Origin of the sequence: Shinella sp. S4-D37 (genome assembly GCF_040812195.1) — a bacterium.
Lineage (GTDB): Bacteria > Pseudomonadota > Alphaproteobacteria > Rhizobiales > Rhizobiaceae > Shinella.
In genome coordinates this window covers 513,250-569,247 of record NZ_JBFNXL010000003.1, presented here as the reverse complement: position 1 = coordinate 569,247, position 55,998 = coordinate 513,250, and the positions used below count along the sequence as shown (strand labels likewise).

At 65.5% G+C, this 55,998-nt stretch carries 55 protein-coding genes (1 of these 55 only partly in view); 37 read left to right on the top strand and 18 right to left on the bottom strand.

The genetic code is table 11. The features are described 5' to 3' along the window. Positions 1-87: 87 nt before the first annotated feature. The 9 genes from AB3G45_RS06690 to AB3G45_RS06650 all read left to right on the top strand — a co-directional run bounded on the left by AB3G45_RS06690 (position 88) and on the right by AB3G45_RS06650 (position 8,503). The gene (locus AB3G45_RS06690; RefSeq protein WP_367829818.1) at positions 88-1,296 is read left to right on the top strand and encodes an ABC transporter substrate-binding protein; all 1,209 of its coding nucleotides are present in this window, start codon (positions 88-90) and stop codon (positions 1,294-1,296) included. 15 nt (positions 1,297-1,311) lie between these two features. Next, entirely contained in the window at positions 1,312-2,094 is a 783-nt protein-coding gene (locus AB3G45_RS06685; RefSeq protein ID WP_367829817.1) for an ABC transporter ATP-binding protein, read from the top strand. 1 nt (position 2,095) lies between these two features. Further along, complete coding sequence (locus AB3G45_RS06680; protein ID WP_367829816.1) at positions 2,096-2,797, top strand: ABC transporter ATP-binding protein; 702 nt, start codon at positions 2,096-2,098, stop codon at positions 2,795-2,797. Positions 2,798-2,804: 7 nt separating this feature from the next. Further along, positions 2,805-3,692: a branched-chain amino acid ABC transporter permease gene (locus AB3G45_RS06675; RefSeq protein WP_367829815.1), complete on the top strand. Its 888-nt coding sequence runs from the start codon at positions 2,805-2,807 to the stop codon at positions 3,690-3,692. A 58-nt stretch (positions 3,693-3,750) separates the two neighbouring features. Next, positions 3,751-4,677: a branched-chain amino acid ABC transporter permease gene (locus tag AB3G45_RS06670; protein WP_367829876.1), complete on the top strand. Its 927-nt coding sequence runs from the start codon at positions 3,751-3,753 to the stop codon at positions 4,675-4,677. Positions 4,678-4,782: 105 nt separating this feature from the next. Beyond that, on the top strand, positions 4,783-6,375 hold the full coding sequence (locus AB3G45_RS06665; RefSeq protein ID WP_367829814.1) for a GMC family oxidoreductase: 1,593 nt from the start codon (positions 4,783-4,785) through the stop codon (positions 6,373-6,375). Between the two features lie 41 nt (positions 6,376-6,416). Continuing rightward, positions 6,417-7,295 (top strand): 3-hydroxyisobutyrate dehydrogenase, encoded by an 879-nt coding sequence (mmsB, locus tag AB3G45_RS06660; protein ID WP_367829813.1) that lies wholly within the window; start codon positions 6,417-6,419, stop codon positions 7,293-7,295. A gap of 129 nt (positions 7,296-7,424) precedes the next feature. Further along, entirely contained in the window at positions 7,425-7,925 is a 501-nt protein-coding gene (locus AB3G45_RS06655; protein WP_367829812.1) for an invasion associated locus B family protein, read from the top strand. A gap of 20 nt (positions 7,926-7,945) precedes the next feature. Then, on the top strand, positions 7,946-8,503 hold the full coding sequence (locus AB3G45_RS06650) for an SH3 domain-containing protein (RefSeq protein WP_367829811.1): 558 nt from the start codon (positions 7,946-7,948) through the stop codon (positions 8,501-8,503). A gap of 28 nt (positions 8,504-8,531) precedes the next feature. Here the strand turns inward: AB3G45_RS06650 and AB3G45_RS06645 are convergent, their stop codons facing one another. The 4 genes from AB3G45_RS06645 to AB3G45_RS06630 form a co-directional block, all read right to left on the bottom strand. Further along, entirely contained in the window at positions 8,532-11,231 is a 2,700-nt protein-coding gene (locus AB3G45_RS06645; RefSeq protein WP_367829810.1) for an ATP-binding protein, read from the bottom strand. Positions 11,232-11,234: 3 nt separating this feature from the next. After that, a complete protein-coding gene (locus tag AB3G45_RS06640) occupies positions 11,235-11,495 on the bottom strand; it encodes a hypothetical protein (RefSeq protein ID WP_367829809.1) in 261 nt (86 codons plus the stop codon). Between the two features lies 1 nt (position 11,496). Further along, positions 11,497-11,868, bottom strand: a complete 372-nt coding sequence (locus AB3G45_RS06635) for a response regulator transcription factor (protein ID WP_367829808.1) — start codon at positions 11,866-11,868, stop codon at positions 11,497-11,499. An 83-nt stretch (positions 11,869-11,951) separates the two neighbouring features. Beyond that, on the bottom strand, positions 11,952-13,412 hold the full coding sequence (locus tag AB3G45_RS06630; protein WP_367829807.1) for a short-chain fatty acyl-CoA regulator family protein: 1,461 nt from the start codon (positions 13,410-13,412) through the stop codon (positions 11,952-11,954). A gap of 194 nt (positions 13,413-13,606) precedes the next feature. Here AB3G45_RS06630 and AB3G45_RS06625 point away from each other — a divergent pair, with 194 nt between their 5' ends. From AB3G45_RS06625 to AB3G45_RS06605, 5 genes are all read left to right on the top strand, one after another. Beyond that, positions 13,607-14,953: a substrate-binding protein gene (locus tag AB3G45_RS06625; RefSeq protein ID WP_367829806.1), complete on the top strand. Its 1,347-nt coding sequence runs from the start codon at positions 13,607-13,609 to the stop codon at positions 14,951-14,953. A gap of 77 nt (positions 14,954-15,030) precedes the next feature. After that, positions 15,031-16,056, top strand: a complete 1,026-nt coding sequence (locus tag AB3G45_RS06620; protein WP_367829805.1) for a branched-chain amino acid ABC transporter permease — start codon at positions 15,031-15,033, stop codon at positions 16,054-16,056. 3 nt (positions 16,057-16,059) lie between these two features. Beyond that, positions 16,060-17,211 carry a branched-chain amino acid ABC transporter permease gene (locus AB3G45_RS06615; protein ID WP_367829804.1) on the top strand — a complete coding sequence of 384 codons (1,152 nt, stop codon included), beginning with the start codon at positions 16,060-16,062 and terminating at the stop codon, positions 17,209-17,211. Positions 17,212-17,215: 4 nt separating this feature from the next. Continuing rightward, positions 17,216-17,983, top strand: a complete 768-nt coding sequence (locus AB3G45_RS06610) for an ABC transporter ATP-binding protein (protein ID WP_367829803.1) — start codon at positions 17,216-17,218, stop codon at positions 17,981-17,983. Further along, the gene (locus AB3G45_RS06605) at positions 17,980-18,726 is read left to right on the top strand and encodes an ABC transporter ATP-binding protein (protein WP_367829802.1); all 747 of its coding nucleotides are present in this window, start codon (positions 17,980-17,982) and stop codon (positions 18,724-18,726) included. Before AB3G45_RS06610 ends, AB3G45_RS06605 begins: the two co-directional genes overlap by 4 nt. A gap of 3 nt (positions 18,727-18,729) precedes the next feature. On the opposite strand, the gene AB3G45_RS06600 is transcribed toward AB3G45_RS06605, so the two are convergent. Together AB3G45_RS06600 and AB3G45_RS06595 are read right to left on the bottom strand one after the other, a co-directional pair. Continuing rightward, positions 18,730-19,704: a threonine/serine dehydratase gene (locus AB3G45_RS06600; protein WP_367829801.1), complete on the bottom strand. Its 975-nt coding sequence runs from the start codon at positions 19,702-19,704 to the stop codon at positions 18,730-18,732. A gap of 380 nt (positions 19,705-20,084) precedes the next feature. After that, positions 20,085-20,330 carry a helix-turn-helix transcriptional regulator gene (locus AB3G45_RS06595; protein ID WP_367829800.1) on the bottom strand — a complete coding sequence of 82 codons (246 nt, stop codon included), beginning with the start codon at positions 20,328-20,330 and terminating at the stop codon, positions 20,085-20,087. Positions 20,331-20,496: 166 nt separating this feature from the next. Between AB3G45_RS06595 and AB3G45_RS06590 the strand changes: the two genes are divergently transcribed. The 4 genes from AB3G45_RS06590 to istB all read left to right on the top strand — a co-directional run bounded on the left by AB3G45_RS06590 (position 20,497) and on the right by istB (position 24,511). Next, positions 20,497-20,868 carry a hypothetical protein gene (locus tag AB3G45_RS06590; protein ID WP_367829799.1) on the top strand — a complete coding sequence of 124 codons (372 nt, stop codon included), beginning with the start codon at positions 20,497-20,499 and terminating at the stop codon, positions 20,866-20,868. Further along, complete coding sequence (locus tag AB3G45_RS06585) at positions 20,852-22,093, top strand: AAA family ATPase (protein ID WP_367829798.1); 1,242 nt, start codon at positions 20,852-20,854, stop codon at positions 22,091-22,093. The genes AB3G45_RS06590 and AB3G45_RS06585 overlap by 17 nt, the downstream gene beginning before the upstream one ends. 89 nt (positions 22,094-22,182) lie before the next feature. Next, complete coding sequence (gene istA, locus AB3G45_RS06580; RefSeq protein ID WP_367829875.1) at positions 22,183-23,709, top strand: IS21 family transposase; 1,527 nt, start codon at positions 22,183-22,185, stop codon at positions 23,707-23,709. Then, a complete protein-coding gene (gene istB / locus AB3G45_RS06575) occupies positions 23,699-24,511 on the top strand; it encodes an IS21-like element helper ATPase IstB (protein ID WP_367829797.1) in 813 nt (270 codons plus the stop codon). Before istA ends, istB begins: the two co-directional genes overlap by 11 nt. Before the next feature lie 39 nt (positions 24,512-24,550). On the opposite strand, the gene AB3G45_RS06570 is transcribed toward istB, so the two are convergent. Beyond that, positions 24,551-25,114, bottom strand: a complete 564-nt coding sequence (locus tag AB3G45_RS06570; protein WP_367829796.1) for a hypothetical protein — start codon at positions 25,112-25,114, stop codon at positions 24,551-24,553. Between the two features lie 477 nt (positions 25,115-25,591). Between AB3G45_RS06570 and AB3G45_RS06565 the strand changes: the two genes are divergently transcribed. After that, a complete protein-coding gene (locus tag AB3G45_RS06565; protein WP_367829795.1) occupies positions 25,592-26,641 on the top strand; it encodes a transposase in 1,050 nt (349 codons plus the stop codon). 157 nt (positions 26,642-26,798) lie between these two features. Here the strand turns inward: AB3G45_RS06565 and AB3G45_RS06560 are convergent, their stop codons facing one another. Together AB3G45_RS06560 and AB3G45_RS06555 are read right to left on the bottom strand one after the other, a co-directional pair. After that, positions 26,799-26,966, bottom strand: a complete 168-nt coding sequence (locus AB3G45_RS06560) for a hypothetical protein (RefSeq protein ID WP_367829794.1) — start codon at positions 26,964-26,966, stop codon at positions 26,799-26,801. A 92-nt stretch (positions 26,967-27,058) separates the two neighbouring features. Then, positions 27,059-27,745 carry a GntR family transcriptional regulator gene (locus tag AB3G45_RS06555; protein ID WP_367829793.1) on the bottom strand — a complete coding sequence of 229 codons (687 nt, stop codon included), beginning with the start codon at positions 27,743-27,745 and terminating at the stop codon, positions 27,059-27,061. A gap of 295 nt (positions 27,746-28,040) precedes the next feature. On the opposite strand from AB3G45_RS06555, the gene AB3G45_RS06550 reads away from it, so the two are divergent. The 6 genes from AB3G45_RS06550 (at position 28,041) to AB3G45_RS06525 (ending at position 34,831) form a co-directional block, all read left to right on the top strand. Then, complete coding sequence (locus tag AB3G45_RS06550) at positions 28,041-29,096, top strand: ABC transporter ATP-binding protein (protein WP_367829874.1); 1,056 nt, start codon at positions 28,041-28,043, stop codon at positions 29,094-29,096. A 2-nt stretch (positions 29,097-29,098) separates the two neighbouring features. Further along, on the top strand, positions 29,099-30,022 hold the full coding sequence (locus tag AB3G45_RS06545) for an ABC transporter permease (protein WP_367829792.1): 924 nt from the start codon (positions 29,099-29,101) through the stop codon (positions 30,020-30,022). Continuing rightward, complete coding sequence (locus tag AB3G45_RS06540) at positions 30,015-30,818, top strand: ABC transporter permease (RefSeq protein ID WP_367829791.1); 804 nt, start codon at positions 30,015-30,017, stop codon at positions 30,816-30,818. The genes AB3G45_RS06545 and AB3G45_RS06540 overlap by 8 nt, the downstream gene beginning before the upstream one ends. 23 nt (positions 30,819-30,841) lie before the next feature. After that, positions 30,842-31,882 carry an extracellular solute-binding protein gene (locus AB3G45_RS06535; protein WP_367829790.1) on the top strand — a complete coding sequence of 347 codons (1,041 nt, stop codon included), beginning with the start codon at positions 30,842-30,844 and terminating at the stop codon, positions 31,880-31,882. Positions 31,883-31,957: 75 nt separating this feature from the next. Next, positions 31,958-33,139: a serine hydrolase domain-containing protein gene (locus tag AB3G45_RS06530; protein ID WP_367829789.1), complete on the top strand. Its 1,182-nt coding sequence runs from the start codon at positions 31,958-31,960 to the stop codon at positions 33,137-33,139. A gap of 21 nt (positions 33,140-33,160) precedes the next feature. Then, a complete protein-coding gene (locus tag AB3G45_RS06525; RefSeq protein WP_367829788.1) occupies positions 33,161-34,831 on the top strand; it encodes an amidohydrolase in 1,671 nt (556 codons plus the stop codon). 756 nt (positions 34,832-35,587) lie between these two features. On the opposite strand, the gene AB3G45_RS06520 is transcribed toward AB3G45_RS06525, so the two are convergent. From AB3G45_RS06520 to speB, 6 genes are all read right to left on the bottom strand, one after another. After that, positions 35,588-36,370 (bottom strand): carbon-nitrogen hydrolase family protein, encoded by a 783-nt coding sequence (locus tag AB3G45_RS06520; protein WP_367829787.1) that lies wholly within the window; start codon positions 36,368-36,370, stop codon positions 35,588-35,590. A gap of 16 nt (positions 36,371-36,386) precedes the next feature. Further along, positions 36,387-37,184 (bottom strand): ABC transporter permease, encoded by a 798-nt coding sequence (locus AB3G45_RS06515; protein WP_367829786.1) that lies wholly within the window; start codon positions 37,182-37,184, stop codon positions 36,387-36,389. After that, positions 37,181-38,035, bottom strand: coding sequence for an ABC transporter permease (locus AB3G45_RS06510; protein ID WP_367829785.1), 855 nt, complete (start codon positions 38,033-38,035; stop codon positions 37,181-37,183). Before AB3G45_RS06510 ends, AB3G45_RS06515 begins: the two co-directional genes overlap by 4 nt. Beyond that, positions 38,032-39,066 carry an ABC transporter ATP-binding protein gene (locus AB3G45_RS06505; RefSeq protein ID WP_367829784.1) on the bottom strand — a complete coding sequence of 345 codons (1,035 nt, stop codon included), beginning with the start codon at positions 39,064-39,066 and terminating at the stop codon, positions 38,032-38,034. The genes AB3G45_RS06510 and AB3G45_RS06505 overlap by 4 nt, the downstream gene beginning before the upstream one ends. Positions 39,067-39,144: 78 nt before the next feature. After that, positions 39,145-40,224 carry a PotD/PotF family extracellular solute-binding protein gene (locus AB3G45_RS06500; protein WP_367829873.1) on the bottom strand — a complete coding sequence of 360 codons (1,080 nt, stop codon included), beginning with the start codon at positions 40,222-40,224 and terminating at the stop codon, positions 39,145-39,147. Between the two features lie 70 nt (positions 40,225-40,294). Further along, positions 40,295-41,347 (bottom strand): agmatinase, encoded by a 1,053-nt coding sequence (speB, locus tag AB3G45_RS06495; RefSeq protein WP_367829783.1) that lies wholly within the window; start codon positions 41,345-41,347, stop codon positions 40,295-40,297. Between the two features lie 182 nt (positions 41,348-41,529). Between speB and AB3G45_RS06490 the strand changes: the two genes are divergently transcribed. From AB3G45_RS06490 to cueR, 5 genes are all read left to right on the top strand, one after another. Beyond that, positions 41,530-42,546 (top strand): LysR substrate-binding domain-containing protein, encoded by a 1,017-nt coding sequence (locus tag AB3G45_RS06490; protein WP_367829782.1) that lies wholly within the window; start codon positions 41,530-41,532, stop codon positions 42,544-42,546. A gap of 17 nt (positions 42,547-42,563) precedes the next feature. Continuing rightward, entirely contained in the window at positions 42,564-43,733 is a 1,170-nt protein-coding gene (locus AB3G45_RS06485) for an aminotransferase (protein ID WP_367829781.1), read from the top strand. Between the two features lie 87 nt (positions 43,734-43,820). Next, positions 43,821-44,036 carry a heavy-metal-associated domain-containing protein gene (locus AB3G45_RS06480; RefSeq protein ID WP_367829780.1) on the top strand — a complete coding sequence of 72 codons (216 nt, stop codon included), beginning with the start codon at positions 43,821-43,823 and terminating at the stop codon, positions 44,034-44,036. Positions 44,037-44,110: 74 nt separating this feature from the next. After that, complete coding sequence (locus tag AB3G45_RS06475) at positions 44,111-46,597, top strand: heavy metal translocating P-type ATPase (protein ID WP_367829779.1); 2,487 nt, start codon at positions 44,111-44,113, stop codon at positions 46,595-46,597. After that, positions 46,594-47,004 (top strand): Cu(I)-responsive transcriptional regulator, encoded by a 411-nt coding sequence (cueR, locus tag AB3G45_RS06470; protein WP_367829778.1) that lies wholly within the window; start codon positions 46,594-46,596, stop codon positions 47,002-47,004. The genes AB3G45_RS06475 and cueR overlap by 4 nt, the downstream gene beginning before the upstream one ends. A gap of 1 nt (position 47,005) precedes the next feature. On the opposite strand, the gene AB3G45_RS06465 is transcribed toward cueR, so the two are convergent. Both AB3G45_RS06465 and AB3G45_RS06460 read right to left on the bottom strand, forming a co-directional pair. Continuing rightward, the gene (locus tag AB3G45_RS06465) at positions 47,006-47,398 is read right to left on the bottom strand and encodes a nuclear transport factor 2 family protein (RefSeq protein WP_367829777.1); all 393 of its coding nucleotides are present in this window, start codon (positions 47,396-47,398) and stop codon (positions 47,006-47,008) included. A gap of 19 nt (positions 47,399-47,417) precedes the next feature. Then, the gene (locus AB3G45_RS06460; RefSeq protein ID WP_367829776.1) at positions 47,418-48,044 is read right to left on the bottom strand and encodes a TetR/AcrR family transcriptional regulator; all 627 of its coding nucleotides are present in this window, start codon (positions 48,042-48,044) and stop codon (positions 47,418-47,420) included. Between the two features lie 129 nt (positions 48,045-48,173). Here AB3G45_RS06460 and AB3G45_RS06455 point away from each other — a divergent pair, with 129 nt between their 5' ends. The 7 genes from AB3G45_RS06455 (at position 48,174) to AB3G45_RS06425 (ending at position 55,390) form a co-directional block, all read left to right on the top strand. Continuing rightward, complete coding sequence (locus AB3G45_RS06455) at positions 48,174-49,250, top strand: spermidine/putrescine ABC transporter substrate-binding protein (protein ID WP_367829775.1); 1,077 nt, start codon at positions 48,174-48,176, stop codon at positions 49,248-49,250. Positions 49,251-49,443: 193 nt separating this feature from the next. After that, positions 49,444-50,307, top strand: coding sequence for an ABC transporter permease (locus AB3G45_RS06450; RefSeq protein WP_367829774.1), 864 nt, complete (start codon positions 49,444-49,446; stop codon positions 50,305-50,307). Between the two features lie 2 nt (positions 50,308-50,309). Next, positions 50,310-51,098: an ABC transporter permease gene (locus tag AB3G45_RS06445; protein ID WP_367829773.1), complete on the top strand. Its 789-nt coding sequence runs from the start codon at positions 50,310-50,312 to the stop codon at positions 51,096-51,098. Beyond that, positions 51,095-52,180, top strand: a complete 1,086-nt coding sequence (locus AB3G45_RS06440; protein ID WP_367829772.1) for an ABC transporter ATP-binding protein — start codon at positions 51,095-51,097, stop codon at positions 52,178-52,180. Before AB3G45_RS06445 ends, AB3G45_RS06440 begins: the two co-directional genes overlap by 4 nt. Positions 52,181-52,187: 7 nt before the next feature. Beyond that, complete coding sequence (locus tag AB3G45_RS06435; protein ID WP_367829771.1) at positions 52,188-52,916, top strand: MBL fold metallo-hydrolase; 729 nt, start codon at positions 52,188-52,190, stop codon at positions 52,914-52,916. Between the two features lie 12 nt (positions 52,917-52,928). Continuing rightward, positions 52,929-54,362, top strand: a complete 1,434-nt coding sequence (locus AB3G45_RS06430) for an aldehyde dehydrogenase family protein (RefSeq protein WP_367829770.1) — start codon at positions 52,929-52,931, stop codon at positions 54,360-54,362. A gap of 149 nt (positions 54,363-54,511) precedes the next feature. Next, positions 54,512-55,390: a DMT family transporter gene (locus tag AB3G45_RS06425; RefSeq protein ID WP_367829769.1), complete on the top strand. Its 879-nt coding sequence runs from the start codon at positions 54,512-54,514 to the stop codon at positions 55,388-55,390. 101 nt (positions 55,391-55,491) lie between these two features. Here the strand turns inward: AB3G45_RS06425 and AB3G45_RS06420 are convergent, their stop codons facing one another. Further along, on the bottom strand, positions 55,492-55,998 hold the final stretch of the coding sequence (locus AB3G45_RS06420) for an IlvD/Edd family dehydratase (RefSeq protein ID WP_367829768.1). The gene runs 1,278 nt beyond the window's last position; 507 of the gene's 1,785 nt are visible here — the last part of the coding sequence; its start codon lies off the right edge, out of view; it ends in the stop codon at positions 55,492-55,494.

Genomic DNA, 55,998 nt, shown 5'->3' with positions numbered 1-55,998 from the left:
ACTAGCGGCGGGAGGGTCGCTGTCGGGAGAACGGTCGGCCAATTTTTGAACAGAACCGCATTTCAATTGATCTCGGGGAGGAGATACATGCGTAACAGTCTCATTGCGTCCACAGCCATCCTGCTCACGATGGGCACGGCCGCTGCCGCCGCCGACATATCCGACGGCAAGGTCAAGATCGGCATTCTCAACGACCAGTCCGGCGTCTATGCCGATTTCGGCGGCAAATGGTCCTACGAGGCGGCCAAGATGGCCGTCGAGGATTACGGCGGCAAGGCGGGCGGCGCGCCGGTCGAAGTCGTCACCGCCGACCACCAGAACAAGGCCGACATCGCCTCCAACATCGCCCGCCAGTGGTACGACACCGAGCAGGTCGACAGCATCATGGAACTGACGTCCTCGTCGGTGGGCCTCGCGGTCCAGGCGCTGTCCAACGAGAAGAAGAAGATCACCATCAATACCGGCGCGGCGACGACCGAACTGACCGGTGAGCAGTGCACCCCCTACGGCTTCCATTGGGCCTACGACACCCACTCGCTTGCGGTCGGCACGGGCGGCGCGCTCGTCAAGCAGGGCGGCGACAGCTGGTTCTTCCTGACGGCCGACTACGCCTTCGGCTATTCTCTGGAGGAGAACACGGCGAACTTCGTCAAGGAGAACGGCGGCTCGGTGGCCGGCTCGGTCCGCCATCCGCTCGGCACGACGGACTATTCCTCGTTCCTCCTGCAGGCGCAGTCGTCCGGCGCCAAGGTGATCGGCCTTGCCAATGCCGGCCTCGACACGGCCAACGCCATCAAGCAGGCGGCCGAGTTCGGCATCGTGGCCGGCGGCCAGCGTCTTGCCGCGCTGCTCTTCACGCTCGCCGAAGTCCATGGCCTCGGCCTGGAAGCGGCCCAGGGCCTGACGCTCACCGAGGGCTTCTACTGGAACCGCGACGAGGAATCGGCGGCCTTCGGCAAGCGCTTCATGGAGCGGACCGGCCGCATGCCGAACATGGTCCAGGCCGGCACCTATTCCGCCGTCACCCAGTACCTCAAGGCGATCGACAAGGCCGGCACGGACGATGCCGACGCGGTTTCCAAGGCGCTGCATGAAATGCCGGTCGACGACATCTTCGCCAAGAACGGCACCGTCGCGGCGAACGGCCGGATGATCCACGACATGTACCTGCTCGAAGTGAAGAAGCCGGGCGAAAGCGATGTCGCCTGGGATTACTTCAAGGTGCTGGCGACCATCCCCGGCAAGGACGCCTTCATCGATCCGGCCAAGAGCGGCTGCGCTCTGGTGAGCCAGTAGGGTCCGGGCGCAAATATGGCTATGTCTGAACGACAGACGCAGCCGGAACCGCGGGTGGTGCTCTCCGCCCGCGGTCTCCGACGCGATTTCGGCGGCTTCTCCGCGGTGAAGAACGTCGATCTCGATGTGTATCACGCTCGCGTCCACGCCCTGATCGGGCCGAACGGCGCCGGCAAGACGACCGTCTTCAACCTCCTGACGAAGTTCCTGCAGCCGACGTCCGGCACGATCACGCTGCTGGGAACCGACATCACCAACATGCAGCCGGACAGGGTGGCCCGCATGGGCCTCGTCCGGTCCTTCCAGATTTCCGCGGTCTTCCCGCATCTGAGCGTCCTGGACAATGTCCGCGTGGCGCTGCAGCGGCCGAACAACCTCGCCACGCAGTTCTGGAAGCCGATGGCGTCCCTGAACCGCCTGAACGCCCACGCCGACGAACTGATTTCCATGGTCGGCCTCGACCGCTGGCGCAACGGCATCGCCGCAGACCTGTCCTACGGCCGCAAGCGCGCGCTGGAGATCGCCACCACGCTGGCGCTCGACCCGAAGGTGCTGCTTCTGGACGAACCGATGGCCGGCATGGGGCAGGAGGACGTCGGCGTCATCGCCGGCCTCATCACCGAGCTTTCCAGGGATCGCGCCATCCTGATGGTCGAGCACAACCTCAAGGTCGTGGCCAATATCTGCCATCACGTCACCGTGCTGCAGCGGGGCGAGATCCTGGCCGAGGGCGACTATGCCGCCGTCAGCCGGAACGAACAGGTCCGCGTCGCCTATATGGGCACGGAGGAGGCCTGACATGAGACCATTGCTCGAAGTCAAGGGCCTCAACAGCTGGTACGGCGAGAGCCATGTCCTGCACGGCGTCGACATGACGGTGGGCGAGGGAGAGATGATCACCATCCTCGGCCGCAACGGCGTCGGCAAGTCGACGACGCTGCGCACCATCGTCGGCATCCTGCGCCAGCGCAAGGGCCGGATCGTCTTCGACGGCAAGGACATGATGGCCGTGCCGCTGCACCGGACGGCGCATGCCGGCATCGGCTTCGTGCCGGAGGAGCGCGGCATCTTCGCGACGCTGACGGTGGAGGAGAACCTGATGCTGCCGCCGGTCGTGGCCAGGGGCGGCATGTCGATCGACGAGATCTACGGCCTCTTCCCCAACCTTGCCGAACGCCGCACCAGCCCCGGCACGAAGCTGTCCGGCGGCGAGCAGCAGATGCTGGCCATGGCCCGCATCCTGCGCACCGGCGTGAAGATGCTGCTTCTCGACGAGCCGACCGAGGGGCTGGCGCCCGTCATCGTGCAGCGTATCGGCGAGGTGCTGAAGAAACTGAAGGAGCGCGGCATGACGGTGCTGCTGGTCGAGCAGAACTTCCGCTTCGCCAGCAAGATCGCGGACCGTTTCTACCTGATGGACCACGGCCAGATGGTGGCGGACTTCCCTGTGTCGGAACTGCCGGACCGCATGCCGATGCTCCACAAAGTCCTGGGGGTCTGACCGAGCCATGACCATGATTTTCGGAATTCCGGTGCAGGCGTTCCTGGGGCAGTTGCTGATCGGCCTGATCAACGGCTCGTTCTACGCGCTCCTCAGCCTCGGGCTCGCCGTCATCTTCGGCCTCCTGCGCGTGATCAACTTCGCCCACGGGGCGCAGTACATGCTGGGCGCCTTCGTCGCCTTCCTGCTGCTGCAGTATCTCTCGGTCAGCTACTGGGCCGCCCTCGTTCTCGCGCCGATCATCGTCGGGGTGCTCGGCGCGGTCGTCGAGCGCACCATGCTGAGCCGGCTCTACGATCTCGATCCGCTCTATGGCCTGCTCTTCACCTTCGGCATGGCGCTGACGATCGAGGGGACGTTCCGCTATCTCTACGGCGTTTCCGGCCAGCCCTATGCGGCGCCGCCCCTGCTTTCGGGCGGCACCAATCTCGGCTTCATGTTCCTGCCGAACTATCGCGGCTGGGTCGTCGTCGTCTCGCTGCTCGCCTGCCTTGGAACCTGGCTTCTGATCGAGAAGACCAAGCTCGGCTCCTATCTGCGCGCCGCGACGGAAAATCCCGTGCTCGTGCAGGTCTTCGGCGTCAACGTGCCGCTGCTCCTGACCCTCACCTATGCGCTCGGGGCGGGCCTCGCCGCCTTTGCCGGCGTGCTGGCGGCGCCGGTCTACCAGGTCTCGCCGCTGATGGGCACGAACCTCATTATCGTCGTCTTCGCGGTGGTCGTCGTCGGCGGCATGGGCTCCATCATGGGGGCGATCGTGACGGGCTACATGCTCGGCATCGCCGAGGGCCTGACCAAGGTCTTCTACCCGGAGGCCTCCAACATCGTTGTCTTTGTAATCATGGCGATCGTGCTTCTGCTGCGGCCCGCCGGCCTGTTCGGAAGGGATGCGTGACATGGTGGAACTTTCCGAGAAAATGGCGACGAACGGCCGGCCGGAGCGCACCGCCTCCATGCTCCATGTGGCATTGCTCGTGGTGGCGGTGGGGTGCCTTGCCGCCGCGCCGCTGTTCCTCTACCCGATCTTCCTGATGAAGCTCCTGTGCTTCGCGCTTTTCGCCTGCGCCTTCAACCTGCTGCTCGGCTATACCGGCCTGCTCTCCTTCGGCCACGCCACCTTCTTCGGCGGAGCGGCCTATTTCACCGCGCATGCGATGAAGACGTGGGGCGTCACCCCCGAGGCCGGCATCCTCATCGGCGTGGCGGGCGCCGCGCTGCTCGGCCTCGTCGTCGGGTTCTTCGCCATCCGCCGGCAGGGCATCTATTTCGCGATGATCACGCTGGCGCTGGGGCAGATGTTCTACTTCTTCTGCCTTCAGGCGACCTTCACCCATGGCGAGGACGGCATCCAGTCGGTGCCGCGCGGCCACCTGTTCGGCCTGATCGACCTCAACCGGCCGACCAGCATGTATTATTTCGTCCTCGTCGTCTTCCTGATCGGCATGGCGATCATCTGGCGCTTCGTCAACTCGCCCTTCGGCATGATCCTCAAGTCGATCCGGGAGAACGAGCAGCGCGCGATCTCGCTCGGCTACTCGGTCGGCAGCTACAAGCTCGGCGCCTTCGTCATGTCGGCGGCGCTGACGGGCCTTGCCGGCGGCCTCAAGGCCCTGGTGTTCCAGTTCGCCACGCTCACCGATGTCGGCTGGCAGATGTCGGGCGAGGTGATCCTGATGACGCTGCTCGGCGGTATCGGCACGATGATCGGACCGGTCGTCGGCGCCGGACTGGTCGTGACGTTGCAGAATTACCTCGCCACGTCCGATTTCCCGGTCACGATCGTCACCGGCATCGTCTTCATGGCCTGCGTGCTGCTCTTCCGTCGCGGCATCGTGGGCGAGTTCTACGCCTCGCGGCTGGGCAGGAAGCTCGGCTTCTAGGCGACCCTGCGCGGCAGGGCGCCGGAGCCGGCCCCCACGAGAAGGAAACGGAGAGACCCCGCGGGCCCGTGCGGCCCGCTGGAAGGATGCTGCTTGGAGTTCGACATGGAACAGTTCGATTATATCGTCGTGGGAGCCGGCAGCGCCGGCTGTGTCCTTGCCAACCGGCTGTCGGCGGATCGCGGCAATCGCGTGCTGCTGCTGGAGGCCGGCGGAAGCGACAATTACCACTGGATCCACATCCCGGTCGGCTATCTCTACTGCATCAACAACCCGCGCACCGACTGGTGCTTTTCCACCGAGAAGGAGGCGGGCCTCAACGGCCGGGCGCTGAACTATCCGCGCGGCAAGGTGCTCGGCGGCTGTTCCTCGATCAACGGCATGATCTACATGCGCGGCCAGGCGCGCGACTACGACCTGTGGCGCCAGCTCGGCTGCACCGGCTGGGGCTGGGACGACGTGCTGCCCTATTTCCGCAAGTCGGAGGATTTCTACAAGGGATCGAGCGACATGCACGGCGGGGGCGGGGAATGGCGCGTGGAGAAGGCGCGCGTGCGCTGGGCGGTGCTCGACGCGTTCCAGAAGGCGGCGGGCGAAGTCGGCATACCCGAGACCGAGGATTTCAACCGCGGCGACAACGAGGGCTCCGGCTATTTCGACGTCAACCAGCGCTCAGGCATCCGCTGGAACACCTCCAAGGCCTTCCTCAGGCCGGCGCGGGGCCGATCCAACCTGACGGTCCTCACCAAGGCGCATGCGCGGCGCCTGATCGTCGAGGGCGGCGAGGTCAAGGGCGTCGAGTTCCTGCACGAGGGGATCGTCAAGACGGCCTATGCCACGCGCGAGACCGTGCTGAGCGCCGGCGCGATCGGCTCCCCCCACCTTCTCGAACTCTCCGGCATTGGCCGCGGCGCGGTGCTGAAGGAGGCGGGCATCGAGGTCGTCAGGGAGGTGGACGGCGTCGGCGAGAACCTGCAGGACCATCTCCAGCTTCGGCTGGTCTACAAGGTCACCGGCGTGCCGACGCTGAACGAGAAGGCGAGCACGCTGCTCGGCAAGGCGTCGATCGGGCTCGAATATCTGGTGAAGCGCTCCGGCCCCATGGCGATGGCGCCGAGCCAGCTCGGCATCTTCACCCGCTCGGGACCGGACAAGGAGACGCCGGACCTGCAATATCACATCCAGCCGGTATCGCTCGAAAAGTTCGGCGAGGGCGTCCATCCCTTCCCGGCGATGACGGCGAGCGTGTGCAACCTGCGCCCCGACAGCCGCGGTTCGGTCCATGTCAGGGGGCCGGACTTCGCGCTCCAGCCGCAGATCCGCCCGAACTATCTCAGCGCGCAAAGCGACCGCGACGTGGCCGTCAGCGCCATCCGCCTGACGCGCCGCATCGTGCAGCAGCCGTCCTTCGCCCGCTTCCGGCCGGTGGAATACAAGCCCGGCCCCGCCTTCGAGACCGACGCGGACCTCGAACGGGCGGCGGGCGCCATCGGCACGACGATCTTCCATCCGACCGGCACCTGCCGGATGGGGGCGGATCCCGAAAGCGTCGTCGACCCGCACCTGAAGCTGCGGGCGCTCGGCCGGCTTCGCATCGCCGATGCCTCCGTCATGCCGCGCATCACCTCCGGCAACACCAATTCGCCGACGATCATGATCGCGGAGAAGGCCGCCGCGATGATCCTGGCGGAGCGTTGATCCGGCCGCAACCCCACCCGTCGCCACGAAGGACGATCAGCATGGCAAATGTCGCATTCATCGGTCTGGGCAATATGGGCGGCCCGATGGCCGCAAATCTCGTCAGGGCCGGACACGCCGTCTCCGGCTTCGACCTGTCAGAACCCTCGCTCGCCGCCGCCGCGAAGGCCGGCGTCACGCCTTTCGCCACCCTCGCCGAGGCCGTGCGCGGCGCCGACACCGTGATCACCATGCTGCCGAAGGGCCAGCATGTCGTCGCCGTCTGGGAGGAACTGGCCGGCCTCGTTGCCGCCGGGACCCTCCAGGTCGATTGCTCGACCGTCGATGTGGCAAGCGCGCGCCGGGTGCACGACATCGCCCGGGCGGCGGGGTGCCCCTCGCTCGACGCGCCGGTTTCGGGCGGCACGGGAGGGGCTGCCGGCGGCACGCTCACCTTCATGGTGGGCGGCACGCCCGAGGCCTTCGCCGCCGCCGGGCCGCTGCTGGAGGCGATGGGCAGGAAGATCGTGCATTGCGGGTCCGACGGCGCGGGCCAGGCCGCCAAGATCTGCAACAACATGATCCTCGGCATTTCCATGATCGCCGTCGGCGAGGCCTTCGCGCTGGGCGAAAGGCTCGGCCTTTCCCACCAGGCGCTGTTCGACGTCGCGTCGGCGTCCTCCGGCCAGTGCTGGTCGCTGACCTCCTATTGCCCGGTGCCCGGCCCCGTTCCGTCCTCGCCCGCCAACAACGGCTACAAGCCCGGCTTTGCCGTCGCCCTGATGCTGAAGGACCTTCTCTTGTCCCAGGAAGTCGCCGATGCCTGCGGTGCCACGACGCCGCTCGGCGCGGCGGCCGCGCGCCTGTACGAGACCTTCGAGACGGAGGGGAACGGCGGCCGGGATTTCTCCGCCATCATCGAGATGCTGCGGAAGGCATAGGGCCGCCGACGGGATTTGCGACGGGAAACATCGCCGCGGTTAATCCTTTGATAACCGTCTGCAGCCCCTATTCGGGATGCACCGGGCATCGCCCGACGCGCCTTTCCACGCCGGATTCATGGAGGAAGCATGTCCCTTGCCCGCTCGATCCTCGTGGCGCTGGTCGCCGCCCTTGGCGCCACGCCGTCCTTTGCACAGCCTTCGCTGGTCAAGAAAATCGACGACTGGGGCGTCTACTCCTATCCCGGGGGCGGCAAGGAGCGCTGCTATGTCCTGACGATACCGCGCAGCCTGTCGCCCTCCAACGTCAACCACGGGAAGAACTATCTCATGGTCCTGCGCTCGCGGGGCGAGACGGCGCACTGGGTGCCGCAAGCCAGATTCGGCTACAGGATCGATGCGAAGGCCGGCGTGACGGCCCGCGTCGGCGACAAGACCTTCCACATGACGCCGAGAGGCAACACGGCCTGGACCTTGAAGGAAAGCCGCGAGGGCGAGCTGGTCAAGGCCATGCGCCGCGGCGCCTCGCTCGTCGTGGAGGCGACCTCGGTGCGGGGAACGGAAACCCGCTACGTCTTCTCGCTGGCCGGCGTCACCGCGGCGCTCGAGCGTGCCGCGGATTGCAACTGACCGGATTGGCTGGACCCCTGATGAGAATCCGCAAGACGGCCTGCCTCTCCCTGTCTTTCCTTGCCGGCGTGCTGGCGGGGGTCTGGATGACGGGCGGCGTGCCGGCCGCCGCCGCGGGCCCGATGTCGGGCTACACGCTCGGCCGCTCCACGGGATATCCGATACCGCGGTTCGTCTCGCTGAAGTCGAAAAGGGCGCGCATGCGGGTGGGGCCGTCCACCAATTACAGCATTCTGTGGATCTACCAGCGCGCCGGCACGCCGCTCGAGATCGTCGGCGAATGGGGCAACTGGCGGCGCGTGCGCGACGGTGCCGGCACGAGCGGCTGGATGCATGCCGCCCTGTTGTCCGGCAGGCGGACGGCGGTCGTCGCGCCCTGGCTCAAGACCAACGTGCCGCTTGTCAGGGGACCGGCGCGTGCTTCCGGTGAGGTCGCCCGCATGCAGCCGGGCGTTCTCCTCGACATCCGCGGCTGCGACGGTTCGTGGTGCCGCGTCGCCACGCGCCGCCAGGCGATAAGCGGCTATGTCGCGCAGGACAAGCTCTGGGGCGTCTATCCGGGGGAAACGATAGAATAGCGCCGGACGTCCGCGTTCGCCGGGCCGTTCAGATCTCGTCATCCGCCGCGCGGCAGGTCGGCAGCCGGACGATGAATTCGGCGCCCGGCGCCTTCCTGTCCGAAAGGCGGAGCTCGCCGCCGAAGCGGTTGACGATCTTCCGGCTGATCGGCAGCCCCAGGCCGACGCCGCTCGCCACGGCGGCATTGCCGCGGAAGAATTTCCTGAAGATGCTTTCGCGGTGGTCCGCGTCGATGCCGGGGCCGTTGTCCCTGACGCGCGCCTCGTAGTTCGCGCCCCTTCGCGAAGCGGAGACCACCACTTCCGGCGCCGGGTTCGGATTGTGCTTGATGGCGTTGGAGATCAGGTTGATGAAAACCTGCGTCAGGCGGTCGCGACTGCCCATGACCCGCAGGTTGCGGGTTCGCCGGCCGCGCCGGATCCTCGCTCCGGCTGCGCGCGCCAGCGGTTCGCAGGTCTCGACGGCATGGTCGATCGCGGCCTCCGGGTCGAAGGCTTCCTCGTCCCAGGCCTGTTCGCCGGGGTCCTGCATGTTGAGGTCGAGGATGCCGTCCAGGAGACGGGTCAGGCGGAAGCTCTCCGACTGGATGATGCCGAGGAAATGCAGCTTGCGCGGTTCGTCGAGATCCCTGTGCTCCAGCAGGATCTCGCTGAAGGAGCGGATCGAGGTCATCGGCGTGCGGACCTCGTGGCTGACCTGGCTAAGGAACTCGTCCTTGCGGATATCGATTTCGCGCAGCTGCTCGTTCGCCTTCGCCAGCTCGGCGGCCGTCGCCTCGACCTGGCGCGACTTGCGTTCGAGCTCGGCCGAGTAGGCACGGATCTGCTCGGCCTCGCCGGCGAGCCGCTTCAGCTCCTCCACGCCGATCGTCTCGCTCGTGACGACCTGCGAGACGAGGGAGCGGGCCGAGGCGGCCCCGACATTGGCCGCAAGCCTCGCCTCGACCAGCGAGATGAGTTCGTCGCTGGCGATCGAGGACCGTTCGTGGCTGTCCTCGTCCTGGAACAGCCGGATCGTTTCCTCCGGCCCGAGGATGCGGCCGGCGACCTGCCGCAGATCCGACACGCGCGCGGTGCGGCGGATCACGCTGAGCTCGCTCTCGGTCTGCCGCCGGAAGACGTCGATGAAGAGCGTCGCCTGCAACTGGGCGAGCGGCGTCGGTTCCGTCAGCAGGGAGACGCCGACGAAAAGCACGACATTGATCGACAGGCTCCAGAAGAGGGCATGCACGAGCGGATCGAATTCCGTGAGCCCGAACAGGGCGTGGGGTTTCAGCCAGAACCAGCCGAACAGGCCGTTCTCGATGGCCTCTGCCGACATCAGGAACGAGCCTTCGAAGCTCGGCAGGAAGAGCGTGTAGCACCACACGATGAACCCCGCCGACAGGCCGGTGACGGCGCCGGCCTGCGTGGCGCGGCGCCAGTAGAGGCCGCCGACGAGGCTCGGCAGGAACTGCGCCACGCCGCAGAACGAGATCAGCCCGATGGCCGCGAGCGCCCCGGACGTGCCGCTCAGCCAGAAATAGATGAACCCCAGCATGATGATGACGCAGATGCTCGTGCGCCGCACGCGCAGGATGAAGCTGCGCGTCGTCGAGCCGCCGGCGGAGGCCTGGACCAGGCCGAGGCCGACGGCGATCGGCATGACGATATGGTTCGATATCATCGTCGAGAGCGCGATCGAGGAGACGATGACCATGGAGGTCGCCGAGGAGAAGCCGCCGAGGAAGGCGAGCAGCGCGATCGCGTCCTGCCCTGCGGTAAGCGGCAGCGTCAGGACGAACAGGTCCGGGTCAGAGCCCTGCGGCAGGAACCGCAATCCGGCAATCGCGATCGGCAGGATGAAGAGGCAGATCAGGAAGAGGTAGAGCGGGAACAGCCAGGAGGCCGTGCGCAATTGCTGCTCGGAGGTGTTCTCGACCACGGTCACCTGGAACTGGCGCGGCAGGCAGATGACGGCGGCGCCGGCAAGGAAGCACAGGGCGACCCAGCGCGTGCCGAAACTGTCGGCATTGGAGAGGCTGACCGGCGCATTCTCGAAGACGGCGGCCGGCGTGTCGGCCAGCGCGAAGACCACCCAGACGCCGACGGCGACGAGGGCGCAGAGTTTTACCAGGGCTTCCACCGCAATGGCGGCGATGACGCCGTGGTGGCGCTCGTTGACGTTGATGTTGCGCACGCCGAACAGGATGGAGAAGACGCAAAGGCCGACCGCGACCCAGAAGGCGGTGACGAAATCCGGCTCCAGTTCGACGCTCGCGGCGACGACGGCGCCGGCCGGGAAGGTGATCACCTGGAAGCTCGACGTCAGGGCCTTCAGCTGCAGGGCGATGTAGGGCGTGGTGCCGACGAGGGCCATGACGGTGATCAGCACGCCGAGGGTGGGGCTCTTGCCGAATCGCGCCGATATGAGGTCCGCGATGGAGGTGGTGTTGTAGACGCGGCCGACGGTGACCAGCTTGCGCAGGAAAAGCCACCAGCCGGCGAAGACCACGACGGGCCCGAGATAGATCGTCACGAACTCCGCGCCGCTGCGCGCCGCCGAGCCGACGGCGCCGAAGAAGGTCCACGACGTGCAGTATATGGAGATGGACAGGGTGTAGACGAGCGGCGAGGACAGCCAGCCCGACGGATCGCGCGAGGCCTTGCGGTCTCCGGCGAAGGCGACGAGGAACAGCAGCGACACATAGGCAAGGCAGACGAAGACGACCAGATTGACCGGCAGCATGGTCTATGGTCGCCCGGTCGTGTCGGGGCGCTCCTGCGGATCGTCGGCGGGCGCCTGGTGCGCATGGCGGGCGACGATGGCGGCGACCACGATGGCGACGGCCCAGACGGCGAAGATATAGACGACGATCAACGGAATGCCGCCGAGCATGGCGGGTGTCGCGAATATCCGGATCAGCGGCGGTATCAGCAGCAATGCCGTGGCTATCGGGAGGAGGACGGCGAGGTCCCGGAAGCGCTGGCCGTCGGATTGCCTGGCTTTCACGTCATCCTCCCGTGAGCTGGCGGACCCGGTCGAGGACGTCGGCGTTGGAGAAGGGCTTGGTGATGAAGGCCGTGGCGCCGGTCGCTTCGGCCGCCTTGCGGTCGGCGGCCTGCCCCTTGGCGGACAGCACGATCACCGGCAGGGCCTCGAGCGCCTTGTCGGAACGCACCGATCGCAACACGTCGAGCCCGCTGATTCCCGGCAGCATGAGGTCGAGGATCAGCGCCGAATAGGCGTGCCTGCGCAACTGCCGGAGCGCTTCCGTCCCGTCCGGCGCGGTGTCGATGTCGAAATCGGCGCGTTGCAGGATGAAGCTCAGGGATTCCATGATGTTCGGCTCATCCTCGACGATGAGCACGCGTGTCCTCGACAATGCCCCGCGACCTCCCCTTCACTCAGCATTCTCGTTTCATCCTATACGCATTGCGCGCCGGCGGGATACCCTTTTGTTGCCGCTCACGCGAAGAGGTGCGCCTCCTGGCGATGGCTGCAGGCCGGCCGCGGACACAGGCGGCAGGAGGTGCCGACGGGCAGGATCGCCTTCGGATCGCTGCGGTCGATCCCGTCGCCGTAGACGACGCGCCACGCCTCGGAGGACGAACAGACCAGCATGACCGACAGCAGGCGCCGTGGGGCCGTCATCGACTGGGGCATCTTCTCGACCGCCCGGGCGACGAAGAGGAAACGGTCGCCGGACGGCAGTTCGCCGAACGACCGCACCGCCGTTCCCGGCGCCTGGAAGGCCGTATAGATGACCCAGAGCGGACAGGCATTGCTGTGGCGCGGCAGGGGGAGGCGCGGCAAGGGGAGCCGCTTGGTGACGTAGCCGGACGGGTCGGAGCGCATGAAGGCGAATCGCACGCCCTCGGCGCCCGGGCGGCGCAGCGTCGCGAGGCGGTGCGCGACCTGTTCGTAGGACACGTCGAACATCCGCGACAGGAGGTCGAGATCGTAGCGGACGCGCTCGGCGGCGGCGAGGAAGGCGTCGTAGGGCATCAGGATCGCCGCGGCGACATAGGCATGCAGCGCCGACGCCGCAAAGGAACGCGCTTCCGTGGAGACGAGGGCGGGGTGGGCGTCGACGAGAGCCTCGATCGCCGGCCGCGCCGCAGCGGCGGAGGCCTCCTTCGCCAGCCGAAAACGCCTGGACTGGACGGTTTCGGCGGCCGGCTCCTCCCAGGGCCGGCGCGGCGCGGCGCAAGGCGCGTCCTGCTCGTGCCGGCGCAGGTGCTCTGCCGCGACCGCTTCGAGGGCGGGGAAATAATTGTCGGATTCCAGCATGAAGGCGTCGACCTGCTCCGTCGACGTGCCGGAGGTCACGCGGACCTCGGGATTGTCGAAGAACTGCGCCAGCGACCGCGCGGCGTGCGACAGCTTCTGGCTATCGGCGGCGATGATCTCGATGAAACGGTCGCGCTCGGCCGGCTTGAGCTGGTCGTAGTTCTCGAGGATCTCGGAGGCCGAGCGGACGGCCGTCACGCTGGTCAGGATCCGGTGGACGTTCTCGCTGAGGAACGGATCGCGGTTGAGCCGGTCGGCGAGGGCGACCACCGCCTGTCCGCGGTCGATGAACCCCCGGTAGACCCGCAGCAACAGGTTCGCCCAGTCGGGATGGCGGCCGACGAACTCCTCGACCTTCTGCGGATGGCCCGCCGACGCGGCGAATTCGGGGTCGGCCAGCAGTTCCCGCAGGAAATCCATCGACCGCCGCTCGGACGTGTCGTCGAGTTCCGAGCGGTCGATGCCGAGGCTCGCCGCGATCCGGTCGATGAGCGCGCCGGCGATGGAACGTTTGTTCAATTCGATGAGGTTGAGATAGGAGGCGGAAATCCCGGCGCGCCGCGCAAGCTCGCCCTGCGTCAGCCCGGCCCGCTTGCGCTGCGCCCTTATCTTCAGTCCGGCGAGATTCTCGCTCATGCGGGGACGCCTCCCTGTCCGGCTTGTAAATTAATGACAAAACCAATCTCTGGCAAGAACGGAAATTTACAGAATTTGCATTTAAAACCAAAGACTTATTGCAATAGTTACAAAACGCGCGGAAGGTTGTGGGAGGGAGAGCACGGCTCAACCGGCGGCGGCGGGAGGCCGGCGCCCCACAATGGGAGGCAACAATGAAATTCGTGAACGTGAATCGTCGTTTCATTCTCAAGACGGGCGCGGCGCTGGGCGTAAGCCTTGCCGCGCCGATGCATTTCATCCGCGGCGCCTATGCCGATGACATGTCCTGCAATGTCCCGAAGGGCGATACCGTGACCTTCGGATGGAACGTGCCCTTGACCGGCGCCTATGCCGACGAAGGCGCGGACGAGCTCAAGGCGTTCCAGCTCGCCGTCAAGCACCTCAACGGCGAGGGCGACGGCGGCATGCTCAACACGATGAAGCCGAGCGTCCTGAAGGGCAACGGCATCCTCGGCAAGAAGGTCGCCTATGTGCACGGCGATTCGCAGACCAAGTCGGACGCCGCGCGCGACGGCGCCAAGCGCATGATCGAGCGCGACGGCGCCATCATGATCTCGGGCGGCTCGTCGTCGGGCGTGGCCGTCGCGGTGCAGGGCCTGTGCCAGGAACTCGGCATCATCTTCATGGCGGGCCTGACCCATTCCAACGACACGACCGGCAAGGACAAGAAGCGCTACGGCTTCCGCCACTTCTTCAACGCCTACCAGTCGGGCGTGGCGCTGGCGCCGGTCATCGGCGAAGCCTACGGCAAGGACCGCAAGGCCTACCACCTGACGGCCGACTACACCTGGGGCTGGACGCAGGAGGAATCGATCAAGAACGCTACCGAGGCGCTCGGCTGGGAGACCGTCAAGGCCGTCCGCACGCCGCTCGGCGCGGCGGATTTCTCCCAGTACATCACGCCGGTCCTCAATTCGGGCGCCGACGTGCTGATCCTCAACCACTACGGCAAGGACATGGTCAACTCGCTGACCCAGGCCGTGCAGTTCGGCCTGCGCGACAAGGAGGTCAACGGCAAGAAGTTCGAGATCGTCGTGCCGCTCTTCTCCGAACTGATGGCGCAGGGCGCCGGCGACGCCGTGAAGGGCATCTACGGCACGGGCAACTGGGACTGGAAGCTCGACGACGACGCCACCAAGGCCTTCACCAAGTCGTTCGGCACCGAATACGGTTCCCCGCCGTCGCAGGCCGCCCACACCTGCTACGTCCAGGCGCTCCTCTATGCGGACGCCTGCGAGCGCGCGGGCACCTTCTACGCCCCCGCCGTCATCAAGGCGCTCGAAGGCTTCGAGTTCGACGGGATGGGCAACGGCAAGACGCTCTACAGGGCGGACGACCACCAGTGCATGAAGTCCTGCGTGGTGGTGAAGGGCAAGGAGAACCCGAAGGACAAGTACGACCTGATGGAGGTCGTCAAGGTCGTGCCGCGCGAGGACCTGACCTACGACCCGGCCATCTTCGGCGGCGAGCTCGGCCCGTCGGATCCCAAGCAGTGCTGACCTGACGAACCTTGAGCCGGCCGCCTTCGCGCGGCCGGCTCCTTCCCGGTCTAGGCTTTCAACATGGGCGTACGAGAATGGATGCCATACTGCTGCAGATACTGAACGGACTGGACAAGGGGGGGGCCTACGCCCTGATCGCGCTTGGCCTGACGCTCGTGTTCGGAACGCTCGGCGTCGTGAACTTCGCCCACGGCGCCCTGTTCATGCTGGGCGCGTTCTGCGCCGTCACCTTCAACAAGCTCCTCAATCTGGAAAGCGTCGTCATCGATCCGGCGCAGACGACCGCCTGGGGAAGCCCGCTGGAGGTCCGCACGCCCTATGTCGAGGCGTGGCTGGGCGATTTCGGCGCGGTGCTCAACGACTATTCCGTGCCCGCCTCCATCCTCTTCGCCATACCGGTGATGCTGGTGGTCGGCATCGTCATGGAGCGCGGCCTCATCCGCTATTTCTACAAGCGCAACCATGCGGACCAGATCCTGGTGACCTTCGGCCTCGCCATCGTCATCCAGGAGGTCATCAAGCATTTCTACGGCGCCAACCCGATCCCGCAGCCGGCGCCCGACGCGCTGGGCGGAACCGTCTATGTCGGCAGCCTCATCGGCCTCGGCCAGACGCTCGCCTATCCCCTGTGGCGCATGGTCTACCTGCTGTTCTCCGTGTCGGTGATCGCGGCGGTGTTCGCCTTCCTGCGCTTCACGACCTACGGCATGGTGGTGCGCGCCGGCATGCACGACCGCCAGACTGTCGGCTTCCTCGGCATCGACATCGAGCGCCGGTTCACGGTGGTCTTCGGCCTTGCGGCCGTGGTGGCGGGCGTCGCCGGCGTCATGTACACGCCGATCCTGCCGCCCGACTATCACATGGGAATGGAGTTCCTGGTCCTGTCGTTCGTCGTCGTCGTGGTCGGCGGCATGGGCTCGCTCGGCGGCGCGGTGGCGGCGGGTTTCCTGCTCGGCATCCTGCAGTCCTTCGCCTCCATGAACGAGGTCAAGGCGCTCCTGCCCGGCATCGACCACGTCGTCATCTACCTGGTGGCCGTCGTTATTCTGCTGACGCTGCCGCGCGGGCTGCTCGGCCGCAAGGGCATGATGGAGGAGTGAGCCATGTTCAACAACCCAACGCGCAATGACTGGCTGCTGCTGGCCGGCTTCTCCCTCGCCGTGCTCTGCCTGCCGATCCTCCTTGAGCCGATCGGCGCGGCCTATCCCGCGCTCATGCAGAAGTTCTGCATCTTCGGCATCTTCGCCATCGGCTTCAACATCCTCTTCGGCCTCACCGGCTACCTGTCCTTCGGCCATGCGGCCTTCCTGGGGGTCGGGTCCTATGCGGCGGTCTGGTCGTTCAAGCTCTTCACGATGAACGCCATCCCGGCGATCGTCATGGCGGTGGTCTTCGCCGCGCTGTTCGCGCTCGCCATCGGCTATATCAGCCTGAGGCGGTCGGGCATCTACTTCTCCATCCTGACGCTCGCCTTCGCGCAGATGAGCTACAACCTCGCCTATTCGGTGCTGACGCCGCTGACCAACGGCGAAACCGGGCTGCAACTGTCGCTGCAGGATCCGCGGATGATCGACGCGCTGTTCTTCGAGCCGGCCGCCGGCCTGCCGCGGGTCAATCTCTTCGCGCTCAACATCAGCGGCGGCGGCTATGCCGGCTTCTATCTGTGCGCCATCGCGCTGATCGTCTGCTTCTTCATCTCGCTCTGCATCTTCCGCTCGCCCTTCGGCCTCATGCTGCGGGCGATCAAGTCCAACCAGATGCGCATGCGCTATACCGGCTTCAACACCCGGCCGTACCTTCTGGCCGCCTTCGTCATCTCCGGCATGTATGCGGGGCTGGCGGGCGGGCTGATGGCCGCGACGGACCCGCTGGTCGGCGCCGAGCGCATGCAGTGGACCGCATCGGGCGAGGTCGTGCTGATGACCATCCTCGGCGGGGCGGGCACGCTGGTGGGGCCGGTGCTCGGCGCGGCGGCGATCAAGTATTTCGAGAACATCTTCTCCGCCTTCAGCGACACGGTGCTGCACACCGTCTTCGGCTTCCTGCCCGACATGATCGAGGACCCGATCGTCGCCTTCTTCTCGCTGTTCGTCGGCGACGGCTGGAACCTGACGCTCGGCGTGGTGTTCATGCTCATCGTCATCTTCCTGCCCGGCGGCATCATGGAAGGCCTGCGGCGCCTCTATGCGCTGTTCCGGCGGCCGCCGGACGGGAAGATCAAGGCCACATCAACGCAAATCCAGCCGGCGGAGTAGAACGATGTCGAAACGCAACGTGGTCCTGCATGTCGCGGACGTACACAAGAGCTTCGGGGGCCTGCATGCCCTGTCCGACGTCGACCTGCAGGTCGAGGAGGGCACGACCCATGCGATCATCGGGCCGAACGGCGCGGGCAAGTCCACCCTTCTCAATGTCTGCATCGGGCGCATCGCGCCCGACAGCGGCGCGGTCGTCTTCGGCGGCCAGGTCATCACCGGCAAGCAGCCGCACGAGATCAACCAGATGGGCGTCGTGCGCGTCTTCCAGACGCCGGAGATATTCCCGGACCTGACGCTGCTGGAGAACGTCATGGTGCCGGCCTTCGCCAAGCGGGACGGCGCGTTCCGGCTGAACGCCGTGCGGCCGATGGCGCGGCGCACCGACATTCGCGACGAGGCGATGCACTGGCTGGAGGATGTCGGCCTTGCCGGCCAGGCCGGCGCGGTCGCCGCCAGCCTGTCGCGCGGCGACAAGCGCCGGCTGGAGCTGGCCATGGGCCTCGTCCAGAGCCCCAAGCTGCTTCTGCTCGACGAGCCGACGGCCGGCATGTCGCGCCACGACACCAATTCCACGATCGATCTTCTGAAGAAGTTCAAGGGGAGGGGCATGACCAAGGTCATCATCGAGCACGACATGCATGTCGTGTTCTCCCTGGCCGACCGCATCACCGTGCTCGCCCAGGGCCGCATCATCGCCGACGGCCCGCCCGAGCAGGTGAGGGGGGATCCGAAGGTGCAGGAAGCCTATCTGGGAGGAGGACACGCATGAACGCCGTGACCATGCCCCTTGTCGCCGCCGTCGAGCAGCAGGCCTATTTCAGCGTCCGCGACATCCACGCCTTTTACGGCGAGAGTTATATCGTGCAGGGCGTCAGCTTCGATATCGCCGAGGGCGACGTCGTCGCCCTGCTCGGCCGCAACGGCGCCGGCAAGACCTCGACCCTGCGGACGCTGGCGCGCGCCGGCGACCCGGAACTCAGGTCCGGCGAGATCTGGCTCGCCGGCCAGCCCGTCCATACGCTCAAGGACTTCCAGGCCGCCCGCCTCGGCATCCAGCTCGTGCAGGAGGACCGGCGCATCATCCCGGGCCTGACGGTGGAGGAGAACCTCCAGCTCGCCCGCATCGCCGAGCCGCGCGGCTGGGCCATCGAGGAGGTCTACCAGCACTTTCCGCGCCTTGCCGAGCGGCGCAAGCAGGAGGGCACCACGCTTTCGGGTGGCGAGCAGCAGATGCTGGCCGTCGCCCGCGCCCTGGTGCGCGATATCAAGCTGCTGCTGCTCGACGAGCCCTACGAGGGGCTGGCGCCCGTCATCGTCAAGGAGATCGAGCGCATCGTGCACGACATCAAGCAGCGCGGCATCACCACGATCATCGTCGAGCAGAACGCGGTCGCGGCGCTGGAACTCGCCAACCGGGCGGTGATCCTCGACATGGGCGAGGTGGTCTTCGACGGCGCGGCGGGGGATGTGCTCGCCGACGAGACGTTGCGCAACCGGTATCTGGCCATCTGAGCTTCAGCCGAAGCGCTGGAGCGCCAGGGCGAAGAGGTCCGTATCGACATTGCCGCCGGAGGTGACCGCGATCACGGTGTCGCGGTCGATGGCGGCGCCGTGGAAGAGGACTGCCGCGAGCGCGACCGCGCCGCCGGGCTCCACGATGATCTTCAGCCGCTTGAAGGCGAGCGCCATGGCGTGCAGCACCTCGTCCTCCGTCACGACGAAGCCGGCCCCGGCGAGGCGCTTCAGGATGGGAAAGGTGATCCTGCCCGGCTCCGGCGTGACGATCGCATCGCAGATCGAGCCGGTCATCGCGGCGTTCCGCACGATCTGTCCGGCCATAAGCGAGCGTGCCGTGTCGTCGAAGCCTTCCGGCTCGCAGGTGCGCACGGTGAAGTCCGGCGCGGTGGCCTCCAGGGCAAGCGCGATGCCCGAGCTGAGCCCGCCGCCGCCGCACGGCACCAGCACGTCGGCCGCCGCGATGCCTTCCTCCTGCGCCTGCTCGGCGATTTCGAGCCCGCTCGTTCCCTGGCCGGCGATGACCAGCGGCTCGTCGAAGGGCCGGATCAGCGTCAGGCCGCGCTCCTCGGAAAGCCGCGCGCCGATGGCATCGCGGTCTTCCGTGCCGCGATCGTAGAGAACGACCTCGGCCCCAAAGGCACGGGTGTTCTCGATTTTCAGCTTCGGCGCGTCGGCCGGCATGACGATGACGGCGGCGACGCCGTGCCGCGCTGCGGCAAGGGCGACGCCCTGCGCATGGTTTCCCGACGAGAAGGCGATCACGCCGCGCCGGCGCACTGCCGGCTCCAGCCCCGAAACCGCCGACCAGCCGCCGCGGAACTTGAAGGAGCCGGTATGCTGCAGGCATTCCGCCTTCACGAAGACGCGCCGTCCCGCAACCTCGTCCAGGAAGGGCGACGACAGCAGCGGCGTACGCCGGACATGGCCCTGCAGGCGGGCCCTGGCGGCGACGATCATTTCGATGGAGGTCATGGGCGCGCTTTCTGTTGATGCGGTGCCCGTTTCATAGAATGCCGCCGGGCCGTTGAGAACGCCCGTTCTTGTCATGGTGACAGGAGCACGGCGATCCCGGTGAAGTCCTGCAGCCTTGTTCCAATAACTGCCATTCGGATTGTGTTGCCTGAGTGAGTGAGTGAAGCATAACTCACTATTTTCAGGGCGTGCCGTAGTCGTCATGGCGGCCGGGGGTGCAGCACAGTGTTGCGCAGGCCAAAGACCGGGGTTTGTTGCGAACGGAAATTTTTATCGAGATGCCTGTTGCGATTGCCCTGTTGCGATCTCTGCATTGAAAACGGTGTGCCAGGGTCCGCGGACCCGCATTGTCGATGCTATCACATCCGATGCTGGCTTCTTCAGGATGCCTCGTTGCTTTTGAAATAGAGGCCCCAACCACGCTCCCCGTCACCCTCAACGAGTTCCAGGCCGCGCTCCGCAAACACCCGGCGAACCTTCATGAGAGTGTCCAGAAGTACGTAATCCTGATTGGTCTCGATGTTGTAAATCGTGCGATCGGACAGACCTGCAAGTTCCGCCAGTTCCTTCCGGGAGAGGCCGAGCGCGGTCCTAGCAGCTTTTACGATCAGGTGATGGGTCGACATCCGCAACAAATGTCACGGCTTTAAATCGCGGGCAAATCGATGGCGGATTTATTGTTGACACCTTCCGTAAAGCGGAAATACGTTGCCGAAAAACGGAAATGAAATGCTTCGGATACGCGCTGAAGGATTTTTTCCACCGAATCGGCCGCAGCGGAAGGAGAGACAGATGTTGAGATTCGAGGACCATTCGAAGGACAGCCCCTTGCGGCTCCTCCGGGCGTATTCGCTGTGTTATGCCGAACTGAGTGTGGACTTCGGAGTCCTTGCAAAGGATCGACGTCTTCCTTCAATCAACGCATCGGATCTGCCTGTGGTGGAGAACTGGTCTATTCGATCGGTGAACGTTCCCGCGCTGTTCGGCATGGTAGCGTATCCAGGACAGGAACCGCCTCTCCACCAGGTAAATGGAATTCCATCCTTCACTGCGGAGGTTCACCTGTTGTCGCGGCGGAACGACCTGGTTCGGTGTTCGAATCGCTGGTATCGATTAGGGCAGCAGTCCAGAGATCCTGGCGATCTGAATGTCTGGCTGGATTGATGCCATGCGCAGCCAGCCAATATCTCACGAATTTCCTGAACCCGAGCGCTTGCCGAAAGCCGAATCCTTAAAGAGCGTCGGTCGGCAACAGCCCGGCTTCGCACTTCCAGAATTCATGGCTTTCGCGTCCTTGAATGCTGCCCTTCGCCCATTTCGTCGCTCGGCCCGTTTCGCGTTGGCTATCCTTGTGCCCAATTGGAACGATTGCGTAACGTATGTCCGCGTCGCCAAGGTATTGCTTGGTGCAAACAATGACTTCTCGCGTCGCGAATACGTCCACATGTATGAGGAAGTCGATAGCGACGATCAGGACAGAATAGCGGATGTGCTTCAGGAAAAGCGGACGATATTATTCTTCCCGGATCCGGCCGTCATTCCGTCTGACATTCATCACGCATTCGATGCCGTGATCACGCTGACGGAACCTGGCCTGCGCCGCATCAAGGGTGTAGTCCGATGGGCCTATGGCTTGAGCATCTCTGAAGAACAGGCGGCTGTAATCCTCGGAAGCACGTGGGCGGGTCTGAGGCTGGCGATGCGGCGCGGCCGGCCGATCACACGAGTGATATCGATCCTGACGAAGATGCAGCAAGACAATGCCACTGTTGAGCGGCAGACCGATGTCCTGCATGAAATGGATCTCGAGAGGATGCAGGGGTACGGATACGCAAAGGATTGGGGTCTTGATCTGGCCAGGGATATTAAGGACTGGCGTTCAGGCCTGATAGGTTGGGACGACGTCGACCGCGGCCTGTTGCTGTCAGGTCCGCCCGGAGTGGGAAAGACCATCTACGCGCGAGCGCTTGCACGATCGTGTGGGGTTCCGCTGATCACTGCTTCATACGCAAGGTGGCAGTCTCGCGGTTATCTGAACGACTTCCTGAAAGCCATGCAGAGAAGCTTCGACGAAGCGAAGACCAAAGCTCCATCGATCCTGTTCGTCGACGAAGTTGACGCATTCGGTTCGAGGGGAAGTGCCGAAGGACGCAACGCTTCCTATGAGACGAAGGCGATTGCCGGATTTCTTGAACAGTTGGATGGAATAGACGGCCGCGAGGGTGTCATCGTGATTGCCGCCTGCAATCATCCCGGATCCATCGATCCCGCCATACTGAGAGCGGGCCGCCTGGACAGACACGTGTCCCTGAGACTTCCGAATCGCGAGACTCGCGCATCAATTTTTCAGATGCATTTGCGTAATGTGTTGATTGCCACTGAGAACTGACCCGGCGTGGCCTGATATTTCCATTGAGAATTGACCCATGTTCCAACCTTCCCTCGCATGTTTTCAGCGGGGGCTATGGAGTGATCGACATGGCGTTATTGAGCGTGATCCGACGCTGGCATTTTCGAGAAGAACTATCGATCCGGGAGATTTGCCGCAGGACCGGCCTATCCCGGAATACCATCCGCAAATACCTGCGCCTGGACGGCGTGGAGCCGAAGTTCAAGGTCCCTGAGCGGCCGAGCAAGCTTGATCCATTTGCGGATCGCTTGTCGGCCTGGCTGAAGACGGAATCCAAAAAGGGCCGCAAGCAGAAGCGGACGATGAAGCAGTTGCACGCCGATCTGGTGAGCCTCGGCTACGAGGGGTCCTACAATCGCGTGGCAGCATTTGCTCGGGAATGGCGTGATGATCGACAGCGGGAACAGCAGACGACCGGCCGCGGGACATATGTGCCCCTGGCGTTCGACCCCGGCGAAGCCTTCCAGTTCGACTGGTCAGAGGACTGGGCGATCATCGGCAATGAGCGCACCAAGCTGCAGGTGGCGCACACGAAGCTGAGCTACAGCCGGGCCTTCATCGTGCGGGCCTATCTCCTGCAGACGCACGAGATGCTGTTCGATGCCCACAATCATGCATTCCGCGTGTTCGGAGGTATCCCGGGACGTGGCATTTACGACAACATGCGCACCGCGATCGACAAGGTCGGCCACGGCAAAGAGCGTGACGTCAATGTCCGCTTCCAGGCGATGGCCAGCCACTACCTGTTCGAACCCGAGTTCTGCAATCCGGCTTCCGGCTGGGAGAAGGGACAAGTCGAGAAGAACGTGCAGGATGCGCGTCATCGCTTCTTTCAACCGATCCCGCGCTTTCCATCACTGGAGGCCCTGAACGATTGGCTTGAGCAGCGTTGCAAGGAGTTCTGGGCCAAGACGCCCCACGGTCAGATGCGCGGCACCATTGCCGACATCTGGGCGGAGGAAGTACCCGCGCTTATGCCTGTTTCCAGACCTTTCGATGGGTTTGTCGAATACACCAAGCGTGTTTCTCCGACCTGCCTCGTGCATCTGGAGCGTAATCGCTACAGCGTCCCGGCATCCTTCGCCAATCGGCCGGTGAGCCTACGGGTTTACCCAGACCGTATTGTGGTCGCCGCAGAAGGACAAATCGTTTGCGAGCATCGTCGCGTCATTGACCGCTCCCACGACAGGCCAGGGCAGACGATCTACGACTGGCGGCATTATCTGGCGGTGGTGCAGCGAAAGCCTGGTGCGCTTCGCAATGGCGCACCGTTCGCCGAGCTCCCCGATGCATTCCGGACCTTGCAGCAATATCTGCTCAAGAAGCCAAGCGGAGACCGGGAGATGGTCGATATCCTGGCGCTCGTCCTTCAGCACGATGAACAGGCCGTCCTGTCGGCAGTCGAAATGGCGCTGAAGTCCGGCGTTCCGACCAAGACGCATGTGCTGAACCTGCTGCATCGACTTGTCGACGGCAAATCCTTCACGCCGCCGACCATCAATGCGCCGCAAGCCCTGACGCTCATCAACGAGCCTCAGGCCAATGTCGAACGATACGATGCCCTGAGAAAGACGGAGGCTCGCCATGCGTCATAATCCAGCAAGCGGCGCAATCGTTATTATGCTGCGGCAACTGAAGATGCACGGCATGGCACAAGCTGTCGGCGAACTAACCGAGCAAGGATCGCCGGCGTTCGAGGGGGCCATTCCGATCCTGTCCCAGCTTCTCAAGGCGGAAACGGCCGAACGAGAGGTCCGATCGACGGCCTATCAGCTCAAGACAGCACGCTTTCCAGCCTATCGTGATCTGAACGGCTTCGACTTCGCCAGCAGCGAGATTAACGAGGCGCTCGTGCAGCAACTCCATGGCTGCGGCTTCCTCGACGATGCCAACAACATCGTCCTGGTCGGCGGTCCCGGCACGGGCAAGACGCACATTGCTACGGCGATCGGTGTCCAGGCCATTGAGCACCACCATAAGCGGGTCCGGTTCTTCTCGACGGTCGAGCTGGTCAACGCGCTGGAACAGGAAAAGGCGCAAGGACGGTCCGGCCAGATCGCCAATCGGCTCGTCCACTCCGATCTCGTCATCCTCGATGAGCTCGGTTACTTGCCGTTCAGCGCGTCGGGCGGTGCGATGCTGTTCCACCTGCTCAGCAAACTCTACGAGCGAACCAGCGTCATCATCACGACGAACCTCAGCTTCAGCGAATGGGCCAGCGTCTTCGGTGATGCCAAGATGACCACGGCATTGCTCGATCGGCTTACCCATCATTGCCACATCCTTGAAACCGGAAACGACAGCTTCCGCTTCAAGAACAGCTCTGCGCACGACACCAAAACGACAAAGGAGAAAACGAGGAACTTGACCACGACCGCAGACCCGAAACATACCTAACAGGCGGGTCAATTCTCGGTGGAAACGCCGGGTCAGTTCTCAGTGGCAATCAACAGACTCCGTTCGGAATGGATTTCTGCTGCTTGTCGGGTCGAATATCTCGCCAAGATCTGTTAGCACGGTCTCTGGCAAGGCACGCAGCGGCGGCGGGGCCTTCGGGCCTTCCGCCAGTAGGTCACGATAAACGCCCTTGATCCGTTCGACGAACAGGATCGCCTGGTGCAGGCCTTCTCCGTGCCCGATATGGCGCATCACCTCCGCCAGAAATTGAATTGCATGGTTGATTGAGGGCTTGCGTTGCCATCGGACGGTTCCATTTGCAATGCGTGCGGTTAGGGTTTGGATGATCGCCTCAATCCGAGCGAAGTCGCATCTGGCAATCGCGACATCCAGCGCCCCGAAACCGAAGACGTCGTCCGCCACTTCATACAAGGGGCCGACAGAAGAAAGTACACGGATGATGCTGGCATCACTCGAACCCTTCTTGATGATCTCGGCCCAGTACGTCGCATAGAATGTCGGCAACCCCCATCGATTGACCAACGTTGGCCGATCGAACCCGGAGGGTATCCAGTCCGATTTCTGAAATCGATGCACATTCATATGGCTCTCCTAAGCACGAGTCAGTGCAATCTGGGCCGAGTGAGTGACAAAATAAATCGCATAATTCTGTATTATAGTACTGATTTTTCATCGTTATATTGATGTTAAATCCCAATGGCGGATTTTGAGGTTGAAATGGGATGCGACGATGGTAAGCTCCACGATATGGACCATGCTATTGAAGCGGCTGAGTTGAAGCTGCACCTTGGGCTCGAGCGGCTAGCACCTGATGGATCGGCTCCGGAATTCTCCGACGCTGGCATCTGTGTGCGTGCTTCCGTTGCTCGGTCGCATGAACCCTGTCCAAAATGCCGCGGGACACAGTCGTCGCGGTTTGGTTACATGACCATGACTTGCAGCGACGTTCCATTCCAGGGCCGCTCCGTAAAGATCAAGATAAGGGCAGGGCGCTTCCGATGTACATCATGCACTCATGTGTACCGAGCCAGTCTGCCCGACCTTGACGGGAAAAGGCGCATGACGACGCGTCTCGTCAAATACATACGTGAGGAGGTGCCGCTGCAAGGCATCAATGCCGTTGCATCCAACGTGGGGCTGGATGAGAAGACGATTCGGAACGTATACAATGAGTCTAGCAGAGCTTACTTGAACCACCGGATCGATCCCAAGCTCAAGCACCTCGGTATTATTCGCTATCGTGACGGGCAGCGGTCTGCATCGATCATCATCGATTTGGTGGAACGCTCCGTCGTTGACGTCATCAATGGAACGCGCGCTCGGGATCTGGAGCGATGGCTAGTGGCGGTTCCTGACCGTGAAACGATCGCGAGTGTAATAGTGGATCCATTACGATCGTATCGCAGGGCGGTAACGAAGGGGGTTCCGGGTGCGCGCATTGTTACCGTCCCAAGTCTGTTCGACGATATCATTGCGGATCATATCCGTAGAAACGTCATAAAGAAGCTACCTATACGAAGGTCATCTGGCTTGCGCTTGTGGTTCGCTAGCGAGCCTGGCCACTCAACCAGAGTAAGGCGGATGCGCGACGTAATCGACGCACGCAACCCCTGGGTTGCCCGCGCTTGGCGCACCAAAGAAGAATTCAAGGACATCAACAATGCGCCGACCGTAGCTGAGGCGAACCAGCGTCTCGACAAGTGGCTCATGGAGATGCCCGAAGACATCGTCCGCAGTTCGAGGAGCCTAGTTCGAGAAATTCTTGCGTGGCGCGAAGCCCTGACGTTTATGGACAATGAGTTCCGGGACACGGCAGTCCAGTTGCGCAAGCGGCTTCTCTGGCATGTCGGACGAAACGGCAGGCCCAAGAATTTCAACCAGATTGCATCCCGGGCGCGCTATTCAGGATACGTGTTGGATGACAGGCTACGGACATGCAGATGCTGTCTAAAGGTCTCGCGTATCGATCAGGGTTGCGGTGCTTCTACAGAACACATCAGTTCAACCAAGCTTGCACGCGGCCATCATAATAGACTGGATCGAATCCGTATCATTTGCGCGAGATGTCATTCATTTTTCAACGATCGCAACGCCGGAATGGCAGTTTAGTTGACACGGTGGCTGCCATCTCGATGAAATCGCAACAAATACGAAATAGCAGTTCCGTTCCATAATTCAGCTTACGCGACTTTTGCAATCTTAGATTGTAGTAAGTGGTAGCGCAATTAAAGATACGGGCGAGCGGTCGACCGGTCCTAGCCTTCGGTCATAGCGTCTGTGGCGCGATGAACTGGTAGTAGGCCCAGACGAGCGCGATCACGGCGAGGACGGCGATCCAGACCAGCCCCTTCTTCGGCCCCGGCGCCTTCGGCCTGTTCTTCTCGTCCGGCTGCGGCTTGCGGCGTTCGAACTTCAGGACATTGTTGTCGTTCAAGGCATCCTCCCGGCACGGCGCATGGCATATCGTCAGGAGGGTTTAGCGACCATCGGCCCGTCTTCGCAAGCGGAATGGGCGAAGTTCCATGTTCAGCCGTCCCTTTCGGCCACGCCCATATTCTCGAAATGTTTCCGGCCGAGATGGCCGGTGCCGTCGCGGATATCCGCGGCGATGGCGGCTTTCAGCGCCTCGGGATTGCGCGCGACGATGGCTGCGAGCGCTTCGGCGTGGCGGTCGATCTGGTAGGTGGTGGACAGGGTTTCCCCCGCCATGCGCATGAAGGGGGCAAGGCGCAGCCAGAGGGATTCGATCAGCGGCAGCATCACCGTGCCGGGCCGCGCCTCGTAGAGGCAGCGGTGGAAATCGAAGTTCGCCTCGACGAGGCGGCCGAAATCGCGCCGGGCCAGCGCCGCGTCGGCCTGCTGGTCGAAGGCCCGCAGGCGCGCGAGCCGCGCCTCGTCGATGAAGGGCATGGCGCGTTCGGCGGCGCGGGTCTCCAGCGCGATGCGGGCTTCCAGCACTTCCTCGAAGCGCTGCGGATCGAGGTCCGGAACGCGCACGCGGCGATTGTCGAGCAGTTCCAGCGCCCCGTCGGCGACCAGCCGGTGCAGCGCCTCGCGCACCGGCATGGCGCTGACGCCGAGGGTTTCGGCAAGGCCGTTGATCGTCACCGGATCGCCCGGCTCGAACTGGCCCGTCATGATGGCCCGCCGCAAGACGCGATAGACCCATTGCTTGGCGGATTCGGACGCTTCGCGACCGGCTGCAACCAGCATGCTGAAACCCTCCCTCGTCCGCCCGGTCGGCACTATCGTCCCTGGGCTGAATTCTGCGGCCTTTGCAAGCAGGGCGGATAAAATCGCAAAGCGAGAAATGGCCCTTTGCAGATTTGATCAAATTATGATTTGTTGTGATCATAAGCAAGATAAGCCTATCACATGAGAGCCGTGATCAGCGGCCGGACAGAGGACAGCCGGCGCTCCGGGCGGAGGAAGCTCGGGACGCCGGACGATAGACGGGGAACCGATGACTGAGACCCGAACGACCGCGGCCCATGGCGGCGCCATCGGCATGCATGGCATCAAGAAATGGTTCGGCAATTTCCAGGCCGTCGACGATGTGACGCTGGATATCCGGTCCAACGAATTCTTCACCCTCCTCGGGCCTTCCGGTTGCGGCAAGACCACGCTCCTGCGGATGATCGCCGGCTTCGAGCTGCCGACCGAAGGCAAGGTCCTGCTCGACGGCGCGGACATTTCCAGCCTCCTGCCGAACCAGCGGCCGGTCAACACGGTCTTCCAGAACTACGCCCTCTTCCCGCATCTGACGGTGGCCGAGAACATCGGCTTCGGCCTGAAGATGCTCGGCAAGCCCCGCGCGGAGGTCGACGGCGTCGTCAGGGACATGCTGAAGCTCGTGCATCTCGAAGGGCGCGGCGACAATCCGGTCACCCAGCTTTCCGGCGGCCAGCAGCAGCGCGTCGCGCTCGCCCGGGCGCTCGCGCCGCGGCCGAAGGTGCTGCTGCTCGACGAGCCGCTTTCCGCCCTCGACCTGAAGCTGCGCAAGTCCATGCAGATGGAGTTGAAGCGCCTCCAGACCGAAACCGGCATCACCTTCGTCTTCGTCACGCACGACCAGGAGGAAGCGCTCACCATGTCCGACCGCATCGCCGTCATGTCGACGGGCACGGTGCGCCAGGTGGGCTCGCCCTGGGACGTCTACGACCGCCCGGCCGAGCGCTTCGTCGCCGACTTCATCGGCGAGACGAATTTTCTGGAAGCGGAGGTCGTTTCGGTCTCCGGCGACCGGGCGCGCGTAAGACTTTCCTCCGGCGCGGAGATCCCGGCCACCTTCCCGGCGGGCGTGACGCCCGGCGGCAAGGTCACGGTCGTCGTCCGCCCGGAACATGCACAGGTCGCAGCCCCCTCGCCCGCCTCGGCGCTGCGCGGCACCGTCCGCGAGATCGTCTATCTCGGCACGGATACGCATTTCCACGTCCGCCTCGAGGACGGTACGACCTTCACCGTGCGCCAGCAGAACGCCCGCAGCGGGTCCTGCGGCTTTTCCAGGGACGAGGCGGTCGGCATCAGCCTCAGCGACGACGTCGCGCAGATCTTGAGGGATTGACGATGAGCGGCGCGCAGCAGGCCGCGATCGCGGCCCGGAAAAAGGATATCCGTTCCCGCTGGCTGCTCAGCGCGCCGGCCCTGCTCATCATCTTCTTCGCGGCGGTCGGCCCGCTCTTGGTGATGCTGCTCTATTCCTTCATGGCGAAGGGCGATTACGGCGACGTCAGGTTCGGCGAGTTCTCGCTCGACGGCTGGGTCTCCGTCTTCTTCCAGCGCGACATATTCGACGACACGCTCGGCCTTGCGGACGCGCATCTGTCGATCATCTGGCGCTCGCTCCAACTGTCCTTCTTCACGACGCTCCTCACCCTGATCCTCGGCTTCCCGACGGCCTATTTCATCGCGACGCGCCCGCCGCACAGCCGCGAGATCTGGGTCTTCCTGGTGACGATCCCGTTCTGGACGAACCTTCTCATCCGCACCTTCGCCATGCAGCAGGTCATCCGCAACGAGGGCCTGCTCAACAATGCCCTGATCTGGCTCGGCGTGATCGATACGCCCCTCCAGATCATGTATACGGACACCGCCAACCTGCTCGGCATGACCTATGTCTACCTGCCGCTGATGGTGCTGCCGCTCTACGCCTCGATCGAGAAGCTCGATTTCCGGCTGGTGGAGGCGGGGTACGATCTCTATGCCAGCCGCCTGCAGGTCCTCAGGCGCATCGTTATCCCGCTGGTGAAGCCGGGCATCATCGCCGGCTCCATCCTCGTCTTCATCCCCTCGCTCGGCGCCTATGTCATCCCGCGCGTGCTCGGCGGCGGCAAGAACATGATGCTCGGCAACCTGATCGAGATGCAGTTCGGCTCGGGCCGCAACTGGCCGCTCGGTGCCGCCATGTCGATCACCCTGATGGCGCTGGTGATGGTCGCGCTGATCTTCTACGTGCGCAACGCCTCGCGCGGAGGTTCGAGCCATGTTTAGATCGCATTTCGACATCCGCTCCCAGCCCGGCTTCGGCTTCATCACGCTCTTCACCTTCTTCGCCCTCTACCTGCCGATCGCCGCGCTGGTCATCTATTCCTTCAACGGGGCGGAATCCCTGTCGCGCTGGGACGGTTTTTCCGCGCGCTGGTTCGTCGCGGCCTGGCGCAACGAGGCGGTTCAGGACGCGGCCATCCGCTCATTGGTCATCGCGATCTGGGCGGCCCTCCTCGCCACGACCGCTGCCACCATGGCGGCGCTCGCGACGACCCGCACGACGCCCTATCGCGGCCTCACCCTCAAATACGCGCTCATCAACCAGCCGCTCATGGTGCCGGAGATCGTCACGGCCGTGGCGCTGCTCATCGTCTTCTCGCGCATCAAGGTGTGGACGGGCTATTCGGGCCTCGGCTACCTGATCGCCGCGCACAGCGCCTTCTGCATTCCCTTCGCCTACCTGCCCATCCGCGCCCGGCTGGAAAGCATGGACCTGACGCTGGAGCGGGCGGCGGCGGACCTTTATGCCTCGCGCTGGCAGACCTTCCGGCATGTGACCCTGCCCTTGCTGCGCCCGGCGGTCATCGCGGGCTTCATGCTGTCCTTCGTCATTTCGCTCGACGACGTGGTCATCACGGAATTCGTGAAGTCCGGCGGCCAGGACACGCTTCCGACCTACATGCTGGGCCAGCTCCGGCGCGAGACGACGCCCGAAATCAACGCCATCGCCACGGTCTTCCTGGCGCTTTCGACGGCGCTCGTCGTGGTCTTCTTCTTCATCAACCGGAAAAAACAGTAACAAGCGACAGAGAGGAACAGAGAATGAAAACGAAATGGATGACGACGGCAGCGACGGCGGCGATCGCCATGCTGGCAACGGCGGGCGGCGCTTCGGCGGCCGGCGAGCTCAACATCTACAACTGGGGCGACTACACCAATCCGGAACTGGTCAAGAAGTTCGAGGAGAAGTTCGACGTCAAGGTGACGGTCACCGACTACGATTCGAACGACACGGCGCTCGCCAAGGTCCGCGCCGGCGGCCACGGCTTCGACATCGTCGTGCCGTCGGCGAACTATGTGCAGATCTGGATCAAGGAAGGCCTCCTGCAGGAAGCCCGTCCGGACCAGATGGAGAACTTCAAGAATGTCGACGAGCGCTGGGTCGACGTGCCGTGGGATCCGGGCCGTCACTACACCGTTCCGTGGCAGTGGGGCCTGACCGGCATCGGCGTCAACACCTCCGTCTACAAGGGCGACATCAACACCTCGGCGATCTTCCTCGATCCGCCGGCCGAGCTTGCCGGCAAGATCAACGTCGCGCCGGAAATGAACGACGTCCTCTTCGCCACGATCAAGTATTTCGGCGGCGAATGGTGCACGATGGACAAGGACGTCCTGCGCAAGGTCCGCGACAAGCTCGTCGAAGCCAAGACGAAATGGCTCGCCATGGACTACAGCGTGACCGAGAAGCTGCCGGCCGGCGACTACGCCGCCGTCTACTACTGGAACGGCGCCATCATGCGCTCGCGCATCAAGAACCCGGACATCAAGTTCGGCTATCCCAAGGAGGGCTTCCCCTACTTCATGGACAGCGTCGCGCTCCTCAAGGACGCGAAGAACACCGAGAACGCCAAGCTCTTCATGAACTTCATCATGGACCCGGAGAATGCCGCGCTGATCTCGGCCTTCGCCAAGTATTCCAACGGCGTCAAGGGCTCGGACACGTTCCTGCCGGCCGACATGCAGAACGCGCCGGAACTGGTCGTGCCGGCCGAATTCGAGCCGTCGGGCGAATTCCTCGCAAGCTGCGAGCCGGAGGTGCAGCAACTCTACACCAAGATCTGGACCGAACTGCAGAAGTAAGCGGCAAAGCCGCGACAACCGAGGACAGCCGCACGCGGGAGGGCAGTGCCTTCCCGCGCTTCGGTTGCATATGGGATGATCAGGACATTCAAGGACAGGCACGGCTTTGCCCGTGCGGATATCACGCTCGCCAACTGGCGCACCGCCCCCTATAGCCGCTGGACCTTCCAGAACGTGCGCGATCTCGTGCCGACGGCGGTGATCGCGGCCGAGGTGCCGGCCGCCGAGGCGCCGCTTGCCAGCGACGCCTTTCTCGACGCGCCGATGGAGACCGGCCTTGCGGGGGCCGCAAGCGCCCGCGCCTTCCTCGACTTCGCCCATACGGACGCCTTCGTGATGATGCGGCGCGGCGAGGTCGTCGCGGAACATTACGCCCCGCATGCCGATCCCGCCGCGCCGCATCTCGTCTTTTCCATCTCCAAGTCGCTGACGGCCGTCGTCTCCGGCATCCTGGAGGCGCAAGGGCTGATCGATCCCGACCGGCCGGTGGCGGATTACCTGCCGGAGGCGAGCGGCAGCGTCTACGGCGACTGCACCTATCGCGACGTGCTCGACATGCGCGTCAGCCTGGATTTCGAGGAGGCCTATCTCGATCCGCACGGCGCCTTCGCGCGCTATCGCCGCGCCATGCTGTGGAACCCGCCGGCGCCGGATATCGCGCCGGAGACGCTGGCTTCCTTCCTCGTGACCCTGGAAAAGGCCGAGCGGCCGCATGGCGGGCCGTTCTACTATGCCTCGCCCAATGCCGACCTGCTCGGCGTCGTCATCGAGCGCGTCACCGGCGCGCGTTTCGCCGATCTCGCCTCCGATCTCCTCTGGAAGCCGATGGGCGCGAAGGGCAATGCCGACATCACGGTGGACGCCATCGGCACGCCGCGCACGGCCGGCGGCGTTTCCATGACGGCGCGCGACCTTGCCCGCCTCGGCGAACTCCTGCGGAACCACGGCGTGCGCAACGGCCGGCAGGTCGTGCCGGAGGGCTGGATCCGCGACATGCAGGAGAACGGCGACCGGGAGGCCTGGCAGCAAGGCCGCAATGTCGACCTGCCGAACGGACGCTACCGCAGCCAGTGGTATCAGTCGGGCGAGGAAGACGGCGCGTTCTGCGCGATCGGCATCCACGGCCAGTGGCTCTATGTCGATCCGAGCACCGAGACCGTCATCGTCAAGCTCTCCTCCCAGCCGGAGCCGCTCGGCGACGAGGAGAACCAGGACGTCTTCACCTTCTTCCGCGCGCTCTGCCGCCGGGCAACCTGACCGCATTTTCGAGGACACGCCATGCAGAGGGAAGCGAGCTTTGTCATCCGCAACGCGCGGGTGCTGACGATGGATGCGGCGAACCCGCGGGCGAGCGCGGTCGCCATTGCCGGAAACCGCATCCTGGCCGTCGGCTCGGAAGCCGAGATCGACGCCTTCTCCGGGCCCGACACACATGTGATCGACGCGCGCGGCGGCACGGTGCTGCCCGGCTTCAACGAAGCGCATATGCACATCTTCGGCGGCTCGGCCGAACTCAGCGAACTGTCGCTCGCCGGCGTCAAGGGGTTCGACGCGCTGGAGAAGGCCGTGAAGGCTTATGCCGCCGAATACCCGGAGCGCCGGCTCCTCATCGCGCAGCAGGCCGACTACACGATCCTTTCCGACGACGAGCGCATGACGCGCCATCATCTCGACCGCATCCTGCCGGACCGGGCGCTGCTGATCGTCGCCCCCGACCACCACACCGCCTGGGCCAACACGACGGCGCTCACGATGGGCGGCATCCTGGAGGGCCGGGACGTCGGCGTCGGCAACGAGATCGTCATGGGCGAGGACGGCCTTGCGAGCGGGGAACTGCGCGAGAGCAACGCCATCCGCCCGGTTTCCGCCCTCGGCGAGACTGGCGGGCGCGAAATGCTCGGCGTCGGCACCGGCTCCGACCCGGAACATGTGACGGCCGAGGAGCGCGCCGGCGACATCGAGGTCATCAAGCGGGGCCTTGCCTATGTCGCCTCGCTCGGCATCACCTCGCTGCAGAACATGGACGGCAGCCTCTACCAGCTTGAAATGCTGGACGAGATCGAGCGCACGGCGGGCCTGCCGGTGCGCGTGCGCATGCCCTTCCACATGAAGAACTTCATGCCGCTGTCGGACCTTGAGACGAAGGCCGCCGCCTGGCGCGAGCGTTTCAACACGGATCGCCTGCGCTGCGACTTCGTCAAGCTCTTCATGGACGGCGTGACGGAATCGGGCACCGCCGTCTTCGTCGACGACTATGCGCACCAGCCCGGCTGGAAGGGCGAGCCGCTGTTCTCGCAGGACCATTTCGACAGCATCGCCGTCGCCGCCGACAGGCTCGGCCTGCCGGTCGCGGTCCACGCCATCGGCGACGGCGCCGTGCGCATGGTGCTGAACGGCTACGAGGCCGCCATCGAGGCGAACGGCAAGCGCGACAGCCGCAACCGCATCGAGCATATCGAGGTCGTGCATCCCGACGACATTCCGCGCTTTAAGGAACTGGGCACCGTCGCCTCCATGCAGCCGACCCACCCGCCGGGCAGCGCCGGCCTGCCGCTGGAGCCCTACCTCTCCTATATCGGCGAGGACCGCTGGCCCCATGCCTTCGCCTGGCGCACGCTGGTCGATGCGGGGGCCGAGATCGTCTTCGCCACGGACTGGCCGGTCTCGCCGCTCGATCCGATGCACTGCATCCAGTGCGCCATGACGCGGGAGCCGTGGAAGGAGGGCCTGAAGGACGAGCGGCTTTCGCTTGCCGAGACGCTGGCCGCCTATACGAAGAACGGCGCCTGGGTGGAATTCATGGAGGACCGCAAGGGCATGCTGAAGCCCGGCTATCTCGCGGACATCGTCGTGCTTTCGGGCGACGTGGAGGCGGCGGAGCCTGCGGATCTCGCCGGTATCCGGCCCGTCACGACCCTGTGCGACGGACGCATCACCTATCAGGCCTGAACTGCGGCGGGACGCAACGGTACGGCCCACGCGGCGGATTTCCGCCCGTGGCATGTCGAGGAGCATCGGACGGGGCGCTGAAGCTGCCGCATCTGAATATATAAAATATGGCACCTTGCAGCGCCCCGTTCGGCGGTTTTTGCACACGACTTCGGCCTCTCTGCGATGGCGGGGTCCGTGGGAACGGTGGCGCGCCCTTCCGAAGAAAGGGTCGTGCACGCCCTCAGGATTCCACGATGCCGCAGCCACGACCGCCGGTCGGCATCGTCTTCCACTGCGCCATGCGAGCAGGGCCGTAGCCCGCGGACGCCGCATGGTGCAGCCGCCATGTTGTGTGCCACACAGGCACGCCCAGCGACTTCATCAGGGCAAAACGGCGGTCCGGTCCGACACCCCGCCATTTCCCCCGTTTCGCCGGAGGGAGACCATTTTCCGTGCGCCCGGTGCGTGAAGTTTTGCGTCGCCCCTTCACGCCCCGCGCCGACCCCGCCTCGCCGCAACGCCTTGCGGTGTATCCGCGGCGGGATGGGGGATTGTAGGCACGGCTTTGCGGGGCGGGGAAAATGCGGGGGCGTGTTTTTTGGTGGCGAGGGCGCGCCGTGGGGCGTGGGTCCTCGGGTCAAGCCCGAGGATGACGGAGGGGAGGAGAGGTTGCCAGCCCCTTGGCCGGTGCGGCACGCGGGCCCCTCTCTTTGTCTGACGCCCTCTCTTCTTTCGTCATCCCCGGGCTTGACCGGGGAATCCATGCCAGCACCGTCAGCCCTGGCGGCCGAGGTCGAGCAGATAGGTGTTTTCCGCGCGGGATCTTGCGTAGTCCTCGGGGCGGATCTCCGCGAAGAGCAGGGTCTCGCCTTCCGCCGGCGCCTCCGCGAGTAGCTTGCCGTCCGGCGCGGCGATGCGCGACAGGCCGGCATAGGTGAAGCGGTCGTCCGCGCCGCAATGGTTGATATAGGCGACGAAGACCTGGTTCTCGAAGGCGCGCACCTGGATCATGTGGCCCGCGATGAACGTGCCCGACGATCCCTTCGGCAGCGCCGTCGGGACCACGATGAGATCGGCCCCGGCGAGCGCCAGCCGGCGCACGTTCTCCGGAAACTCCACGTCGTAGCAGATCAGCATGCCGAGCCGCACGCCGCCGAGTTCCACCATGACGGAGGCGGGCGCGGCGGGGCGGAAGACGCTGCGCTCGTAATCGCCGTAGAGGTGGGATTTGCGATAGACGGCGTTGGTGCCGATGCCGTCGGTGAAGAGCGCGCTGTTGTAGGTGTGCCCGCCCTCCTGCTCGGCGAAGCCCGCGACGACGGCAAGCCTGTGGTCCCGCGCGATGGCGGCGATCCGCGCGGCGATCTCCCCGGTCGCGGGCGAGGCGAGCCGGCCGAAGGCGGCCTCCCCTGCCCCGTAGCCGGTGACGGCAAGTTCGGGAACGACGAGCAGTTTCGCGCCGCCCGCCGCCGCATCGGCGGCAGCGGCGGCGATGCGCTCGATATTGGCCTCGCCGTCACCGGCGATGGCATGCATCTGGAGGGCCGCGATCCGCATGGTTGCTCCTGGTTGTTTAGTCTCTTGTCGACATCGCCCCGAGCAGCTTCGGCAGGTCGCCGAAGCGCGCCACGAGGCCGAAGATGGTGGCGGCGATGGCGACGAAGAGGATCGTGACCGACGCCATGGTCGGCGTATAGCCGTAGCGCAGGGCGTTGAAGATCTTGATCGGCAGCGTCTCCATCGTGAAGCCGATCGTCATGTAGGCCACGATATACTCGTTGAGCGACAGGACGAAGGCGAAGGCATAGCCGGAGATCAGATAGGGCAGGATCAGCGGCAGGACCACCGTGCGGAAGATCGTGCGATCGTCGGCACCCATCGTGGCGGCCGCTTCCACCAGCGAGCGGTCGATGGAGGAGAAGCCGAGCGACAGCGTCACCAGCGGCAGCGTCACGAAGAAGATCGCATGGCTGATCACCGCGGTCGCCGGCTGGCCGTAGAACCCGGTCGCCGCCCAGAAGGTGAGAAGGCCGAGCGCCGTGATGACCGGCGGCAGCGTGAAGGGCGCGATGCCGAGCAACTGGAAGACGTTCGCCCAGGGCGCGTCGCGCCGCCAGAGGAACCAGGCGAGCGGCAGGGCGATGAGAAGCGCCACCGCCGCCGACAGGGCGGCCAGCGTGACCGAGGCGAAGAGGGCGCTGCGCCATTCGGAATTGGTGAAGATCTCGCCGTACCAGCCGAGCGAAAAACCCTGCGGCGGGAAGGCCAGCGTCTGCTTCTCGTTGACCGAGACGCCGGCGACCACGACGATCGGCAGCGAGAGGAAGAGGCCGACGAGGCCGAAATAGACCTTCTGCAGCAGCGCGTTCATGCGGCTTCTCCCTTGCGGCCGGCATAGACGGTGAGCGCGACGAGACCGAGCGTGACGAGCACGAGGAACACGGCCATGGCGGCGGCGAACGGCATGTTCGACTGGTAGATCGCCTGGTCGGTGATGAGCACCGAGAGCGTCCAGTGCTGCGGCCGGCCGAGGATCTGCGGCAGCAGGTAGGAGCCGAGTGCGAAGATGAAGACCATGATCAGCGTGGCGACGATGGTGTTGCGCAATGCCGGCACGACGACGGTGAAGAAAGCCTTGACCGGCGAGGCGCCGAGCGTGCGCGCGGCCTCCGTCAGGGTCGGGTCGAGCCGCACCAGGGCGGGATAGAGCACCAGCACCGTATAGGGCAGCGCCTGGTAGACCATGGCCGTCAGCACCGCGCCGAAGCTCGGATTGAGCGCCACCGGCTGATCCATGATGCCGAGCATGACGAGAAGGTTGGTGATGCCGGCCGTGCGCGAGAACAGCGTCGACCAGGCAAAGCCGATGATGACTTCCGACAGCGACAGGATGGAGAGCAGCGCCACCAGCCAGAGCACCTGCGTCCTGCGCCTGGCGCGCGAGAGGAGATAGGTGAAGGGCAAGGCGAGCACGACGCAGCATATGGCGACCATTACCGCCAGGAACAGCGAGAAGCCGAGCACCTTGCCGAAGAACAGGCTGAGGAAGCGGGCATAGTTGTCGAAGACGAAATCGGGCGAATAGAAGCCGGCCGGGTCGCGGCGGAAGAAGGAGACGGCGATCATCGTCGCGAAGGGCACGACGAAGAAGACGATCAGCATGCCCGCGGGAAAGAACAGCGGGCCGTAGTCGGAAAGTTTCTGCGGCGCCTCGCGTCTCATGACTTCAGCACCACGCAATCGTCCGGGTTGAGCTGGAGGCCGACGGTCTGGCCGACGGAAACGTCCGGCCGGGCGTTCGGCATGGAGACGGCGACGACCTGCTTGCCGGCGGCTTCCACGAAGGTCTCGATCGTGCCGCCGAGATCGCGCACGAAGGTGACGGTGCCCGAGATCGGCGCATTGCCGGGCGCGGTGATGTGCACGGCTTCCGGGCGCACCGACAGGATGCCGGACTTCAGGCCCGCCGGGATGGCAAGGCCGGGGACCGAGGCGCCGAGCACGCTGGCGCCGGCGCCGTCCGCGGAAAAATCGATGAGGTTCGTCATGCCGATGAAATCGGCGACGAAGGTATCGGCCGGGCGGCGGTAGATCTCCACCGGCGGGGCGGCCTGGCGGATCTCGCCGCCGTTCATCACCACGACCGTGTCGGCCATGGTCATGGCATCGCGCTGGTCGTGGGTGACGACGATGGTGGTGATGCCGAGGCGCTGCTGGAGCTGGCGCAATTCCACCTGCATGGCCTCGCGCAGCTTGGCGTCCAGCGCGGAGAGCGGCTCGTCGAGCAGGAAGAGTTTCGGCGAGATGGCGAGCGCGCGGGCGATGGCGACGCGCTGGCGCTGGCCGCCGGAGAGCTTTGCGACCGGCCGGTCGGCATAGCCTGGAAGGTGGATCATCGCGAGCAGCTCGTCGACGCGCTTCTTCTGTTCCTCCTTGCCGGCGCCGCGGATGCGCAGCGAATAGGCGATGTTCTCGCCGACCGAAAGGTGCGGGAAGAGCGCCAGCGACTGGAAGACCATGCCGAGGTCGCGCTTGTGGGTGGGAACGTGGGTGATGTCCTGGCCGTCGAGCGTGATCGCGCCGCTGGTGGGAAGGTCGAGGCCGGCGACCATGCGCATCAAGGTCGTCTTGCCGCAGCCGGACGGGCCGAGGAGGCAGACGAAGGTGCCGTGCGGCACGGAGAGCGCGACATTCCTGACGGCGGTGAAGGTGCCGAACTGCTTGACGATATTCTGGAGGGTCAATCCGGACATTGGGGCTCCGCTCGGCTTACGGTTTGGGACCGGCCGGCCGATCTCTCGGCCGGCCGGCTGGATTCTGGACGGCGCGGCTCAGCCGGCGATCATTTCCGTCCACTTCTGGTTCAGCCAGTCGGCCTTGGACGTGTAGAGGTCGTAGCGCGGGATGATCGGCTCGATGTCCGAGGAGACCGCGGAAAATTCCTCGGCCGTCAGGTCGAGAAGGTCGCGCTTGACGGTCGGGGCGGTGCCGACCTTGCGCGACAGCAGCGACTGGATCTGCGGCTGGCACATGTAGTTGATGAAGGTGTGGGCTTCCTCGACCTTTTCCGAGGCGCGCGACAACGCCCAGCAGCCGGAATCCATGATGCCGCCTTCCTGCGGGAAGGTGGAGCGGACCGGCTGGCCGTCGGCGGCGGCAAGGCCCGTCACGTCGTGGTAGTACTGGCCCATCGGGATTTCGCCCGACTTCAGCGACTGCTCGAACTGCGCCTCGTCGCGATACCACAGGCGCACGTTCGGCTTGACCTCGGCGAGCTTCTCGAAGGCCTTGACGAGGCCTTCCTCGGTGTCGAGCGCGTTGGTGCCGCCGAAATGGGTCTTGGCCGTCACTTCGAGGAGGAACGAGTTCGACACGAGGGCGAGCAGGCCGAGCTTGTCGGCGTTCGCCGGATCCCACAGGGCGTTCCAGGAGGTCGGCGCTTCCTTGTAGACGTCCGTGTTGGTGACGAGCGTGATGTACCAGGCGACGGCACCGATGCCGGCGACGCGGCCGTCGGGATACTTGTTGACGAAATGGTCGATGAGGTTCGTCGCATTCGGGATCTTGGCCGTATCGAGGGTCGCCCACAGCTCGGTCGACTGGCCCTTCAGCATGGCGACCTGCGACATCATCGAGACGTCGGCCGGCGCCTGGCCGGCCTTGGCGGCCTGTTCGAGCTGGACGAGCCAGGCTTCGCCGGTCGGCTCGGCGACCGATTCGATGGCGATGCCCGTCTCCTTGGTGAAATCGGCAAAGATGTTCTTGTCGAACGAATCCTTGAAGTAGCCGCCGTAGACGCCGACCTTCAGCGACTTGTCCTGGGCGCGCAGCACGGCCGGCATGGCCAGAAGCGAGGCGCCGGCAACGCCGGCCCCCAACACCGCGCGGCGGCTGACATTGGTCTTGAGGATGTCACGCATCGTCATTTCTCCTGTTGGACCGGCCGATGGGCCGGTGCGTTCCCTTTGTTGCTATTCTATGTCAGGCGGTCCGGGCCACGGAAGGGCTGAAGACCATAAGGCTGAGAATTTCGAACAGAACCTGCGCGCCCGCATGGGCGGTGTTGGTCGTCGCGTCGTATTGCGGGGCGACTTCGACCACGTCGCCGCCGACGAGGTTGACGCCCTTGAGGCCGCGGATCAGCTCCAGCACCTCGCGGCTCGTCAGGCCGCCGATCTCCGGCGTGCCGGTGCCCGGCGCGAAGCTCGGGTCGAGGCTGTCGATGTCGAAGGACAGATAGGTCGGCCCGTCGCCGACGATCGCCTTCGCCTTCTCGATGATGGCCGGGATGCCGAGGCCGCTCACCTCTTCGGCATGGATGACGGTCATGCCGGATTCGTAGGAGAACTCCCAGAGATATTCCGACGAGCCGCGGATGCCGATCTGGATCGTGCGGGCCGGGTCGAGCACGCCGTCGAGCACGGCGTTGCGGAACGGGCCGCCATGGTGGAACTTCGTCTGGTCGAAGGAACCGCCCGTATCGCAATGGGCATCGATATGGATCATGCCGACCGGCTGCTTTTTGCCGAGGGCCTTCATGATCGGATGGGTGATCGAATGGTCGCCGCCGACGGCGAGCGGGATCACGCCGGCATCGACGATCTGGTTGAAGCGCTTCTCGATGTCGTCATGGCTGAGTTCCAGGCGGTAGCGGCTCTGGAAGGGCACGTCGCCGATATCGGCCACGCGCAGTTCCTGCACCGGGGCGCAGTCGAGGACGTGGTTGTAGGGGCCGATGCGCTCGATGGTGCGCATGGCGCGCGGCCCGAAGCGCGAGCCCGGGCGGTTGGTGACGCCGAGATCCATCGGCACGCCGGTGATGGCGACCTGGAGATTGCCGAAATCGGGGTTCTCCGCGTCGACCGGCATGTAGGGCGCGGACAGGAAGGTCGGCACGCCGGCATAGGGCGCAAGGCGCGAGCCGCTTTTGGTGAAGATCTTGTCGGCGACCTTGCGGAAGGCGGGGTCGAACAGCTCGCCGCCGTGGCTCGCGCCGTATTTCGCCTTGAGTTCGTCGAGTTTGCTGTCGGCCATGATCCTACCTCACCTTTCGGAAATGCGGGCAGACCGGGGGCCGGAGCAGACGCGAGCCAAGTGACGTTCCCCCGGGGCTTTGCCCTCGTTGCCGACAGTATCGTAACAAAACGGCTGGAAAAGCAATTGACATTGTTGTAGCGGTTTGCGTGAGAAAAACTCACATAAGCCGGAACCGCCCCATGGCCGCGCGCCTGCCGCCGCTCAACCCCCTTCGCGCCTTCGAGGCGACCGCCCGCCGCGGCGCGGTCTCGGCTGCCGCGCGGGAACTGAACGTGACGCATGGCGCGGTCAGCCACCAGATCCGCGCGCTGGAGGTTTCGCTCGGCACCGCGCTTTTCGAGCGCGGCGGCAAGCGGCTGAAGCTGACGCCGCAGGGCGCGCTGCTGCTGCCGGCCGTCACCAACGCCTTCGGCGAGATCGCGGCGGCAACCGCGCTGATGAAGCAGCCGGAGACGCGCGGCGACCTCACCGTCACCTGCGTGCCCGCCCTCCTCTCGCTCTGGCTCATCCCGCGGCTCAACACCTTCACCGACCAGTTTCCCGGCGTGCGCGTCACGCTGATCGCCTCCAACGATCCGGACAACCTGCGCTCGCTCGACACGGATGTCAGCGTGCTCTACGGCGACGGCAACTGGCCGGACTGCTGGACGCGGCTGTGGTCCAACCTCCGGCTCTTTCCGGTCGCCAGCCCCAGCCTGCTCAACAGCCGGCCGCTGCGCTCGGTGCGCGACCTTGCCGACCACACGCTGTTTCACGGCGACGACGGGCGCGAGTGGAACACCTGGCTGGCGGCGGCCGATGCGATCGACATGGCGCGCGGGCGACAGCACTTCATGAGCGACGCCCGGCTTTCCACCGAGGCGGCCCTGCACGGCCAGGGCGTGGCGCTCGGCGACACGATCACCGCCAGTCATCTCATCGCCCGCGGCGAGCTCGTCGTGCCCTTCGACCTGACGGTGCCGGCCAACGACGCCTTCTATGTCGCCTGCCGGCAATCGGTGCGCCAGGCGCCGATCGTCAAGGTGTTCATCGACTGGCTCTTCGCCTCGCTGGAGGAGAGCCTGCCCGAGCCGCAGGCCTCCGCCCGCCTGGTCCTGCGCGGGCGCGGCGGCCGGGCCGCGGAGAGCCACCACCCGACCGCCGTCCCGGCCAAGCGCCGGCCTTCCTCCACCCCCCAGCGCAAGACCCGCGCCTGACCGCCACGGAAAAGACCATGCCCCGCTTCAACCCGCTCGTCGAAACCCTCGCGCCCCCGCCGATCCCCTCGGTCTTCGCCTGGGGCAAGGCCTATGACGGCCGCAGCGGCCCGATGATCGACCTGTCGCAGGCCGTGCCCGGCTATCCGCCGCATCCCGACATGCTGCGCCTGCTCGGCGAATACGCCGCCTCGCGCGCCTATACCGGCTACGGGCCGATCGAGGGCGAGGACAGCCTGCGCACGGCCTATGCGCTGCATGTGGCCGAGACCTACGGCGCGGCGATCACCGCCGGCAACATCCATGTCACGTCCGGCTGCAACCAGGCCTTCATCTGCGCCGCCATGGCGGTGGCCGGGGCCGGCGATGCCGTGCTGATGACCGATCCCTATTATTTCAACCAGGAAACGACGCTCGCCATGCTGGGCATCAGGACCCGGTTCGCCGCCTGCGACCCCGCCGACGGGTTCCTGCCCGACGTGGAGGCGCTGGCCGCCGCGATCACGCCCGACGTGCGCGCCGTCGCGCTCGTCTCGCCGAACAATCCGACCGGGGCCGTCTACCCGCCCGCCCTCCTGGCGCAGATCTACGACCTGTGCGCGGCGCGCGGCATCTGGCTCATCCTCGACGAGACCTATCGCGACTTCCTGCCCCTGGGCGCGGGCCGGCCGCACGACCTCTTCGGCCGGCCGGGCTGGGAGGACACGCTGATCGGTCTCTACAGCTTCTCGAAATCCTTCTGCATTCCCGGCCATCGCCTCGGCGCGATCACGGCGGGTGCCGGCGTGGTCGAGCAGGTGGCGAAGATCCTCGACAACCTGCAGATCTGCCCGCCCCGCTCGGCGCAGGCCGCCGTCGCCACGGCATTGCCGCTGCTTGCCGACTGGCGCGAGGAGAACCGCCGGGAGATCGCGCGCCGGGTGGAGGGACTGCTGTCCACGATGGCCGGGGTCCCGGCCTGGCGCGTCGGCGCGGTCGGCGCCTATTTCGCCTTCATCGGCCATCCCTTCGGCGCGGCGCCTTCCGCCCGCGTGGCGGAGAAGCTTGCCCGGGAGGCCGGCATCCTCTGCCTGCCCGGCAGCTATTTCGGCGCGCAGGACGGATATCTCCGCTTCGCCTTCGCCAATGCGGATGTGCCGACGATCGCCCTGCTCAAGGACCGTCTGGCGCGGTTCGCGCTGGATTGAGGCGCGGCCCGCTCTTTTCCCTCGACTGCGGCTTGACCTTGCCATGTGGGAACGTCCCAGCATGGCAGGGCAAATCAGGAGACCCCCATGCGTGACACCGCCCCCCTCGCCTTCACCGTTTCGGACATGACCTGCGGCCATTGCGCCCGGACGATCACCGGCGCCGTGCTTTCCGCCTATCCCGCCGCCAGGGTCGAGATCGACCTCGACGCGAAGCGCGTCACGGTGGTCAATGCCGGCGACCGCGCCGCCGTCGCCTCCCTCATCGAAGCGGAAGGCTATTTTCCGGTCGATGTCGCCTGAACGTCAAAAAGTCGCTTGACCTTGACATGATGGGAAGGTGCACGATCTATCCGAAACAGGATGAAAGGTGCACCATGCTCACCACGCCGAAGCCGGCAGACCGGCAGACGATCAAGCTTTCCATCTCGGACATGACCTGTGCGTCCTGCGTGCGCCGGGTCGAAAACGCCATCGGCAAGGTGCCCGGCGTATCGGGCGCCGCCGTCAACCTGGCGACGGAAAGGGCCGACGTGACCTTTTCCGGCGCGCCGGATGCGGCCGCGGTGGCCGAGGCGGTGCGCAAGGCGGGATACGGCGTTTCGCAAGAGGTGCTGGAATTCCCCGTCGAGGGCATGACCTGCGCCTCCTGCATCGGCCGCGTGGAAAAAGCGCTGAAGGCCGTGCCAGGCGTCGTCGAGGCGACGGCGAACCTTGCGCAGGAGCGCGTCCGCGTGCGGTTCCTCAAGGGAGCGGCGGCTTTTGAGGATTTTGCCGCCGCCATCGACCGCGCGGGCTACAAGGCGATACGCGAGACGGCCGAAACGCCCGCAGAGGAAGACCGCCGGGCCGCCGAGGCGAAAACCCTGCGGCGCGACCTTGCGATCGCCGCCGTGCTGACGGCGCCGCTCTTCGTGATGGAGATGGGCGCGCATGCCGTTCCCGCCTTCGGCCATTATATCCATGAGACGCTCGGCATGCAGACGAGCCGCGTCATCCAGTTCGTGCTGGCGACGCTGGTGCTTGCAGGGCCGGGCCTGCGCTTCTTCCGCAAGGGCATTCCGAGCCTGCTGCGGCTGGCGCCGGACATGAATTCGCTCGTCGTCATCGGCACGTTTGCCGCCTGGAGCTTTTCCACCGTGGCGACCTTCGCCCCCGGCCTCCTGCCGGGCGGCACGGCCAATGTCTATTTCGAGGCCGCCGCCGTCATCGTGACGCTCATCCTCGCCGGCCGCTATCTGGAAGCGCGGGCCAAGGGGCGCACGGGCGAGGCGATCCGGCACCTTGCCGGGCTGCGCGCCACGTCGGCGCGCGTGCTGCGCGACGGCCGGGCCGAGGACGTGCCGCTGGAGGCTGTCGTTCCCGGCGACATCGTGCTGGTGCGGCCGGGCGAGAAGGTGCCGGTCGACGGCGAGGTGACGGAAGGGCTGTCCTATGTCGACGAATCCATGATCACCGGCGAGCCGATGCCCGTCGCCCGCACGACCGGCGACACGGTGACCGGCGGCACGGTCAACACGACCGGCTCCCTGACCTTCCGCGCCACCCGCGTGGGCGCCGACACGGCGCTCTCGCAGATCATCCGCATGGTCGAGGACGCGCAGGCGGCAAAGCTGCCGATCCAGGCGCTGGTCGACCGCGTGACGCAATGGTTCGTGCCGGCCGTCATCGCCGTCGCGCTTCTCACCTTCGGCCTCTGGCTCGCCTTCGGGCCGAGCCCCGTCCTCGCCCATGCGCTGGTCAATGCCGTCGCGGTGCTGATCATCGCCTGCCCCTGCGCCATGGGGCTCGCCACGCCCACCTCCATCATCACCGGCACGGGGCGTGCGGCCGAACTCGGCGTGCTCTTTCGCCAGGGCACGGCCTTGCAGACGCTGGAAGGCACCGACATCGTCGCCGTCGACAAGACCGGCACGCTGACGCTCGGCCGTCCGACGCTGACGGAGATCGTGCCGGCGGACGGCTTTGCCCGCGACGAGGTGCTGGCGCTGGTCGCGGCCGCGCAGGTGCATTCGGAACATCCCATCGCCGTGGCTATCCTCGAAGGGGCGAAGGCCGAGGGCATCGAGCCTGCGGCGGCGAGCGGCTTTGCCGCGGTTTCCGGCCAGGGCATCGAGGCGACGGTTTCCGGCCGCAAGGTGGCGGCGGGCTCCGCCGGCTTCATGCGTTCGCTCGGGCTCGACGTCGCGCCGTTCTCCGCCCCTGCGGACCGGCTGGCCGGCGACGGCGCCTCGCCGCTCTATGCCGCCATCGACGGCAGGCTGGCCGCCCTCTTCGCCGTCACCGACCCGGTCAAGCCGACGACGAAGGCGGCGATCGCCGCGCTGAAGCGGCTCGGCATCGAGGTGGCGATGATCACCGGCGACAACCGCCGCACCGCCGAGGCCGTGGCGGAAAAGCTCGGCATCGACCGGGTGATGGCCGAGGTGCTGCCGGACGGCAAGGTGGCGGCCGTGCGCGCGCTTTCGGCCGGCGGCAGGAAGGTCGCCTTCGTCGGCGACGGCATCAACGACGCGCCGGCGCTTGCCGCGGCCGATACGGGCATCGCGATCGGCACGGGCACGGATATCGCCATCGAAAGCGCCGACGTGGTGCTGATGGCCGGCGACATGCGCGGGGTAGCGGCGGGCATCGCGATCTCGCGGGCGACGATGCGCAACATCCGCCAGAACCTGTTCTGGGCCTTCGGCTACAATGTCGCGCTCGTTCCGGTCGCCGCGGGCCTGCTCTACCCGGCCTTCGGCATCCAGCTTTCGCCGGCGCTCGCCGCCGGCGCCATGGCGCTTTCCAGCGTGTTCGTCGTCTCGAACGCGCTGCGGCTGAAGCGTTTCCGTCCCGCGTCCGGCAAGGGAGAGAGCGCATGAACATCGGCGAAGCGGCGGTGGCGACGGGCGTCACCGCCAAGATGATAAGGCACTACGAGCAGATCGGCCTCATCCGCGCGGCCGGCCGCACGGGCGCGGGCTACCGCGTCTACGGGCCGAAGGACCTCTCGACGCTCTCCTTCATCCGCCGGGCGCGCGACCTCGGCTTCTCCATCGCCCAGATCCGCGACCTGCTGGCGCTCTGGCAGGACCGCGCCCGCGCCTCCGGCGACGTCAAGCGCATCGCCGGCGAGCATGTCGCGGAGATGAAGGAGAAGATGCGCCTGCTGCAGGAGATGGTGCGCACGCTGGAGCACCTTTCCGCCCATTGCCACGGCGACGACCGGCCGGACTGCCCCATCCTCGATCAGCTCGCCACCGGCAAGGCGGGGGAGGACTGCTGCTGATTCAGGCCGCCGGCGACAGGTGCTCGTGGACCGCGAGCCAGCGGCCGGCGGAATCGCGAGAGAAGACGATGGTCTCGCGCTCGTTGTTCGTCACCCTCTCGCCGCCGACGGAAAGGTCGGTCTCCACCGCATGCGTGAAGATCGCCACCTCGCCGAGAAGCTGCACGTTGCGGTCCGTCGAGCGGCAGGCGAGCACGCGAAAGCCGTCGCGCTCCTCCCAGAGCGCCCATTCCGCCTCATAGGCGGCGCGGCCATCGAGGCGGCGGTCGAGATTGTAGAAGAGGAAGCTCGCCTCCTCGGCGAAGGCGGCGAAATAGGCCGCGCGGTCGTGCCGCGCGAAGGCGGCGACCAGCGTTTCGGCGGCGGCGAGGACGGCGGATTGCGGTTCGGTCATGCGGGAGGCTTCCTGTCGCTCAGACGATCTTGATGCTGCTGATGAGGGCGGCGATGGGCTCGTGCTGGGCGTTGACGCGCGCCTTCAGCTCCTCCAGCGGCATGGCGTCCACCTTGCAGAACTCGATGAACATCATGTTGAGATTGTTGAAGAAAAGCTCGCCCATCGCCCTGGCGTCGACGCCGGCCTGGACGACGCCGCGCGCCTGCAGCGTCTCGACGAGGCGGATGACCTGCGCGCAGAGCTGGCCGTCGAGCTCGGTATAGCGCCTTGAGAGCGGCGTGTCCGGCTGCTGGATGGAGATCGCCATGGCGGTGCGCCACATCTCCTTGGAGAGATAGTAGAGCGAGTGGTCGTAATACTGGCCGATCAGCGTGCGCAGGGCTTCCGCCACGTTCAGCGGCGGGTTGGCGACGATGCGCGCCCCGCCCTCCAGCACCTCCGTCACCTCCATGGCGACGGTGGCGACGAGGATGTCGCCCTTGTTCTGGTAGTAGTTGTAGAGCGTGCCGACGGAGACCTCCGCCATCTCGGCGATGTCCTCGATGCGGCCGCTGTCATAGCCCTCGCGGCGGAACAGCGTGGTGGCAGCTTCAAGAATGCGGCGTGTTCTGTCCGCCTTCTGTTTCGCGCGCAATCCGGCCATGGAACCTCCGTTGGAATCTCCTCAAAAATGAGATTGACTTAAAAAATGAACTCGTTCAATCTTTTTCTCAAGGCACCGCAAATGAGTGTCATCCGCCAGGCCGAAAGCCTGCAGCCAGAGGGAAAGACGATGAAGACAACCGTTTCGGGCGGGCTCGTCCGCCGCATGCTCCTTGCCACCGCTGCCGCCGCCGCGCTGTCGCCAGCCGGCGCCCTGGCGCAGGACGAGCTCAACGCGCTCGTCTGGTGCGACCATACCGATCCCGCGCTGGTCGAGCCCTTCGAGAAGGCCAACAACGTCAAGGTCAACCTCAAGGAATACGAGGGCACGGGCGCGGCGATCTCCATCATCGAGCAGTCCCGCCCGGGCGACTGGGACGTGCTGGTCATCGACGCCGTCGACGTGCCGCGCGCCATCGACATGGAAATCCTCGGCGAGATGCCGGCCGATCAGCTGCCGCTCGGCGATCTCTTCCCGGAAGTGCGCATGGCGGAGACGACCACGAAGGACGGCAAGGTCTACGCCGTCACCGAAAAATTCGGCTACAACACGATCTCCTACGACAAGACGAAGGTCGATCCGGCCGACATGGAGGACCTTTCGGTCATCTGGTCGGACAAGTACAAGGGCCGCATCGCGCTCTACGACTACTACCTGCCGATGGTCGGCCTTACCGGCGTCGGCATCGGCAAGAAGACGGCGGAGCTGACGCAGGACGACCTGCCGGCGATCAGGGAAAAGCTCTTCGAGATGAAGAAGGTCGCCCGCCAGGTGAGCGACGTCGTCGCCTCGCAGACGGCGCTGGCGACCGGCGAGGTGGATATCGTCGTCGGTGGCGGCGAATGGCTGACGGCCGGCCTTTCGGCGGAAAAGCCGAACCTCGACTGGACGATCCCGAAGCAGGGCGCGCTGCGCTGGGCGCAGTCGATCGGCGTCTTCAAGGATTCCGAGAAGCAGGACCTGGCGCTGAAATTCGTGCAGTATATCGTCAGCCCCGAGGGGCAGGCGCGGCTTGCCACCTCCTCCTGCTACTGGGCGATGCCGGCGAACGCCAAGGCGGGCGAACATTTGAGCGACCAGCAGAAGACGGCGCTGCGCTGGGACAGGCAGGCGGACTACCTGAAGAATTCGCAGCTCTACCCGGTGGCCGACGCCGACATGGATGCGGCGATGCAGGACGTCTGGACGGAGATGCTGCAGCAGTAAGGGCTGGCGGGGAGGCGTGGATCCTCGGGTCAAGCCCGAGGATGACGAAAGAAGGGAAGGATGGCGGGTTCGGGCGACGGCCCCGCCTGCCGCACCACGCTCCGGCCTCGTCATGCCTCCTCCCCTCCGTCATCCTCGGGCTTGACCCGAGGATCCACGCTCCGAGCACTCACGAGCAAGGGAAGCCACGACGATGACCGCCCCCGCCCTCGAACGTGCGGAACGCCGCAAGGCCCTTGCCTTTGTCCTGCCGGCGCTCGCCTGGACGGGCTTCTTCTTCCTCGTGCCCTTCGCCTACATGGCGGCGATCAGCCTGTGGACGCGGCAGGGGCGCGAGATCGTCGCGACCTGGACGCTCGACAACTACATCGCCTTCTTCGAGAAGGCGCATCTCTTCAAGGGACTGGTCGTCTCGCTGGAGGTGACGGCGGCCGTCACGGTCATCTCCGTGCTGCTCGCCTATCCGCTCGCCTGGATCATCGCCGAGCGGGTGCCGAAGAAATGGCAGCGCTTCGCTCTCGTCATGGCGATCCTGCCCTTCTGGACCTCCTATGTCGTGCGCTCCTATTCCTGGCTGCTGGTGCTCTCCAAGGGCGGCGTCGTCAACCAGGCGCTTCTCGCCCTCGGCATCATCGCCGAGCCGCTGGAACTGTCGGCCAACCGCACCGGCACGATCATCGGCTTCGTGCACTTCTTCGTCATGCTGCTGACGCTGACGATCTATGCCAACCTCATCCAGCTTTCGCCGAACTATCGCCGCGCGGCGGCGGACCTCGGCGCGAACGCCTTCCAGACCTTCCGGCACGTCGTTCTGCCGCTGACGCTGCCCGGCATCATGGTCGGCGCCTTCCTCACCTTCGTCCTGTGCATCGGCGACTACATCACGCCGCAGATCCTCGGTGGCAACAACGAACTGGTGCTGCCGCAGGTCATCATGCTGCAGCTCGGCCGGCGGGCGGATTTCCCGATGGCGGCCGCCCTCTCGCTGGTGCTGATGGCCGTCGTCACGCTCGCCTATATCGCCTGCGCCCGCTGGCTGAAGATGGAGAGGACGTGAGCATGCGCCACCTTACGACCTTGCTTGCCGCGCTCTATGCCGGCCTGCTCTATCTCTTCATCTTCCTGCCCGTCGTCGTGCTCGTGCTGTTCTCCTTCCAGGACGGCACGCTGCCCGTGCCGCCGCTGAACGGGCTTACGCTGCGCTGGTACGAGGCGATCTTCTCCGACGGCAAGCTGATGGCGGCACTCGGCAATTCGCTCGTCGTCGCGGTCGTCTCCTCGGCGGTCGCCTGCCTCATCGGCTTCCTCGCCGCCTACGCCTTCGCGCGCTACACGCTGCCGGCCTCCGGCCTCCTGCGCGCCCTCATCGTCGCGCCGATGACGGTGAGCACGCTGATCATCGGCCTCGGCCTGCTCTCGGTGCTGAACGTCACGGGCCTGCGGCTCTCGCTCGTCACCGTCGGCATCGGCCATGTGGTGATCAACCTGCCGCTCTGCTTTGCCATCATCTATGCCTCGATGGGCGGGCACCAGGTGAACATCGAGCGGGCGGCGCGCGATCTCGGGGCCAAGGACTGGCAGGTCATGCTGCTCGTCACGGCGCCCATGCTGCTGCCGTCGATCCTCGCGGCCTTCTTCCTCTCCGTCACCTTCAGCTGGGACGAGTTCATCGTCGCCTTCCTCCTGTCGCGCTTCGACGTGACGCTGCCGGTCGAGATATGGAGCATGCTGCGCTCCGGCCTCGACCCCAGGACCAACGCCATCGGCTCCGTCGTCTTCCTCGTCTCCGTCGCGTTCCTCATCGTCCTGGAACTCACCGTCTTCCGCAAAACCGGGAAATCCTCATGACCGCCGACGTCTCCATCCGCAATGCCACGAAGGTCTTCGGCGCTTTCCGGGCGCTCGACGACGTCTCGCTCGATATCGCGGCCGGCGAGTTCATCGTGCTGCTCGGCCCCTCCGGCTGCGGCAAGACCACGCTGCTCTCCATCCTCGGCGGCTTCATCGAGCCGACGTCGGGAACGATCGCGATAAGCGGGCGCGACATGACCCATGTCTCCCCCGCCAAGCGCCCGACGACCACCATGTTCCAGGATTATGCGCTCTTCCCGCATATGTGCCTGCGCGACAATGTCGGCTTCGGCCTTCGCATGCGCGGCATGGGCCGGGCGGAACGGTACGAGAAGGCGTTCTCCTATCTCGATCTCGTCGGCCTCAGGGCATCGTCCGCCAAGAAGCCGCACGAGCTTTCGGGCGGCCAGCGGCAGCGCGTGGCGCTCGCCCGGGCGCTGGCGGTCGATCCCGACGTGCTGCTGCTCGACGAACCGCTCGGCGCGCTCGACCTGAAGCTGCGCCGGCAGATGCAGGACGAACTGAAGGCCATCCAGAAGCGCGTCGGCACCACCTTCGTGCATGTCACGCACGACCAGGAGGAGGCGATGGCCATCGCCGACCGCATCGTCGTGATGAACAAGGGCCGCATCGAGGATGTCGGCACGCCGGCCTCGATCTACATGCGGCCGCGCTCGCTGTTTTCCGCCGGCTTCATGGGCGAGGTGAATTTCCTGCCCGCCAGGATGCGCGGCGCGGCGGCGAACGAGGCGGAGGTGGAGACCGCGCTCGGCCGCGTCGCCCTGCCCGCCTCCGCCTTCGTCTCCGGCATGCCGGCGGCGGGCCGCGACGTCACGCTCTGCATCCGCCCGGAGCACTTCCGCTCCGCGACGTCGGAGACGCCGACCGTCTCGCTCGGCCGCGGCCGCATCACCGGCAGCGCCTTCTTCGGCACGCATCATCGCTGCCATGTCGCGGCGGACGGCACGGTGCTGACCGCCCACCTGCCGCAGACCGACAATCCGCAGGTCGGCACGGAGCTTGACCTTCGGCTGAAGGCGGATAGCATCGTCGTGCTTCAGGACGGAGCGGGAGTTTGAGGATCACATGCAGCGCATCCGCCCGGAGGACTGGTACAGCCTGCGTCGCCTCGACGACGGCGTGACCGCGATAAGCGAGCCCTACATCCAGGAATTCTACCGCTGCAACATCTGGCATGTGCGCGGGCGCGACCGGGACATGCTGGTCGACAGCGGCATGGGCGTCGTCTCGCTCACCGAATGGGTGCCGCTCGTCACCGAGCGCGACCTGATCGCCGTGGCGAGCCACACCCATTTCGACCATATCGGCTGCCATCACGAATTCGAGTGCCGCGCCGTGCACGCCGCCGAGGCCGATCTCCTCGCCAACCCGACGCGGGAGAACACGCTCGCGGACCCCTACGTCACCGACGATATCTTCGACGCGCTGCCGCCCGAGCCTTACTGTTCGAAGTGCTATGCGGTGAAGAAGGCGCCGGCGACGCGCATCCTTGCGGACGGCGACGTCATCGATCTCGGCGACCGGCAGTTCGAGGTCATCCACACGCCCGGCCATTCCCCGGGTGGTATTGCGCTCTACGAGAAGGCGACCGAAATTCTCTTCTCGGGCGATATCGTCTACGATGGCCCGCTGATCGAGGACACCTACCATTCCGACGCGGCGGACTATCTCGCCTCGATGGAGCGGCTGCTCAGCCTGCCGGTGCGGCTGGTGCATGGCGGCCATTTTCCAAGTTTCGGTGGCGATCGCTACCGCCGGCTCATCCGCGGCTGGCTCGACGAAAAACAGAAGTGACGGGAGAAAAGCATGCTCGACAAGCGCAAATTCTACATCGACGGCCAGTGGGTGGACCCGCTGAAGCCCAACGACCTTCCGGTGATCAACCCGGCGACGGAAAAGCCGATCGCGGTCATCTCCATGGGCACCGCCGCCGATATCGACCGCGCCGTCGCCGCCGCCAAGAAGGCTTTCGCGACCTACAGCCGGACGAGCGTGGAAGAACGCCTGGCGCTGCTCGAAAAGCTGCTGGACATCTACAAGCGCCGCTACGAGGAGATGGCGCGCACGATCACGCTGGAACTCGGCGCGCCGATCACCATGAGCATCGAGCAGCAGGCGGATGTCGGCGTCGGCCACCTGCAGGGCTTCATCGACGGGCTGAAGCGGCTGAAGAGCCGCGAGGTGCTGGCCAACGGCGACGTGCTGCGCCGCGAGCCGATCGGCGTCTGCGGCCTCATCACGCCCTGGAACTGGCCGATCAACCAGATCGCGCTGAAGGTGGTGCCGGCGCTGGCGACGGGCTCGACCTGCGTGCTGAAGCCGTCCGAATTCACCCCGCTCAACGCGCTTCTCTATGCGGAGATGGTGCATGAGGCGGGCTTCCCGGCTGGCACGTTCAACCTCGTCAACGGCGACGGCCTCGAATGCGGCGCGGCGCTTTCCAGGCACAAGGACGTCGACATGATGTCGTTTACCGGCTCCACCCGCGCCGGCATCGCCGTCAGCAAGGATGCGGCCGACACGGTCAAGCGCGTGACGCTGGAGCTCGGCGGCAAGTCGCCGAACCTCGTCTTCGCCGATGCGGACCTCGAAGACCGCGTCGCCGGCAGCGTGCGCGAGTGCTTCAACAATTCCGGCCAGTCCTGCGACGCCCCGACCCGCATGCTGGTCGAGCGCTCGGTCTATGACAAGGTGGTCGAGATCGCCGAGCGCACGGGCAGGCAAGCGACCGTCGGCAATCCGGAGGAAGAAGGCGAGCATATCGGCCCGCTCGTCTCGCACATCCAGTTCGGCCGCGTGCAGGCGCTGATCGAGGCGGGCGTCGCCGAGGGCGCGCGCGTGCTGGTCGGCGGCCCGGGCAAGCCTGATGGCTTCGAGACCGGCTATTTCGTCAAGCCGACGATTTTCGCGGACGTCAACAACGACATGCGCATCGCCCGCGAGGAGGTGTTCGGTCCCGTCCTCTCGATCATCCCCTTCGACACGGAGGAGGAGGCGATCGCCATCGCCAACGACACCGCCTACGGCCTTGCCGCCTATCTGCAGACCGGCGATGCGGAGCGTGCCGAGCGCGTCGCCGCCCGGCTGCGTGCCGGCATGGTGCACATCAATGGCGGGCCGCACCGCTACGGCAGCCCGTTCGGCGGCTACAAGCAGTCCGGCAACGGCCGCGAGGGCGGCCTCTTCGGCCTGGAGGATTTCCTCGAGGTGAAGACGGTGCACCGGCCGGACGCGGCCTGAGCCTGCCGATCCCGGGATGGAGGGCGGCGCTCGACAGGGCGCCGCCTTTTCAGAAGCCCCAAACTTTTCCTCTAAATTAGAGCTGTCCGTCTGGTTGAAGCGGAGGCGGTCTGATAGCTCGCTGCGACACCTGATATCGGACCTCTGCCTTGTCGCCCATTGCCGCCTCCCAGCACAGCCGCCTAGCCCTGATCGCCCTCATCGTCGGCGGCATCGCCATCGGCGGTTCGCCGATCTTCGTGCGCCTCTCGGAAGTCGGGCCGATGGCGACGGCCTTCTGGCGCGTCGCGCTGGCCCTGATGCCCTTCCTGTTGATGGCGCAGGTGACGAAGCAGGGTGACGCGCGGCCGGCAGGCCTTCGCGACCATCTCTTCCTGCTGCTGCCGGGCGTGTTCCTCGCCGCCGACCTTGCCGCCTGGCATCTGTCGCTGCACATGACCTCCGTCGCCAATGCGACGCTCTTGGCCAATCTCGCGCCGGTCTTCGTGACGCTCGGCTCCTGGCTGTTCTTCCGCACGCGCATCACGCCGGTCTTCCTGGCAGGCCTCGGGCTGGCGCTGGTCGGCGTGCTCGTCCTGAAGGGCGGGCCGTCGGCGCTCGGCGGCGGGCAGCTTGCGGGCGATGCGACGGCCATCGTCGCGGCCTTCTTCTACGCCTGCTATATGCTGTCGCTCGGTCATGTCCGTGCGCGCTTCTCGACGCTGCGCATCATGGTCTGGACGACGCTTTCGGCGGCGGTCTGCATCCTGCCGGTCGCCTTCCTCTTCGAAACCGGCATGGTGCCCGCCACGCTCTTCGGCTGGGCGATGCTCGCCGGCCTCGCCTTCATCAGCCATGTCGGCGGGCAGGGCCTCGTCACCTACGCGCTCGCCTACCTGCCGACGGCCTTTTCCTCGCTGACGCTGCTGTTGCAGCCGGTCGTCGCGGCCATCCTCGCCTGGATCCTGCTTTCCGAGCCCGTCGGCGCGATGCAGGCGGTCGGCGGGGCGATCGTGCTCTTCGGCATCCTCGTCGCCCGCCGTGGATAGGGCTCGGCCTGCCTGGATCGTTTCCGCGAATCGTGAAAACGCTCCATCTGTTTGTTTTTACGCAATCCCAGCAAAGCCGCTTCGCACCTTGCTGGGATCGCTCAGTGATTGTGCCGGGGCGGCGTCTCGGCGATGCTGCGGAACTCGGCGGCGCCGTCGATGACCGCGCCGTCGGACAGTTGGGTCACGGTGCTGCGGTAGATCCGCTGCCAGGGCGTCGCGTCGGCCGGGACCGGCGGAATGCCGCCCGCCTTGCGCCGCTCGATCTCCGCCGCCTCCACCAGCATGTCGCAGCGCCCCTGCGTCAGGTCGATGCGGATGACGTCGCCGGTGCGCAGGAAGGCGAGCCCGCCGCCGGCGGCGCTTTCCGGCGAGGCGTTGAGGATCGACGGACTGTCGGCGGTGCCGGACTGGCGTCCGTCGCCGATCGTCGGCAGGCTGGTGATGCCGCGCTTGAGCAGATGGTCCGGCGGCTGCATGTTGACCACCTCGGCCGAGCCCGGCCAGCCGAGCGGCCCCGCGCCACGGATGACGAGGATGGTGCGTTCGTTAATGCCGAGCGCCGGGTCGTTGATGCGCCGGTGATAATCCTCCGAACCGTCGAAGAC

Coding starts and splice junctions, on each gene's coding strand:
- AB3G45_RS06595 (WP_367829800.1), bottom strand. CDS start 20,330: ATGTCGACCCATCACCTGATCGTAAAAGCTGCTAGGACCGCGCTCGGC.
- AB3G45_RS06665 (WP_367829814.1), top strand. CDS start 4,783: ATGGAACAGTTCGATTATATCGTCGTGGGAGCCGGCAGCGCCGGCTGT.
- AB3G45_RS06680 (WP_367829816.1), top strand. CDS start 2,096: ATGAGACCATTGCTCGAAGTCAAGGGCCTCAACAGCTGGTACGGCGAG.
- AB3G45_RS06525 (WP_367829788.1), top strand. CDS start 33,161: ATGCAGAGGGAAGCGAGCTTTGTCATCCGCAACGCGCGGGTGCTGACG.
- AB3G45_RS06490 (WP_367829782.1), top strand. CDS start 41,530: ATGGCCGCGCGCCTGCCGCCGCTCAACCCCCTTCGCGCCTTCGAGGCG.
- AB3G45_RS06550 (WP_367829874.1), top strand. CDS start 28,041: ATGCATGGCATCAAGAAATGGTTCGGCAATTTCCAGGCCGTCGACGAT.
- AB3G45_RS06685 (WP_367829817.1), top strand. CDS start 1,312: ATGGCTATGTCTGAACGACAGACGCAGCCGGAACCGCGGGTGGTGCTC.
- AB3G45_RS06465 (WP_367829777.1), bottom strand. CDS start 47,398: ATGACCGAACCGCAATCCGCCGTCCTCGCCGCCGCCGAAACGCTGGTC.
- AB3G45_RS06610 (WP_367829803.1), top strand. CDS start 17,216: ATGTCGAAACGCAACGTGGTCCTGCATGTCGCGGACGTACACAAGAGC.
- AB3G45_RS06630 (WP_367829807.1), bottom strand. CDS start 13,412: ATGAGCGAGAATCTCGCCGGACTGAAGATAAGGGCGCAGCGCAAGCGG.
- AB3G45_RS06590 (WP_367829799.1), top strand. CDS start 20,497: ATGTTGAGATTCGAGGACCATTCGAAGGACAGCCCCTTGCGGCTCCTC.
- AB3G45_RS06545 (WP_367829792.1), top strand. CDS start 29,099: ATGAGCGGCGCGCAGCAGGCCGCGATCGCGGCCCGGAAAAAGGATATC.
- AB3G45_RS06530 (WP_367829789.1), top strand. CDS start 31,958: ATGATCAGGACATTCAAGGACAGGCACGGCTTTGCCCGTGCGGATATC.
- istB (WP_367829797.1), top strand. CDS start 23,699: ATGCGTCATAATCCAGCAAGCGGCGCAATCGTTATTATGCTGCGGCAA.
- AB3G45_RS06645 (WP_367829810.1), bottom strand. CDS start 11,231: ATGCTGCCGGTCAATCTGGTCGTCTTCGTCTGCCTTGCCTATGTGTCG.
- cueR (WP_367829778.1), top strand. CDS start 46,594: ATGAACATCGGCGAAGCGGCGGTGGCGACGGGCGTCACCGCCAAGATG.
- AB3G45_RS06475 (WP_367829779.1), top strand. CDS start 44,111: ATGCTCACCACGCCGAAGCCGGCAGACCGGCAGACGATCAAGCTTTCC.
- AB3G45_RS06515 (WP_367829786.1), bottom strand. CDS start 37,184: ATGAACGCGCTGCTGCAGAAGGTCTATTTCGGCCTCGTCGGCCTCTTC.
- AB3G45_RS06440 (WP_367829772.1), top strand. CDS start 51,095: ATGACCGCCGACGTCTCCATCCGCAATGCCACGAAGGTCTTCGGCGCT.
- AB3G45_RS06430 (WP_367829770.1), top strand. CDS start 52,929: ATGCTCGACAAGCGCAAATTCTACATCGACGGCCAGTGGGTGGACCCG.
- AB3G45_RS06535 (WP_367829790.1), top strand. CDS start 30,842: ATGAAAACGAAATGGATGACGACGGCAGCGACGGCGGCGATCGCCATG.
- AB3G45_RS06505 (WP_367829784.1), bottom strand. CDS start 39,066: ATGTCCGGATTGACCCTCCAGAATATCGTCAAGCAGTTCGGCACCTTC.
- AB3G45_RS06435 (WP_367829771.1), top strand. CDS start 52,188: ATGCAGCGCATCCGCCCGGAGGACTGGTACAGCCTGCGTCGCCTCGAC.
- AB3G45_RS06485 (WP_367829781.1), top strand. CDS start 42,564: ATGCCCCGCTTCAACCCGCTCGTCGAAACCCTCGCGCCCCCGCCGATC.
- speB (WP_367829783.1), bottom strand. CDS start 41,347: ATGGCCGACAGCAAACTCGACGAACTCAAGGCGAAATACGGCGCGAGC.
- AB3G45_RS06555 (WP_367829793.1), bottom strand. CDS start 27,745: ATGCTGGTTGCAGCCGGTCGCGAAGCGTCCGAATCCGCCAAGCAATGG.
- AB3G45_RS06460 (WP_367829776.1), bottom strand. CDS start 48,044: ATGGCCGGATTGCGCGCGAAACAGAAGGCGGACAGAACACGCCGCATT.
- AB3G45_RS06585 (WP_367829798.1), top strand. CDS start 20,852: ATGTCTGGCTGGATTGATGCCATGCGCAGCCAGCCAATATCTCACGAA.
- AB3G45_RS06445 (WP_367829773.1), top strand. CDS start 50,310: ATGCGCCACCTTACGACCTTGCTTGCCGCGCTCTATGCCGGCCTGCTC.
- AB3G45_RS06480 (WP_367829780.1), top strand. CDS start 43,821: ATGCGTGACACCGCCCCCCTCGCCTTCACCGTTTCGGACATGACCTGC.
- AB3G45_RS06540 (WP_367829791.1), top strand. CDS start 30,015: ATGTTTAGATCGCATTTCGACATCCGCTCCCAGCCCGGCTTCGGCTTC.
- AB3G45_RS06625 (WP_367829806.1), top strand. CDS start 13,607: ATGAAATTCGTGAACGTGAATCGTCGTTTCATTCTCAAGACGGGCGCG.
- AB3G45_RS06620 (WP_367829805.1), top strand. CDS start 15,031: ATGGATGCCATACTGCTGCAGATACTGAACGGACTGGACAAGGGGGGG.
- AB3G45_RS06650 (WP_367829811.1), top strand. CDS start 7,946: ATGAGAATCCGCAAGACGGCCTGCCTCTCCCTGTCTTTCCTTGCCGGC.
- AB3G45_RS06520 (WP_367829787.1), bottom strand. CDS start 36,370: ATGCGGATCGCGGCCCTCCAGATGCATGCCATCGCCGGTGACGGCGAG.
- mmsB (WP_367829813.1), top strand. CDS start 6,417: ATGGCAAATGTCGCATTCATCGGTCTGGGCAATATGGGCGGCCCGATG.
- AB3G45_RS06570 (WP_367829796.1), bottom strand. CDS start 25,114: ATGAATGTGCATCGATTTCAGAAATCGGACTGGATACCCTCCGGGTTC.
- AB3G45_RS06455 (WP_367829775.1), top strand. CDS start 48,174: ATGAAGACAACCGTTTCGGGCGGGCTCGTCCGCCGCATGCTCCTTGCC.
- istA (WP_367829875.1), top strand. CDS start 22,183: ATGGCGTTATTGAGCGTGATCCGACGCTGGCATTTTCGAGAAGAACTA.
- AB3G45_RS06670 (WP_367829876.1), top strand. CDS start 3,751: ATGCTCCATGTGGCATTGCTCGTGGTGGCGGTGGGGTGCCTTGCCGCC.
- AB3G45_RS06655 (WP_367829812.1), top strand. CDS start 7,425: ATGTCCCTTGCCCGCTCGATCCTCGTGGCGCTGGTCGCCGCCCTTGGC.
- AB3G45_RS06450 (WP_367829774.1), top strand. CDS start 49,444: ATGACCGCCCCCGCCCTCGAACGTGCGGAACGCCGCAAGGCCCTTGCC.
- AB3G45_RS06565 (WP_367829795.1), top strand. CDS start 25,592: ATGACGACGCGTCTCGTCAAATACATACGTGAGGAGGTGCCGCTGCAA.
- AB3G45_RS06615 (WP_367829804.1), top strand. CDS start 16,060: ATGTTCAACAACCCAACGCGCAATGACTGGCTGCTGCTGGCCGGCTTC.
- AB3G45_RS06510 (WP_367829785.1), bottom strand. CDS start 38,035: ATGAGACGCGAGGCGCCGCAGAAACTTTCCGACTACGGCCCGCTGTTC.
- AB3G45_RS06605 (WP_367829802.1), top strand. CDS start 17,980: ATGAACGCCGTGACCATGCCCCTTGTCGCCGCCGTCGAGCAGCAGGCC.
- AB3G45_RS06690 (WP_367829818.1), top strand. CDS start 88: ATGCGTAACAGTCTCATTGCGTCCACAGCCATCCTGCTCACGATGGGC.
- AB3G45_RS06600 (WP_367829801.1), bottom strand. CDS start 19,704: ATGACCTCCATCGAAATGATCGTCGCCGCCAGGGCCCGCCTGCAGGGC.
- AB3G45_RS06675 (WP_367829815.1), top strand. CDS start 2,805: ATGACCATGATTTTCGGAATTCCGGTGCAGGCGTTCCTGGGGCAGTTG.